This is a genomic window from Paenibacillus auburnensis, from assembly GCF_927798115.1.
In the GTDB taxonomy this organism is placed as follows: Bacteria; Bacillota; Bacilli; order Paenibacillales; family Paenibacillaceae; genus Paenibacillus_AQ; species Paenibacillus_AQ auburnensis.
This window is the reverse complement of record NZ_CAKMMG010000004.1, coordinates 297,399-355,069: the sequence shown is the minus strand read 5'-3', so window position 1 is coordinate 355,069 and position 57,671 is coordinate 297,399. Positions and strand designations below refer to the sequence as shown.

At 54.1% G+C, this 57,671-nt stretch carries 46 protein-coding genes, 1 pseudogene and 1 riboswitch; of the genes and pseudogenes, 27 read left to right on the top strand and 20 right to left on the bottom strand.

Annotated features, from left to right (window positions below; all coding sequences use genetic code 11):
- The first annotated feature begins 174 nt into the window (after positions 1-174).
- Genes L6H70_RS17155 through pgmB form a run of 3 tightly spaced genes read left to right on the top strand, consistent with a single transcriptional unit; the run spans position 175 to position 5,415 of the window.
- Positions 175-1,290 carry a carbohydrate ABC transporter permease gene (locus L6H70_RS17155; protein ID WP_236335110.1) on the top strand — a complete coding sequence of 372 codons (1,116 nt, stop codon included), beginning with the start codon at positions 175-177 and terminating at the stop codon, positions 1,288-1,290.
- Entirely contained in the window at positions 1,290-2,381 is a 1,092-nt protein-coding gene (locus L6H70_RS17150; RefSeq protein ID WP_054942418.1) for a carbohydrate ABC transporter permease, read from the top strand. The genes L6H70_RS17155 and L6H70_RS17150 overlap by 1 nt, the downstream gene beginning before the upstream one ends.
- A 25-nt stretch (positions 2,382-2,406) precedes the next feature.
- Positions 2,407-5,415, top strand: coding sequence for a beta-phosphoglucomutase (gene pgmB / locus L6H70_RS17145; RefSeq protein ID WP_236335109.1), 3,009 nt, complete (start codon positions 2,407-2,409; stop codon positions 5,413-5,415).
- Positions 5,416-5,515: 100 nt separating this feature from the next.
- Here pgmB and L6H70_RS17140 read toward each other — a convergent pair whose 3' ends face one another.
- Both L6H70_RS17140 and L6H70_RS17135 read right to left on the bottom strand, forming a co-directional pair.
- Positions 5,516-5,971 carry a DinB family protein gene (locus tag L6H70_RS17140; RefSeq protein WP_236335108.1) on the bottom strand — a complete coding sequence of 152 codons (456 nt, stop codon included), beginning with the start codon at positions 5,969-5,971 and terminating at the stop codon, positions 5,516-5,518.
- A 145-nt stretch (positions 5,972-6,116) separates the two neighbouring features.
- Positions 6,117-7,094: a LacI family DNA-binding transcriptional regulator gene (locus L6H70_RS17135; RefSeq protein ID WP_236335107.1), complete on the bottom strand. Its 978-nt coding sequence runs from the start codon at positions 7,092-7,094 to the stop codon at positions 6,117-6,119.
- Between the two features lie 289 nt (positions 7,095-7,383).
- Between L6H70_RS17135 and L6H70_RS17130 the strand changes: the two genes are divergently transcribed.
- Positions 7,384-10,338: an ABC transporter substrate binding protein gene (locus L6H70_RS17130; RefSeq protein ID WP_236335106.1), complete on the top strand. Its 2,955-nt coding sequence runs from the start codon at positions 7,384-7,386 to the stop codon at positions 10,336-10,338.
- A 114-nt stretch (positions 10,339-10,452) separates the two neighbouring features.
- Here L6H70_RS17130 and L6H70_RS17125 read toward each other — a convergent pair whose 3' ends face one another.
- Together L6H70_RS17125 and L6H70_RS17120 are read right to left on the bottom strand one after the other, a co-directional pair.
- Entirely contained in the window at positions 10,453-11,844 is a 1,392-nt protein-coding gene (locus tag L6H70_RS17125; RefSeq protein ID WP_236335105.1) for an aldehyde dehydrogenase, read from the bottom strand.
- Positions 11,845-11,876: 32 nt separating this feature from the next.
- Positions 11,877-12,584 carry a Crp/Fnr family transcriptional regulator gene (locus tag L6H70_RS17120; protein WP_236335104.1) on the bottom strand — a complete coding sequence of 236 codons (708 nt, stop codon included), beginning with the start codon at positions 12,582-12,584 and terminating at the stop codon, positions 11,877-11,879.
- A 143-nt stretch (positions 12,585-12,727) separates the two neighbouring features.
- On the opposite strand from L6H70_RS17120, the gene hcp reads away from it, so the two are divergent.
- Positions 12,728-14,380 (top strand): hydroxylamine reductase, encoded by a 1,653-nt coding sequence (gene hcp / locus L6H70_RS17115; protein ID WP_236335103.1) that lies wholly within the window; start codon positions 12,728-12,730, stop codon positions 14,378-14,380.
- A 91-nt stretch (positions 14,381-14,471) separates the two neighbouring features.
- Here the strand turns inward: hcp and L6H70_RS17110 are convergent, their stop codons facing one another.
- Both L6H70_RS17110 and L6H70_RS17105 read right to left on the bottom strand, forming a co-directional pair.
- Positions 14,472-15,446, bottom strand: a complete 975-nt coding sequence (locus L6H70_RS17110; RefSeq protein ID WP_236335101.1) for an aldo/keto reductase — start codon at positions 15,444-15,446, stop codon at positions 14,472-14,474.
- A 5-nt stretch (positions 15,447-15,451) separates the two neighbouring features.
- Positions 15,452-16,360 carry a LysR family transcriptional regulator gene (locus L6H70_RS17105; RefSeq protein WP_236335210.1) on the bottom strand — a complete coding sequence of 303 codons (909 nt, stop codon included), beginning with the start codon at positions 16,358-16,360 and terminating at the stop codon, positions 15,452-15,454.
- Positions 16,361-16,456: 96 nt separating this feature from the next.
- Between L6H70_RS17105 and L6H70_RS17100 the strand changes: the two genes are divergently transcribed.
- Positions 16,457-17,335 (top strand): DMT family transporter, encoded by an 879-nt coding sequence (locus tag L6H70_RS17100; RefSeq protein WP_236335099.1) that lies wholly within the window; start codon positions 16,457-16,459, stop codon positions 17,333-17,335.
- A gap of 88 nt (positions 17,336-17,423) precedes the next feature.
- Here L6H70_RS17100 and L6H70_RS17095 read toward each other — a convergent pair whose 3' ends face one another.
- Positions 17,424-19,301, bottom strand: a complete 1,878-nt coding sequence (locus L6H70_RS17095; RefSeq protein ID WP_236335097.1) for a flagellar assembly protein A — start codon at positions 19,299-19,301, stop codon at positions 17,424-17,426.
- Between the two features lie 29 nt (positions 19,302-19,330).
- A riboswitch (cyclic di-GMP riboswitch) is annotated at positions 19,331-19,421 on the bottom strand.
- A gap of 199 nt (positions 19,422-19,620) precedes the next feature.
- Positions 19,621-20,721, bottom strand: a complete 1,101-nt coding sequence (locus L6H70_RS17090; RefSeq protein WP_236335096.1) for an FUSC family protein — start codon at positions 20,719-20,721, stop codon at positions 19,621-19,623.
- Positions 20,722-21,024: 303 nt separating this feature from the next.
- Here L6H70_RS17090 and L6H70_RS17085 point away from each other — a divergent pair, with 303 nt between their 5' ends.
- The 4 genes from L6H70_RS17085 to L6H70_RS17070 are packed head-to-tail and all read left to right on the top strand — an operon-like array spanning position 21,025 to position 24,829.
- Positions 21,025-22,140: an ABC transporter ATP-binding protein gene (locus L6H70_RS17085; RefSeq protein WP_054942405.1), complete on the top strand. Its 1,116-nt coding sequence runs from the start codon at positions 21,025-21,027 to the stop codon at positions 22,138-22,140.
- Positions 22,130-22,942 carry an ABC transporter permease gene (locus L6H70_RS17080; protein WP_054942404.1) on the top strand — a complete coding sequence of 271 codons (813 nt, stop codon included), beginning with the start codon at positions 22,130-22,132 and terminating at the stop codon, positions 22,940-22,942. The genes L6H70_RS17085 and L6H70_RS17080 overlap by 11 nt, the downstream gene beginning before the upstream one ends.
- Complete coding sequence (locus tag L6H70_RS17075) at positions 22,932-23,759, top strand: ABC transporter permease (RefSeq protein WP_236335095.1); 828 nt, start codon at positions 22,932-22,934, stop codon at positions 23,757-23,759. The genes L6H70_RS17080 and L6H70_RS17075 overlap by 11 nt, the downstream gene beginning before the upstream one ends.
- Entirely contained in the window at positions 23,756-24,829 is a 1,074-nt protein-coding gene (locus tag L6H70_RS17070; RefSeq protein ID WP_236335094.1) for an ABC transporter substrate-binding protein, read from the top strand. The genes L6H70_RS17075 and L6H70_RS17070 overlap by 4 nt, the downstream gene beginning before the upstream one ends.
- Positions 24,830-25,023: 194 nt before the next feature.
- Here the strand turns inward: L6H70_RS17070 and L6H70_RS17065 are convergent, their stop codons facing one another.
- The 6 genes from L6H70_RS17065 to L6H70_RS17040 form a co-directional block, all read right to left on the bottom strand.
- A complete protein-coding gene (locus L6H70_RS17065; RefSeq protein ID WP_236335208.1) occupies positions 25,024-25,878 on the bottom strand; it encodes an IS3 family transposase in 855 nt (284 codons plus the stop codon).
- A 17-nt stretch (positions 25,879-25,895) separates the two neighbouring features.
- Positions 25,896-26,192, bottom strand: a complete 297-nt coding sequence (locus tag L6H70_RS17060) for a transposase (RefSeq protein WP_236335093.1) — start codon at positions 26,190-26,192, stop codon at positions 25,896-25,898.
- Positions 26,193-26,518: 326 nt separating this feature from the next.
- Positions 26,519-27,193 carry a DUF559 domain-containing protein gene (locus L6H70_RS17055; RefSeq protein ID WP_236335092.1) on the bottom strand — a complete coding sequence of 225 codons (675 nt, stop codon included), beginning with the start codon at positions 27,191-27,193 and terminating at the stop codon, positions 26,519-26,521.
- Positions 27,194-27,355: 162 nt separating this feature from the next.
- On the bottom strand, positions 27,356-28,177 hold the full coding sequence (locus L6H70_RS17050; RefSeq protein ID WP_236335091.1) for a class I SAM-dependent methyltransferase: 822 nt from the start codon (positions 28,175-28,177) through the stop codon (positions 27,356-27,358).
- 66 nt (positions 28,178-28,243) lie between these two features.
- The gene (locus tag L6H70_RS17045; RefSeq protein ID WP_236335090.1) at positions 28,244-29,095 is read right to left on the bottom strand and encodes a 1,4-dihydroxy-6-naphtoate synthase; all 852 of its coding nucleotides are present in this window, start codon (positions 29,093-29,095) and stop codon (positions 28,244-28,246) included.
- Complete coding sequence (locus L6H70_RS17040; RefSeq protein ID WP_236335088.1) at positions 29,095-29,802, bottom strand: futalosine hydrolase; 708 nt, start codon at positions 29,800-29,802, stop codon at positions 29,095-29,097. Before L6H70_RS17040 ends, L6H70_RS17045 begins: the two co-directional genes overlap by 1 nt.
- 670 nt (positions 29,803-30,472) lie before the next feature.
- Here L6H70_RS17040 and L6H70_RS17035 point away from each other — a divergent pair.
- The 9 genes from L6H70_RS17035 (at position 30,473) to L6H70_RS16995 (ending at position 39,859) form a co-directional block, all read left to right on the top strand.
- Positions 30,473-30,943: a MarR family winged helix-turn-helix transcriptional regulator gene (locus L6H70_RS17035; RefSeq protein ID WP_279306767.1), complete on the top strand. Its 471-nt coding sequence runs from the start codon at positions 30,473-30,475 to the stop codon at positions 30,941-30,943.
- A gap of 153 nt (positions 30,944-31,096) precedes the next feature.
- On the top strand, positions 31,097-31,498 hold the full coding sequence (locus L6H70_RS17030; RefSeq protein WP_236335086.1) for a DoxX family protein: 402 nt from the start codon (positions 31,097-31,099) through the stop codon (positions 31,496-31,498).
- Between the two features lie 99 nt (positions 31,499-31,597).
- Positions 31,598-32,548, top strand: a complete 951-nt coding sequence (locus tag L6H70_RS17025; RefSeq protein WP_236335084.1) for a ring-cleaving dioxygenase — start codon at positions 31,598-31,600, stop codon at positions 32,546-32,548.
- Positions 32,545-33,153 carry an alpha/beta hydrolase gene (locus L6H70_RS17020; RefSeq protein WP_236335082.1) on the top strand — a complete coding sequence of 203 codons (609 nt, stop codon included), beginning with the start codon at positions 32,545-32,547 and terminating at the stop codon, positions 33,151-33,153. The genes L6H70_RS17025 and L6H70_RS17020 overlap by 4 nt, the downstream gene beginning before the upstream one ends.
- A gap of 198 nt (positions 33,154-33,351) precedes the next feature.
- Positions 33,352-34,584 carry a multidrug effflux MFS transporter gene (locus L6H70_RS17015; protein WP_236335079.1) on the top strand — a complete coding sequence of 411 codons (1,233 nt, stop codon included), beginning with the start codon at positions 33,352-33,354 and terminating at the stop codon, positions 34,582-34,584.
- The gene (locus L6H70_RS17010; protein WP_236335077.1) at positions 34,581-35,486 is read left to right on the top strand and encodes a DMT family transporter; all 906 of its coding nucleotides are present in this window, start codon (positions 34,581-34,583) and stop codon (positions 35,484-35,486) included. The genes L6H70_RS17015 and L6H70_RS17010 overlap by 4 nt, the downstream gene beginning before the upstream one ends.
- Before the next feature lie 102 nt (positions 35,487-35,588).
- On the top strand, positions 35,589-35,945 hold the full coding sequence (locus tag L6H70_RS17005; RefSeq protein WP_236335075.1) for a FlxA-like family protein: 357 nt from the start codon (positions 35,589-35,591) through the stop codon (positions 35,943-35,945).
- 175 nt (positions 35,946-36,120) lie between these two features.
- Positions 36,121-38,772 (top strand): bifunctional lysylphosphatidylglycerol flippase/synthetase MprF, encoded by a 2,652-nt coding sequence (mprF, locus tag L6H70_RS17000; RefSeq protein WP_236335074.1) that lies wholly within the window; start codon positions 36,121-36,123, stop codon positions 38,770-38,772.
- Positions 38,773-38,995: 223 nt separating this feature from the next.
- A complete protein-coding gene (locus tag L6H70_RS16995) occupies positions 38,996-39,859 on the top strand; it encodes a nitroreductase family protein (protein WP_236335073.1) in 864 nt (287 codons plus the stop codon).
- Here L6H70_RS16995 and L6H70_RS16990 read toward each other — a convergent pair.
- Together L6H70_RS16990 and L6H70_RS16985 are read right to left on the bottom strand one after the other, a co-directional pair.
- Positions 39,852-41,528 carry an ATP-binding cassette domain-containing protein gene (locus L6H70_RS16990; RefSeq protein WP_236335072.1) on the bottom strand — a complete coding sequence of 559 codons (1,677 nt, stop codon included), beginning with the start codon at positions 41,526-41,528 and terminating at the stop codon, positions 39,852-39,854. The genes L6H70_RS16995 and L6H70_RS16990 overlap by 8 nt on opposite strands.
- Positions 41,525-42,337: an ATP-binding cassette domain-containing protein gene (locus L6H70_RS16985; protein WP_236335071.1), complete on the bottom strand. Its 813-nt coding sequence runs from the start codon at positions 42,335-42,337 to the stop codon at positions 41,525-41,527. Before L6H70_RS16985 ends, L6H70_RS16990 begins: the two co-directional genes overlap by 4 nt.
- Positions 42,338-42,462: 125 nt before the next feature.
- Between L6H70_RS16985 and L6H70_RS16980 the strand changes: the two genes are divergently transcribed.
- On the top strand, positions 42,463-43,071 hold the full coding sequence (locus L6H70_RS16980; protein ID WP_236335070.1) for a biotin transporter BioY: 609 nt from the start codon (positions 42,463-42,465) through the stop codon (positions 43,069-43,071).
- Between the two features lie 100 nt (positions 43,072-43,171).
- On the opposite strand, the gene L6H70_RS16975 is transcribed toward L6H70_RS16980, so the two are convergent.
- Together L6H70_RS16975 and L6H70_RS16970 are read right to left on the bottom strand one after the other, a co-directional pair.
- Entirely contained in the window at positions 43,172-44,677 is a 1,506-nt protein-coding gene (locus tag L6H70_RS16975; protein WP_236335069.1) for an alpha-amylase, read from the bottom strand.
- 108 nt (positions 44,678-44,785) lie between these two features.
- The gene (locus tag L6H70_RS16970) at positions 44,786-45,631 is read right to left on the bottom strand and encodes a DUF72 domain-containing protein (RefSeq protein ID WP_236335068.1); all 846 of its coding nucleotides are present in this window, start codon (positions 45,629-45,631) and stop codon (positions 44,786-44,788) included.
- A 261-nt stretch (positions 45,632-45,892) separates the two neighbouring features.
- Between L6H70_RS16970 and L6H70_RS16965 the strand changes: the two genes are divergently transcribed.
- Positions 45,893-46,747: an MBL fold metallo-hydrolase gene (locus L6H70_RS16965; RefSeq protein ID WP_236335066.1), complete on the top strand. Its 855-nt coding sequence runs from the start codon at positions 45,893-45,895 to the stop codon at positions 46,745-46,747.
- Positions 46,748-46,838: 91 nt separating this feature from the next.
- On the opposite strand, the gene L6H70_RS16960 is transcribed toward L6H70_RS16965, so the two are convergent.
- Positions 46,839-48,431: a histidine kinase N-terminal 7TM domain-containing diguanylate cyclase gene (locus tag L6H70_RS16960; protein WP_236335065.1), complete on the bottom strand. Its 1,593-nt coding sequence runs from the start codon at positions 48,429-48,431 to the stop codon at positions 46,839-46,841.
- Positions 48,432-48,798: 367 nt separating this feature from the next.
- On the opposite strand from L6H70_RS16960, the gene L6H70_RS16955 reads away from it, so the two are divergent.
- The 6 genes and pseudogenes from L6H70_RS16955 (at position 48,799) to L6H70_RS16930 (ending at position 55,523) form a co-directional block, all read left to right on the top strand.
- Positions 48,799-49,581: an ABC transporter ATP-binding protein gene (locus tag L6H70_RS16955; protein WP_054942385.1), complete on the top strand. Its 783-nt coding sequence runs from the start codon at positions 48,799-48,801 to the stop codon at positions 49,579-49,581.
- 3 nt (positions 49,582-49,584) lie between these two features.
- Entirely contained in the window at positions 49,585-50,397 is an 813-nt protein-coding gene (locus L6H70_RS16950) for an ABC transporter permease (RefSeq protein ID WP_054942384.1), read from the top strand.
- Positions 50,397-51,296: an ABC transporter permease gene (locus tag L6H70_RS16945; RefSeq protein WP_054942383.1), complete on the top strand. Its 900-nt coding sequence runs from the start codon at positions 50,397-50,399 to the stop codon at positions 51,294-51,296. Before L6H70_RS16950 ends, L6H70_RS16945 begins: the two co-directional genes overlap by 1 nt.
- A 146-nt stretch (positions 51,297-51,442) precedes the next feature.
- Entirely contained in the window at positions 51,443-52,549 is a 1,107-nt protein-coding gene (locus L6H70_RS16940; protein WP_236335063.1) for an ABC transporter substrate-binding protein, read from the top strand.
- Positions 52,550-52,640: 91 nt separating this feature from the next.
- A pseudogene (locus L6H70_RS16935) lies at positions 52,641-54,103 on the top strand (CoA-acylating methylmalonate-semialdehyde dehydrogenase).
- 13 nt (positions 54,104-54,116) lie between these two features.
- A complete protein-coding gene (locus L6H70_RS16930) occupies positions 54,117-55,523 on the top strand; it encodes an aspartate aminotransferase family protein (protein WP_423802843.1) in 1,407 nt (468 codons plus the stop codon).
- Here L6H70_RS16930 and L6H70_RS16925 read toward each other — a convergent pair.
- Positions 55,489-57,177, bottom strand: coding sequence for a PucR family transcriptional regulator (locus L6H70_RS16925; protein WP_236335062.1), 1,689 nt, complete (start codon positions 57,175-57,177; stop codon positions 55,489-55,491). The genes L6H70_RS16930 and L6H70_RS16925 overlap by 35 nt on opposite strands.
- Positions 57,178-57,671: the final 494 nt, after the last annotated feature.

Genomic DNA, 57,671 nt, shown 5'->3' with positions numbered 1-57,671 from the left:
GGGCAGACTGCTGTGAATGACATCCTGCCCCTCTTTTTATTTGTTTGACCGCTTACGAAAAGAGTTTTGCGGCGCAAAACCAAGCGTATGCTTACGAAGCAGTTTTGCTGCGCAAAACCAAGCGTATGCTTACGAGGCAAGTTTTGCTGCGCAAAACTTATAGGAGGAGCTACTATGGATGCACAAATAAAGGCGAAGCCCGGGGTTACGGGTACGCAGGCCAAGCAGAGAATCAGTGCCAGGGCGGTGCTGTTATCACTCGGTGTGCTGCTCGCGAACATCGTTGTTAACGGGCTGATCTTCATGTTTTTCCGTGATTCCACGCTTAATCCGCTCCTGACTGCCGTTCTGGCGGTGCTGTGGGGCGTGCTGGGTGTTTATCTGATCTACTACACCCTGACCTGGGCTGTTGAACAGTACCCTGATCATATCCGCAGAAAAGTGCTTCCCTATATTTTTATCGGACCTGCGGTCATTATTCTCGGCTGGCTGCTAATCCTGCCGGCGCTGCGGACACTGTACTTAAGCTTTTTCAACGCTTCTTCAGAGAAATTCGTGGGACTCAGCAACTATGCAGCGATTTTCAGCGACCACTTGATGGCTACGGCACTGCGCAACAATCTGCTGTGGGTGTTTGTCGGCACGCTGGCCTGTGTCTGCTTCGGGCTGCTCATTGCCATTCTGGCTGACCGCAGCAGCTACGAGAAAATCGCCAAATCGATCATTTTCATGCCAATGGCCATTTCGTTTGTCGCCGCAGGCGTTATCTGGAAGTTTGTCTATTATTATCAGCCGGGTGATGAGCAGATCGGACTGCTGAACGCGATGGTCACTTATTTTGGCGGTGAACCGCAGGCCTGGACGAGTATGCTGCAGCCCTGGAATAATTTTTTCCTCATTATCATCCTGATCTGGATGCAGACGGGGTTTGCCATGGTTATCTTTTCCGCAGCAATCAAAGGCGTTCCTGACGATATTCTCGAAGCAGCACGCGTCGACGGCGCCGGTGAGGTGAAGATTTTCTTCGGAATTATGATTCCGTTCATCTCTTCCACCATCCTCACTGTGACTACAACGATCATCGTCTTTACATTGAAAATATTTGACGTCGTCATGGTGATGACGGGAGGTCAATACGATACAGAAGTAGTAGCGACGCAGTTCTACCGGCAGTTCTTCATGTACCGTAATTTCGGGTACGGCTCGACGCTGGCTATTGTGCTCCTGATCGCGGTATTGCCTGTCATTCTGATTAATCTGCGCCAGTTCCGCAAGCAGGGGGGATTCTAATGGTCGGCAAAAAGAAAAGAAAAGGCAGCAAAACGGTAGTTAACCTTATACTCGGCGTCATCTGCTTCATTTGGCTGCTTCCGACACTGGGGCTCTTTATTTCCTCCTTCCGTCCGGCAGCGGATATTCTGCAGACCGGCTGGTGGAAGGTATTCCCCCATCAGGAATGGACGGCAGGCGAGACCTTGAAGCTGTCCAAGGATGTGGATCTGCGGGAGCCGATTGAGGTGAACGGCAAGACCTACAGCGATGACCAGTTAAAAGCGGGTGTGAAGGCGGACGACAGCCGCCTGATCTGGGAGAACCGCCGGGCACGCACAATCAATGTGCAGGAGCAGGGGTGGAAAACAGTTCCTGATCTGACGCTCGACAATTATAACAATGTGCTGTCCGGTAAGGAGTATAAACTCAAGGAAGCTGATGGCAGTGAAACGATGCAGAAGGGCACAGGCTTATCGCAGGCGTTCTGGAATACGCTGACGATAGCAGTTCCGGCCACGGTCATTCCGGTGCTGATTGCCTCTTTTGCCGCCTATGCCTTTGCCTGGCTGCGCTTTCCGGGCCGCAAAACATTATTCGTAATCATCATAGCCATGCTGGTCATTCCGATTCAGGTGGCACTGATTCCGGTGCTGAAGGATTATACGGCGCTCGGGCTGAACGGCAGCTATCTGGGCATCTGGCTGGCGCATACCGCCTTCGGCCTGCCGCTGGTTACCTATTTTATGTATAACTTTATCAGCCAGCTGCCCAAGGATTTGTTCGAGTCGGCGTTTATCGACGGGGCAAGCCACTTCACGATATTCAGCAGACTGATTCTGCCGCTGTCCGTGCCTGCACTGGCCTCCATCGGCATCTTCCAGTTCCTCTGGGTATGGAATGATTATCTGGTGTCACTGATCTTTATCGGCAACCAGCCTTCCGTTCAGGTCATGTCGATGAAGATTGCGGATCTGGTCGGCTCACGGGGCAATGACTGGCATCTGCTGACTTCCGCTGCATTCATCTCGATGCTGATGCCGCTGGCGATTTTCTTCCTGCTGCAAAAGTATTTCGTCAGAGGGCTGATGGGCGGATCCGTCAAAGGTTAGCAGCGAATGGAGGAGAATGACTACCATGAAGATGAAGCCATATGAGCATCCGCCGGCGTTGTACCCTTACCGGGAATGGAGTCTCGGCGAGGATGCCTTTGAGGATGAGAACAATCAGCGGAGCGAGAGTGTGTTTGCGCTCGGCAACGGGTATATCGGCATGCGCGGCAACTTCGAGGAAGGCTACCATGGAACGACCGGCACCTCGGTTGCCGGGAACTACCTGAACGGGTTCTATGACTCTGAGCCGATTGTGTATCCCGAGGGGGCCTTCGGGCTCCCGGCGCGGAACCAGTCGATGCTGAATGTGACCGATGCGCGGATCATAGAGCTGAGTATTGAAGGGCATACCTTCCGGCTGGACAGCGGGACCGTTCACCGCTACCGGCGGTGGCTGGATATGAAGAGCGGTATACTGCACCGCGAGGTGGAATGGGAATCACCGGCGGGACACCGTGTGCTGCTAATGATCCGGCGGATGGTATCCCTGCAGCACAAGCACCTGGCTGCAATCGAATACAAGGTGACGGCGCTGAATTTCTCCGGCACGCTGCAGTTTGTCTCTGCGCTGGACGGGCAGATTACCCGCACCGAGGCCAGCGATGACCCGCGGCTCGGATCGGGCAGTGCCGAACCCAGCCTGCTGCTGGAAGATGCCGGCTATGACGAAGCGGCGGACATCCTCTGGATGCGGCAGCGGACGCGGCATACCCGGTTTGCCCTGCTGACGGCTGTAAGCCATGGGCTGCAGGCGGAGTCCGGCCGTGAGCTGAGCCGGCAGCTGATCGGCCAGCGGATCTGGGTCTGTTACGGAGCTGCAGTGCAGAGCGGGGAATCCGTGACATTGACCAAATATATCACGTACCATACCTCGAAGGACTATCCGGAAGAGGAGCTGCAGAGCCGTAGTGTTAAGGTGCTCAGCATGGCTGAAACCTGTGGCTTCAGCAGCTTGGCGGATGAACAGCAGTCGTATCTCGGCCAGTTCTGGGGACATACCGATGTGGAGATCAAGGGCGATCCCGCACTGCAGCAGGGCATCCGCTTCAATATGTTTCAGCTGCTGCAGTCCACCGGCAAGGATGGTGTAACCAACATTGCCGCCAAAGGACTGACCGGCGAAGGGTACGAAGGCCACTACTTTTGGGATACGGAAATGTACATGCTGCCGTTCTTTACGTACACACAGCCGGCTGTCAGCCGGGCGCTCCTGGAATTCCGTTATGCCACACTCGGCAAGGCGCGGGAACGGGCCGCCGTGATGTCGCAGAAGGGGGCACTGTATCCCTGGCGTACGATAGACGGCGAAGAGAACTCCGCCTATTTCCCGGCGGGGACGGCCCAGGCACATATCAACGCAGATATCGCCTATGGGCTCAAGCAATATGTGCAGGCGACGGGAGACCTTGATTTTCTGGTCCGAAAAGGGGCGGAGATTCTCTTTGAAACCTCACGCTTCTGGCTGGATCTCGGGCATTTCAATCCGGCGCGCGGTGGAGCCTTCTGTATCGATGCGGTAACGGGGCCTGATGAATACACGGCAATTGTGAATAATAATGCCTATACCAATCTGATGGTCCAGGACCAGTTCCTCTATGCCTATGAGACCGCCCGGCTGCTGGAGCAGCACTATCCGGAGGATTACGAGCGGCTCCGGCAGGCAATTGGGCTGTCCATGAAAGAGGCGGAGAGCTGGAAGGAAGCTGCCGGCAAGATGTTTATTCCGTTTGACGAGGAACTGGGCATCTATGCACAGGATGATACATTCCTGACGAAGCGGAAATGGGATTTCGAGAATACGCCTGCTGACAAATACCCGCTGCTGCTGAATTATCATCCGCTGGTGATCTACCGCCACCAGGTGCTCAAGCAGGCGGATCTGGTAATGGCGATGTTCCTGCTTGGAGACAAGTTCAGCCTGGCTGACAAAATCCGCAATTATAACTACTACGAGCCGCTGACGACACATGACTCCTCTTTGTCGCCCTGCATTCACAGCATCGTCTCGGCGGAAATCGGCGATTTGGCCGGGGCGTATGCCTACTTCGACCGCACCGTACGGATGGATCTGGATGACATTAACCGCAACGCCAAGGACGGGCTGCACATGGCCGCCATGGCTGGTTCCTGGATGTCCATTGTGAACGGGTTCGGCGGATTGCGGCAGTATAATGGGATGCTGTGCTTTGCTCCAGTACTGCCGGAGCAGTGGGAGAGCTACCGCTTCAAGATTACAGTCCGCGGCCAGCTGCTGGACATCTACGTGGACAGCGGGGCAGCCGTCTATACACTGCTGGAAGGCACCAGCCTTCAGATCAAACACAGAGACCGGATCTTAACGCTGCTATCGCAGGAACCGGTGAGTATCCCGCTTGCCCGGCAGCTCGAGGCAGTAATCTTCGATCTGGACGGCGTGATCACCGACTCTGCCGAGTTCCACTACCAGGCATGGCAAGCCCTGGCCGATGAGCTGGGCATCCCCTTCAACCGTGAGAAGAATGAACGGCTGAAGGGGGTCAGCCGCATGGAATCGCTGGATATTGTGCTGGAAGGCAGCGGTCTTAAGTTAACGGAAGCAGAGCGGCTTCGGCTGGCAGAGAAGAAGAACGATCACTATAAGCAGATGATCGGCAGCATCACGCCAGAACATCTGCTGCCGGGTATCCCGGAGCTGCTGGATTCCCTGGCGCAGCGGGGCATTGATGCCGCACTGGCCTCGGCCAGCCTGAATGCTCCGCTGATTCTGGAGCGGCTCGGCATTGCCCGACGATTTCAGGCGATAGCCGATCCGGCCGGGCTGCGCAGGGGCAAGCCCGACCCGGAAATCTTCCTGACCGCAGCGGAGTTGCTTGGAGTAACACCACGAAATTGCATTGGTGTGGAGGATGCATCGGCGGGGATAGCTGCCATCAAGGCTGCCGGTATGACAGCTGTGGGCATCGGCAGCGCGGAGCTGCTGGGCGAAGCTGATCTCCTGCTGTCTTCAACCTCAGAGCTGACCCTGGAGAGGCTCCTGGAGCTGCTCAGGAAATAACGGAGCTGTTACACAACAAACCAAAAGCCGCGGTTCTCCTTAAGGGAGAAGCCGCGGCTTTGCTGTTATCTAGCATGATTTAGATGTATAAAAGCACTGCCTATAACTCCGTATCAGGAAAAATCTGTCCCAGATGATGCTTCATATGGTTCAGATAATCGTCAATCAGCCACTGCAGGGTAACCGTTTCTCCAGTTTCAAGCCGGAACACAAGCTCAAGCTGGGCAGGGGAAAGACCGGATATCACCCGAAGGACGGACTGGTTGAGACTGATCCAGAGCGATAGGATCTCTTCCCTGGGGGTGCCTGCATACTGCTGGGCGGCTACCCATTCATTCTGGTCATAGAGGGCAAGGCTGAGCGGCTGAGGCTCGTATTGCACTTTGATAAAACGGGACAGATTGTTGAGCGCCGAGTCGCATAGATGGCCGAGGAGCTGCAGCTTGGACCATTTGCCCCCCGGACGGGGTGCGGCTGCATCTGCGGCATCGACCTGGGCAAAGGCCTCGGGGACAGCGGTCAACAGCCGCGTCAGTTCTGAAATAGCCTGAATCATGAATCCTCACTACCTCTCCATGTGATGTCGTATTGCTCCCAGTAAATAGGAGTGGTTGCCTGGCAGACGACTAAAGCTCATATTTTGTCGAAACAGGCTGCAGTGTGGGACACAGCAGCTCCTAATATAATCGGCCAGGCAGTTATTATGTCGTAGCGCCTTCTTCCAGTTCAACAGGCAGTATGTACTCGGCGGAGACGCTCTCTCCATGCACTTGCCGGATAATTAACTCCACGGCCAGCTTGCCCATCGCTTCAATCGGCTGGCGGATCGTGCTGAGCGGAAGTCCGAGCATATTGCGCAGCGCAATGCCGTCATAGCCGACAATCCGCACATCCCCGGGAACCCGTCTGCCGCGCTCCATGCAGGCCTTAAGGGCATAAGCGGCGATCATATCGCTGCCGGCAAAGATCCCGTCAATGCCGGGCTGTTCACGGAACAATTGCGCAAGCAGCCGCTCATACGCTGCGACATCAAAGCTGTTATCATCCGTATGCAGCAAAGTATGCTGAACCTGATGTGCAGCTGCGGTATCGGCAAAAGCCTCCGCACGGAGCCCTGATAATATATTCAGGCCGGGATGCCCGCCGATATGGGCGATATTGCGGCAACCTTTTTCAATTAATAAAGTCGTAGCCAATTGGCCGCCAAGGTAGTTATCTGAACACACATAAGGAATATCGGGTGAGATCTGCCGGTCAAAGGTGACCAGGGGCAGATTCATCTGCTGGTAGGCCTCCACCTCCAGCGTATGGCTGCCCATAATGATCCCGTCCACCCGGCTGGATCGCAGCATATCGATATATTCCAGTTCTTTATGTTTATCCTGCCAGGAATTACAGAGCAGGAGTTTGCAGCCGTTACGATAGGCATGCTCCTCAATATAGCCAGTAAGCTCACCGAAGAAGGGATGCGAGACATGGGGGATGATCAGGCCGATAATATTGGACCTTGAACGGCTGAGCGAACGGGCAAGCTCATTAGGCCGGTAGTTCAGTTCATCCATCGCCAGCAGAACCTTTTTCTTCAGTTCCTCGCTTAGATACCCCCTGTTGTTGAGCACCCGGGATACGGTGGTAACCGAAACACCTGCCTTTAGTGCTACATCTTTAATTGTAGGCATAATATCAGCCTCCTGTCCCTAAGCGGATCTTAACAAAATTAATTCTAACGTGGATGCCGGCGCAGTGTCTATCCAGGGCTAGCCTTATTCATCCTATTAATGATTTCAAAAATCAGCGTTTGCCCATATAATTAAAGCAGACAGTCCTATTAATAGGTAGCATAGCCCAGTCACAGTGAATGTTAACGCTTTTTTCAAGCAAAAGAGGATGGAAAAAGGGTTTCAACGAATTAATTATTGTCGAAATCTTCCGGTTTTTACTTTGGGATCGATGAATGGGAGTGTACTTATGGGCTTAAGAAAAACTCATCTCAAGGTATTCAAGGGCTTCCTGTTATTTCTTATGCTGTATGGGTTCCTTTATCAGCCGGCGTCTGTCAGTGCAGAGGAACTGCCGCCTAAGAATGTGCTTGTACTGCATTCCTATCATAAAGGGTTTGCCTGGACAGACGATCAGGGGGCCGGCATTGAAGAAACGCTCAAGAATGCACCCGAACAGCCTGTGATCTACAGTGAGTACATGGATTGGAAACGTTACCCCGGCAAAGACAACCTCAAGCAGTTCTATCAGACGATCAAGCTCAAGTATCAATCCATGCATATTGATGCCATTATTACGACGGATGATGCTGCACTGAACTTCGCAATTAAATACCGCCAAGAAATTCTGGATAATGCACCGGTCATATTCAGCGGCATTAACGAGCTGGGTGTGGAAGGTTTACATGATTTGAATAACATTACCGGTGTCATCGAAAAGATTAACCCTGCCCATACGGTTCAAATGGCGCTGGAAATCAATCCGTCTCTCCGTAAAGTATATGTCTTGTATGACAATACGGAAAGCGGACTCTCCACCGGCCAAATGGTGATGGAACAGATTTCGTCACTTCATCCGGAGCTGCAGCTATATCCGATGAATCGCCTCTCCAGACAACAGATTATAGATCAAGTCTCGTTCCTTCCATCAGACAGTATTGTGCTTATGACTACATACTTTAGTGACTCGACCGGAAGAACGGCTGAATTTGACCGGTTCTCAAGTGAGCTCGGCAAAAGCAGCAGTGTTCCGGTATACCATATCTATGATTTCGGCTTAAATCACGGAGCTTTTGGCGGAAGTCTGATTAGCGGAATCATCCAGGGGCAGACGGCAGCCGACCTGGCTGTGCGGATTCTGCAGGGGGAGCGCCCGGACAATATCCCGGTCGTCAATGACAGCAGCGTGCGCAATGTTTTTGATTACAATGAACTGCAGCGGTTCCATGTGTCCCTGAAAAAGCTGCCGGAGGGCAGCGAAGTCATTAACAAGCCCTTTTCCTTCTATGAGACGTATAAGGAGCTAGTGCTCAGTATCATCGCCGCGTTTGCGGTCTTGCTGGCCTTTATTTTAATCCTGTTGTTTTACGTACAGCTTGTCAAACGGATACGAAATAATCTGGAGAAAAGCAACGAGCGCTTCGATCTGGCGACCTATGCCTCAGATGCGGTAATCTGGGATGTCGATATGTCGACCATGGTCTACTATTTCTCTGACAGCTGGTACGAGTTGCTCGGATATGAGCGGGATGAAGTAGGTGAAAGTCATGGCGGATGGAGAGATCTCATCCATCCCGAGGATGCAGACCAGGAGAACCGCCAGCGCACCCAGCATCTGGAGGGCCGAACCTCTTATTACTACAGTGAATTCCGGATGCGGAGCAAATCGGGCGAATATAAGTGGTTCCAGGCCCGGGGCAAGGTACTGCGCAACAACAGCGGCGGCTTCGTCCGTTTTGCCGGCTCCATGGTTGATGTCACGGACCGCAAAGCATACGAGAGCAAGCTGCAGATGAGTTATCAGGAGCTGGAGTCTACCTACGAGGAGCTTACGGCACTGCAGGATGAGCTGATGGAGCAGTACAACAAAGTGGTGGAGAACCAGGAACTGCTGCAGACCAGTGAAGAGAAGTACCGGCAGCTGGCCTATAACGATGTGCTCAGCGGCTTGCCGAACCGCCTGTCCCTGACTGAAGCGCTGGAGCAGTTTATCAGGGATCATTCGGGCGGCCACGCGGCGCTGTTCTTCCTCGACATCGATAATTTCAAATATATCAATGATACGATGGGACATACCTTTGGGGATGAATTGCTGGTGAAGGTCGGCGAGCGGCTGCTGGAACTGTCAGATAGCCGCAGCAGGCATTTCCGGTTTGGCGGTGATGAATTCGTCATTCTGTTCCAGGACAGCAAGGGTTTTGCAGAAGTGACTGCCTACGCGGATTCCCTGGTGCAGGGTTTTAGGGAGCCGTTCCAGCTTGATGACAGCATTGTACATATTTCCACAAGTATCGGAATTGCCCAATATCCGGACAATGGGGTCAATGCAGAGGAATTGCTGAAGAATGCGGATATTGCGATGTATAAAGCAAAAGAAGCAGGTAAAGGGACGTATGTCATCTACGGACGGGATATGCAGCAGCATTTTGATGAACGCATGGTGATTGAATCGCATCTCCGAAATGCAATTGCCAATCATGAGCTGTCGCTGCACTATCAGCCGCTGGTGGATACCGCTTCAGGCGGAATCTGGGGGTTCGAGGCACTGATCCGCTGGAACAGTCCGGTGCTTGGTTTTGTTTCCCCGCTATCGTTCATTAAGATCGCCGAAGACTGCCGGCTCATTGTGCCGATCGGGGAATGGGTGCTCCGTACGGCCTGCCAGTTCATTAAGGATCTGCATGGACAGGGCTATGAGGGCTATCATATCTCGGTGAACATTTCGGTGATTCAGCTGATGCTGGATGATTTCACGGATATGGTACTGGGGATTCTGCAGGAAACCGGCCTGCCTCCGGAATACCTGGAGCTGGAGATTACGGAGTCCATCTTCATGGAATCCTTTGAAGCAATCAGCACGAAGCTGGAGTCGCTGAAGGAGATGGGAATCGGCATCGCCCTGGATGATTTCGGGACAGGCTATTCCTCACTCAGTTATTTGAAGCAGCTGCCGATCACGACTCTGAAGATCGACAAGTCGTTCATCGACAGTATCGATACCCCTAACAACATGTCACTTGCCCGGTCCATCGTCACGATCGGACATGACATGGGGCTGAACGTCACTGCCGAAGGCGTGGAAACTCCGGAACAGCTCGCCTTTCTGGAACGGACCAGCTGTGACAAAATCCAGGGCTACTTCATCAGCAAGCCGATTCCGCAGCATGACGTTGCCGACTGGGTAAAGGGGAGACGGGCTGGCTGAGGCGGGAATTCCGGGAGAATTCTATACATGGGCAAACTTTGAACATAGCAAAAAGCGGCTATTCCGAATCAGGATAGCCGCTTTTTGGTGTTCCTTGTTTTACTGTGCAACAGCTTACTTCAATAGCTTGCGAACCAGCTTAATCTTATTGCCGTAAGGCGGGTACACAATGCCGAAATCGACCCTTGAGCTTCTTTTGACGATGCTCTTGCGGTGGGAGAACAGGTCAAAGCTGTGCTTGCCGTGATACCCGCCGATGCCGGAATTGCCGACACCGCCGAACGGCAGGCGGGAGCTGGCAACATGGCTGATGGTATCATTCACGCAGCCTCCCCCGAAGGATACACTGCCCAGTACCTGCTGCTCCACCTGCTTGTCCTCGGTGAACAGATAGAGGGCCAGCGGCTTCGGATGCTGATTGATGCTGCTGATCGCTTCCTCCAGCCGGCCAAATTCGATAATCGGCAGCACGGGCCCAAAGATTTCATCCTCCATCGCGGCATCACTCCAAGTGGCCGGGTAGAGCAAGGTAGGCTCAATGTACAGATCCTCCGGTAGAACGGTGCCCCCAGTAATAATCTTGGAGCGGTCCCCTTCAATCATTCCGGCGATTCTCTGCAGCTGGCGTTCATTCACGATCCGCCCGTAATCCGGATTACTGCGGGGATTCTCTCCGTAAAAGGCCCTGATGGATTGCTTCATCAGGGAGATCAGCTCCGCGGCAACCTCCTTGTGGACCAGCAGGTAATCCGGCGCGATGCAGGTTTGCCCGACATTGATTAGCTTCCCCCACACGATCCGCTTGGCAGCCGTCTCCAGATTGGCCGTTTTATCGACAATGACCGGGCTTTTGCCGCCCAGCTCCAGGGTGACGGGAACAAGCTGCTTGGCGGCGGCTGCCATGACAATTTTGCCGACGGGCACGCTGCCGGTGAAGAAAATATAGTCAAACTTGGCGTGGATCAGCAGATTGGTCGTTTCCTTCTCGCCTTGCACTACCCGGATATAGCCGGGCTCGAAGGTCTCCTTGATCAATTCCTCGATCACAGCTGAAACGGCCGGAGTGCTCTCCGACGGCTTCAGAACTGCACAGTTGCCGGCGGCGATAGCCCCGATCAGCGGCTCGATCAGCAGCTGGAACGGGTAATTGAATGGCCCGATAATGAGTACGGTGCCGTAAGGCTCACTGATGATCAGGCTTTTCGACGGAAACATGTGCAGCGGAGATTGGACCTTAACGGGCTTCATCCACCGCTTGAGATGCTTCATCATATAGCCGATGCTGTCCAGCGTGAAGCCGATTTCCGTGGCGTAGGCTTCGAACTCGCTTTTGCGCAGATCCTGATGCAGTGCCTTGATGATCCGGGATTCGTGCCTGCGGATGGCGTCTCCCAGCTTCTGCAGCTGACGGAGCCGGAAGGCTGTCTCCTTGGTCACCCCGCTGTCAAAAAATTGTCTATGCTCGGCCAGCATAAGGCCGATGCTTTGCTCGCTAACTTCAGGCATTACTGAACCCTCCAATGGGATGAAACGAATGGTTATTTCTCTTTGCCGGAAATCGTACTGTCGGTGCGGATGTAGTCATTCATAGCTTCACGGTTCAGCAGGGCAATCCGGCTGCCTTTAAACTCAATCCAGCCGATGTCGCGCAAGTAGCCCATTTCACGGGATAGTGAAGGACGCGCAGTATTCAAATGCTCCGCCCACTCTTTGCGGCTGAACGGCAGTGAGATGACGTCTGAAGACTGCTGCATCGCCTGCTCCAGCAGAAAGTAAATCATCCGCCTCCGCAGCGGGCCTGCGGACAGCATCTCGATTTTGCGGTTCACCAGTACCAGCCGTTCAGACAGATTCTCAATGAAGCGGGTCAGCATATCTGTATCTGTGGTGAACAGCCTCAGCAGCTCCTGCTTGCCAATAAACAGGATAGAGCAGGGGCCTGTAGCCGTGGCAGTAGCCGGGACTATATTTTCTCTGCGGAACAGTACGGCTTCCCCGATCGTCTGTCCGACATTTAAATGGGCGATAGTTACGCTGCTGCCGGTGGGATGGGTTTTCTGGACCTCGACCCGCCCGGAGAGAATGATTCCGATCCGGTCCGCAGTGTCGCCCTCGGCGAAGATCAGCATGTTCTTCTGGTAGGAAGAAACGGAGTACAGCATCTTTTGCAGCAGTGCTTCTATCTCGTCCACAGACTTGCCCCGGAACAGCAGACAGGACTGCAGTACGGCAGGGTCCGGCTTCATCATTTTCCTCCAAATTTAAATTTATTCGGTAACATCCGTTACCGATAGTATGGCGAAAGTCTACTACAATAAGCAGTAACTGTAAAGGCGGAGGAACAGTCTCTGCCCCGTGTAACGATACCCATTTAAGGAGTGAACACGCTATGAGCAGCATGTTTTGTTTTCAATGCCAGGAAGCGGCCAAAGGAACGGGCTGTACCATCCAGGGAGTATGCGGTAAGACGAGTGAAGTCGCTAATCTTCAGGACTTGATGATCTACACACTGAAAGGCATTTCCATCTTTGCACGCCGAGGCCGGGAATTAGGCATCACCGACTCTGCCACAGATAAGTTCATTATAGAGAGTATGTTTGCTACGATAACCAATGCGAATTTTGTCCCGGAAGCTTTTATTGACAGAATAAGAACAGGGCTTACCTTGCGTGACCAGTGGAGCAGCAGGCTGAAGGAGGCTGGAGCAGTGGTTCCACTCGGGAATCATGATGCCGCACTTTGGACAGCGGATACCGAAGAGGAACTGCTGGCCAAGTCAGAGACGGTTGGCGTTCTGTCGACGGAGAATGAAGATGTCCGTTCCCTGCGCGAGCTGCTGACTTACGGGCTCAAGGGAATGGCTGCCTATATGGAACATGCGTCCGTGCTGGGATTTGCGGATGAAGGAACCCATACTTTTATGGAAAAAGGTCTGGCATCGGTGCTGGATGATAGTCTGAGTGCGGACGAACTGACTGCGCTTGTGCTGGAGTGCGGCAAGTTCGGCGTAGATGTAATGGCACTGCTCGACCAGGCTAACACAACCACTTATGGAAACCCGGAAATTACCAAAGTGAACATCGGTGTAGGACAGAATCCGGGGATTCTGATCAGCGGACATGACCTGAAGGATATGGAAGAGCTGCTGAAGCAGACAGAGGGAACTGGAGTGGATGTGTATACGCACAGTGAGATGCTGCCGGCCCACTATTATCCGGCCTTCAAGAAGTATAGCCACTTTGTAGGCAATTACGGCAATGCCTGGTGGAAGCAGAATGAGGAATTTGCCAGCTTCAACGGTCCGATTCTGATGACCACGAACTGCATCGTGCCGCCTAAGGATAGCTATATTGACCGGTTATACACGACAGGCAACACCGGCTTCCCGGGCGTGCAGCATATTCCGGCAGATGCTAATGGAGTTAAGGATTTCTCCGCGATTATTGCGCAGGCCAAGGGCTGTGAAGCTCCGACCGAGATTGAGACTGGAGAGATTGTCGGCGGATTCGCCCATGCGGCGGTTATGAATGTGGCCGATCAGGTGGTAGAAGCGGTCCAGAACGGTGCGATTAAGCAATTCTTCGTGATGGCAGGCTGCGACGGCCGGATGAAGAGCCGCAATTACTACACTGACTTTGCTGCTGAACTGCCAGGGGATACTGTCATTCTTACCGCAGGCTGTGCGAAGTACAAATACAACAAGCTCGACCTCGGCGATATCGGCGGAATTCCGCGAGTGCTGGATGCCGGACAATGCAATGATTCCTATTCCCTTGTAGTCATTGCCCTGAAGCTGAAGGAAGTGTTCGGACTGGACGATATCAACGACCTGCCGATTGCCTACAATATTGCCTGGTATGAGCAGAAGGCGGTAATTGTACTGCTGGCGCTGCTGCACCTGGGGGTCAAAAATATTCATCTCGGCCCGACACTGCCGGCCTTCCTATCGCCGAATGTGGCTAAAGTACTGGTCGATAACTTTGGAATCGGCGGCATTACAACCGTAGAAGAAGATATGGAGCGATTCATCGCAGCCGTATAAATAAGCAATAATATTCCGTTAAAAAAAGCCTATAGCTCAGCCCGCCGATACCGGCAGGGAGAGGAGCTATAGGCTTCTTGGCGTTTTGCAGTTAAGGCAAACGGTAGACGGCGAACGGCTCGCCGCTGCGGAACGGGCGGCTGGCTTCTTCCAGCTTGTCCAGGGTCTCCGCGTCCAGCTCAAGAGCGGTGCTCTGCAGATTCTGCTGCACCTGCTCCACCCGTGTAGCCCCTACGATAACCGTGGAGACAGCGGGCCTGCTCATCAGCCAGGCTAAGGATAAGGCTGTGGGAGAGGTTCCGATATCCGCGGCGACCCGGCTGACCTCATTCCCCAGCGAAATCCGCTCAGGAGTAAGGAAACGGTTAAAGTTCGGATCGGTTTCAGCACGCGATCCGGCAGGCGCGGCGCCATTGCCGCTGTATTTGCCGGTCAGTATCCCCCCGGCCAGCGGGAAATAAGGGATGATCCCCAATCCCTGATCCAGGCAGAGCGGGAGCAGCTCGTTCTCGGGAGTCCGGTCGGCCAGCGAATAGCTGCACTGAATCGAGCTGTACTTGATCAGATTCCGCGCTTCGCTGATCCCAAGCGCCTTCATCAGTTCCCAGGCCGCGTAATTAGAGGCGCCGATATAACGGACCTTCCCTGCAGTTACCATATCATCCAGGGTGCGCAGCGTTTCCTCCAGCGGGGTATAAGGATCGAAGGTATGGATCTGATACAGATCCACATAATCCGTCTTCAGGCGGCGCAAACTGCCTTCCAGCTCCAGCATCAGGTGATGGCGGGAGGAACCGCTCCCATTCGGGCCTTCGGCCCTCGGCAGACCTGCCTTGGTGGCCAGAACTGCATGATCCCGCCTGCCTTCCAGAGCCAGCCCGATGATTCTTTCCGATTCGGTACCGGCATAAATATTGGCGGTATCGATGAAGTTGATCCCTTGATCCAGTGCGGTATGAATAATCTCAATCGAGGTCTGCTGATCGGCCCGTTTGCCAAAAGCATTCGTTCCAAGGCCCAATGCCGATACCTGCAGCCCGCTGTTTCCCAGACGGTTGGTTTTCATAGTATTCACTCCTTTACAGTGTTTGCAGCAGGACTTAGATTTCCGGCTTCCGTGAATAATTCGAGCGCAGTATCAATGAGCAATCTGACGGCGATGGACGCCTCCTCCAGCGAATGGACAGCAAGATGGACATCCCGGTAAGCATCAGGGGAAAGCTCCCGGATGATCACATCATCAGGCGGCGCTAGCAGCGACAGCTGGGACAGCACGCCTACGGCCAGACCCTCCTGGATCATGTTCAGCGCTGTATTGTAGCTGTTGACAACATATTTCACGTTCAGCTCACTGCCGGCTCTCTCGAATAAATCAAGCACTGGAGGCTCATAGCCCGCTCTGCAGATCATCATCGGCTCGTGCTCCAGGTCTTTCACATCAATAACCTGGTGTTGTCCCAGCGGATGGCCGCCGGGCAGCACCGCATACAGCTTCTCCCGAAAAAGCGGAAGGGTCTCAAACTCCTCATGCGGCGGAATAATCAGCCCGACATCAATCTGGCGCGTTTCCAGCCATTCCTTTACCTCGGCCACCGAGCCTTCATGGACGGAGATTTCGATCCCCGGATACCTGTTCTTAATCGAGCGGATCATCTTGGGCACAAAGTAAGCGGCGGCCACCGGAAAGGCTCCGATCCGGATCAGCCCCTTCTCCAGTCCTTTCTCTGCGGAAATCTCCTGCTCGACCTTATTGAACCCGCTGAGAATTTCCCGGAAAAGAATCAGGACACGTTTGCCCACCTCTGTGAGCATCAACCCGCTGCGGCGGTCGCGAAGCAGCAGCTTGACGTCCATTTCCGTTTCGAGCGCGGAAATAGCGCGGCTGACCGCCGGCTGGGTCATATTTAGCTCCAGGCCGGCTTTGGTGAAGCTTCCGGTTTCGGCAATTTTGACAAACAGGCGAATCTGATTGTTGTTCATATCGGATTTGGTATGCCCCTCATGATTATAATTCATTTCAATTATGACTGGGATTATTGTATCATTTGGAATGAAAATGAAACAAGAGGTGAATGAATGTCCGGACGTAATAAAACGATAGCTCTGCTTACTTTTTTGGTGATTGTCTGGGGGATCAATTGGCCCCTGTCCAAAATCGCCTTATCCTATGCTCCTCCGCTGCTGTTTGCCGGCATCCGGACGGTGATTGCCGGTATCATCCTGATCTTCGCTGCCCTGCCGAAATGGAAGCAGCTTCAGTTCAGGCGGCTGTGGCCGGTCTATCTGACATCGGCGATACTCAGTATCGTCTTTTATTACGGCTTCCAGACGATAGGCCTGCAGTATGTGCCTTCCGGGCTGTTCTCGGCCATTGTGTTTCTGCAGCCGGTGCTGCTGGGCATCTTTGCCTGGGTCTGGCTAGGGGAGAGCATGTACGGGCTCAAAATATTCGGCCTGCTGCTCGGCTTTCTGGGGGTAGCCGCCCTAAGCATCGGCGGGTTCAACGGAAGCATCTCTCCTGTCGGCGTTCTGCTTGCGCTGGCCAGCGCACTCAGCTGGGCATTCGCTACCATTTATACGAAACGGAATGCGGCTCGGGTAGATATGCTGTGGATGACGGCGATGCAGATCATGATCGGCGGAGTGATTCTGCTGGCAGCCGGTTCGGCCACGGAAAGCTGGTCAGCAATTACCTGGAACAGTGCTTTTATTGTTAACACACTGTTCATTGCGGTGTTCGTCATCGCGCTCGGCTGGATGGTGTACTTTAAGCTGATCAATGAAGGGGAGGCCGGTAAGGTCGGTTCGTTTACCTTCCTGATCCCTCTGATCTCCATAGGTTCAAGCGTGGTGCTGCTGCATGAGCAGATTACGACCAATCTGATTGTGGGTATGCTGCTGATCGTGGCTAGCATTATTCTGGTCAATGTTAAGCTGGGGCGGACGCACGGATAAGATAAAAAGAGCCTGCCGGATACTGTATGAGGTCCGGCAGGCTCTTTAATTGGGTTGAAAAACTGTATGTAAGCGTAAACAGATTGCACTATCTCTGATTAGCCGTCCGCAGATTCTGGGCTGTGAATACCGCATCCTCCAGCAAATCATCAATCTCCGTAGTATATTCGCCAATACTCAAGCGGGTAACGGAAATCCGGCGGGCACTAATTGTACTCCCTGCTGTAAGGACTGATTGCTGGCCTGCTTCTGCACAGGCGCTCTGCAAGGTGATCGCTCCGCCCGCTTCGACTATGGATCCGCTGCATACCGATTGTTCCATGAGGAATTGAACATTTCCGGATGCCTGCAGCGTGCAGTTTCTGACGCCTTCTTTATGTATATAGAGGTCTCCGCCGGCCTGAATCATGCAGCCTTCTGCCTCTGAAACATCAATCCGGGCATTCTCCTCCTGCAGGCCTTCAATCCGCTCACAGAACGCCTCAAGCAGCTTCAACAACGTCCCAATCACAGAATCCGTTATGAAGTCGGTGAACTGCCCCGGGTGCAGGAAGACCTCCAGCATATGTTTAATTTGCTCTATGTCCATAGGACAGGCTGACTCATTGTCCAAAAGCAGTTTCTGAAATCCGGTGAGCAGACCCGGTATATGGCTGCATTTACTTTCCAGCAGCAGCATAACTACCAGTCCGTATTTCACCGTCTGCTGACGTGACTGAAGATTCTGCTCCAGCAGCCTGGCTGCTTTTCTCAGTGCTGTTATTTCCTCAATCAGGTGAGCGGGATGCAGGTGCAGCCGCCCTTGTCTCACTCCGTAACAGCCGGAATATAATTGGCAGTCTGTTACCGTTCCACGGATAACAATGCTGCCTGTAGCGGCAATCACAGCCCCCTGGACATCACCGTATATGTAGACATTGCCTAAAGCCTCAATGATGGATTGGTCCCTGATTCCTTCCGGTGCAACCACATCCCCTGCGAACATAAAGGCCCCGTCTCCTGTGTCCATTCCCTGCGGCATAATATAGGCAGACGGGAAATCAATGCTCACCACCGGTGTTCCAATGCCTGTGATCCGGGGTCTTCCTTCACGCAGCGCGATAATCTCTCCGCCTGGAAGCAGCGAGGTATCGGCGGCGTGTATCAGGCAGATATCTTCCGGCTGGGGTGACGGCAGAATGCCGCCATACACGTCAAAGCCGGGCAATCCTTCCCGCGGAGGCAATTTGCGGGCCAGGACTTCTCCCGGCTGGACAGATGCAATCCCTGGATAACCGAGATAATTCAAAGGGTCGGGAGCTTTGGAGCTGCTGAATTCTCCGGTCATATCCGGTTGCAGCAAGGGCTCTAGCCTGCCATTGGTACCGGGAACCGGGGCTTTGCCCACAGCAATGCAGACCGGAAGATAGGTCGGATTATTCAATTCGGCGTAAAGGGCAGGGATGTTGAGATTAGGGATGAAGGAGCTCTTCGGAAAGCCGGCCAGAATCTGGTCTACAGTCAGCTTAGACAGCAGCAGATCATAGTCCGGCTCTGCCCGGACAGAGACTTCGGCGGAGGCGGGGCAATTCACAAGCTTCCAGGCATACTTCTCCACACGGTAGAGGGTAAAGTAGGCTCTCAGCTTATCCTCGGAAATCGTAATCTGGTACTGCGGCTTCTCACTGATCTCCCAGCTCAAATGATTGGCTGAAGTGACCCTGATAGGTTCAGTTACCTTCCCTCCGTTCATCTTCAGGACGACAGGGTGAACAGCAGAAATCAGGGCAGCCTTGCCGCCGCGTAAAGGGGGGGTGATGAAAATCTGATCATTCTGTACAATGATTATTCCATCTTTATCTTCATTTCCGCCCATTCCGCTGACCGGATAGGACGGGGTAGAGGACTCCATAGGAAAAGTAGTGCTAAAGGCCGGCATTGTTTTACTGAACACATGCCGGGAATGGTCAAGGGTGCGCTGCGGCATAGGTATAACCTCGCTTTTCGTATTATCAAACCGGCAGCCTGGCAGCCATGAATGCACAGCGGCATTGTTAGGCCCATTGCTTTGCGTCCCGCCCTTTCGGGCAGTTTGCCTTTATACATGAAACATGATAAACACTCAGCATGAGGTCATTTAATGAAGTGTTCGACAATAAAATGATCATACCTGGTACTATAGTACTGAATTTCGACAAATTCTTTTAAACAATCCTAATTTTATTCCTGTATGAGCCGGTTTTCAACTGTAATTTCACCTGAAATATATAGATTTTGTAGCAGCAAAAAAAAGGACACTCCCAAGCTTAAAGCTTGTGGGAGAGTCCATTATTTACAAGATGGATACTGCGTGCAGCTTCGGCTCTTGCCGGCAGAGGTGCGGCTGAAACTGCCGCATAATCGGCCTGTTCGATGACCTCCAGCACCCGGTTAAGATGAGAGAAAACAGCTCCGAGATCGCGGATAGCCGTCAGCGGGCATATTCCCTGCAGCTCGGAGAACCAGGCCAGCTGCAGATCACGGGCATGCCGGAGTGACTCCTGCAGTGAGCGCTGGACTTCGGCGTCCGACAATGTCTTGGTCCCGTACAGAGCGATGCAGTCGGCTGTTGCGCCGGCCACCTCCACCATCCAGTCTGCGGCAGCATAATGCGCAGGCAGGAGAGAGAGCTCATCGGCAATCTCTTTGACATAGAAGTGAACCTTCTGCAGATGGGCCGTAGCCTGTGTCAACCCGCGAAGTCCGCTGCGGCAGGGGTAGTGCGATAAGGTGAATTGCATTTCCTGGCGCAGCCGGACACTCTTCGCGAGCAGTTCCCCGGAGCGTGTCAGCGCCTTTTGGGCCTTTGCTGCGTCTCTGCCGCCAGTAGCCATTCCGCTCAGGGAATCCGCCAGCAGCAGGCTTCCTTCGAGTGCCAGGCTTTTCACCTTGACGAAGCCTTTGGGCGGGACGATAATCATATTGATCAATAAGGCTATCAGTACGCCGATCAGGGTCTCGGCAACCCTCCACACAATATAGTGATCATGGTAGAAGGTAAGCGCGAGAACAGAGGTCACGCCAACCTGTGAGACGGCCTGAATATTAATCCGGCACGCGGTGGCAATACCGATGCCCAGCAGCAGGATCAGCAGGATCGAGAGAATGCCGATATCCAGGAAGCGGCCGACAATGAGGCTGACCGTTCCGCCGAGCACAATGCCGAGCAGGCGGTAGAAGCCTTTTTCAAGCGAGGCTTTAACCGTTCCTTGTGTAATCAGAATAGCTGCAAGCGGGGCAAAATATAAGTAATGGTCACCGTACAGGCTATGAACTGCCACCCAGGAGAGCGAAGCAGCCAGTGTGATCCGTATCATATAAAGGGATAATCCAAATTTCTCAAGGCGGTCTTGTAACCCCTCGTTCATTTTCAGTCATCTTCTTTCATAAAAAGAGGAATTTTCAAAGTATTTTCAGACGGTTTCATTATAGCACCTCATACGCAGCGTAAAGAGGGCTATTTTTTACGAACTTGTTAAGATTCTGCAAGGCTATAAGTGTTGTTGGCTATCGCATATATGGGATACATCCTATATGCTATATAATATGAAATGTTGTCGAAGCGGAGGCAGAATTGTCGCTTAGGCAGTACTGAGCCCAACAAGCCGATTGTGCGCTGTAAGATGAGGGTAAATGGTTTGTAATACATAAGGTAAGGGAGGTCGTTAGCTATCGCTACCCCGGAAGGCACTATTATTTCTTTTGACCAGGTTACTAAGCAATATGATGATGAGGAGGCCGTGTTAAAAGGTGTCAGCTTCGAAATCGAACGCGGCAAATTTTATACACTGCTGGGACCGTCCGGCTGCGGCAAGACGACCATTCTGCGTCTGATCGCGGGTTTTGCCGAACCGACTGAAGGCTCTATTTATCTAAACGGTAAAATGATCAACCACATTCCCGCCAATGAGCGTCAGGTGAACACGGTGTTTCAGGATTATGCCCTGTTTCCCCACCTGAACGTATTCGAGAATGTGGCTTTCGGACTGCGCATTAAGAAGCTCAAGAAGGATGTCATTACCCAAAAGGTGCAGGAAGCACTGCGGTTCGTCAACCTTGTCGGCTACGAACAGCGCGCGATCAACGAAATGTCCGGCGGACAAAGACAGCGTGTAGCGATTGCCCGCGCGATCGTCAACGAGCCGCAGGTACTGCTGCTGGACGAGCCGTTGTCCGCGCTAGACCTGAAGCTGCGTACGGAGATGCAGTATATCCTGCGGGAAATGCAGCAGCGGCTCGGCATCACGTTCATCTTCGTTACCCATGACCAGGAGGAAGCGCTGGCGATGTCCGACTGGATCTTTGTCATGAATAAAGGGAAAATCGAGCAGAGCGGCACACCGAACGATATTTATGATGAGCCGATCAACCGTTTCGTTGCTGATTTCATAGGAGAGTCAAATATCGTACCCGGTGTTATGATCGAGGATTATCTGGTGGAATGGGGCGGCCACCGTTTTGAATGCGTGGATGCGGGGCTGAAGCCGAACGAATCGGTTGAAATCGTGATCCGTCCGGAGGATCTGGAAATCGCAACACTGGAGCAGGGCAAACTGAAGGTGCGCGTCGATTCCCAGCTGTTCCGGGGAGTACACTATGAGATCAGCTGTTACGATGAATCCGGCCATGAATGGCTGGTCCACTCTACACGCAAGGCTGAGGTAGGCAGCGAGATCGGACTCTATTTTGATCCGGAAGCGATTCATGTTATGCGTTTTGGTGAAACGGAGGAAGAATTCGACAGACGTCTGGAAGCTTACGGCGAGGTGGAGAGCCATGAACAATAAGGGCCGGTCGTACTATCTCATCCCTTATTATTTATGGATCGCCCTGTTTGTAATCGCGCCGGTGCTGCTGGTTATTTACTACTCCCTGTTTGACCTGGACGGGCATCTGACACTGGACAATTATGTGAATTTCTTTACGCCGGTATATATGAGAATGATGCTGAACTCCTTCTGGTATGCGTTCCTGATCACGCTGTTTTCGCTGCTTGTAGCGTATCCAGCCGCTTATCTGCTGACCCGCACGAAGCATAAGCAGCTGTGGCTGCTGCTGATTATTCTGCCGACCTGGATCAATCTGCTGCTGAAGACGTATGCGTTTATCGGGATCTTCGGCACCTTCGGGCCGGTGAACAGCTTCTTCGATCTCTTGGGGCTCGGGGAGCAGCAAATTCTCTTTACCGGTTTCAGCTTTGTGTTTGTCTCGGTGTATATTTTTATTCCGTTCATGATTCTGCCGATCTTCAGTGCCCTGGAGGAACTGAACCTGTCTCTCGTGGATGCCGCGCGCGATTTGGGCGCTTCCGGATGGACGACGTTCCGGCGGGTTATTTTTCCGCTGACGGTCTCCGGAGTACGCTCTGGGTGTATGGCTGTATTCATTCCTGCGCTGTCGCTGTTTATGATTACGCGTCTGATCGCCGGCAACCGGGTGATTACGCTGGGTACCGCGATTGAACAGCACTTCCTGGTTACGCAGGACTGGGGCATGGGCTCGACGGTTGCCGTCTTCCTGATCGCCATCATGGCGCTGTTCATGATCCTTACGGGCAGCTCGCGGAAAGGGGTGCGGCATGAAAAATAAAAACGGGATTGGTAACCTGTATCTGGTGCTGGTGTTTGTCGTACTGTACGCGCCGATTTTCTATCTGATGTACTACTCGTTTAACAGCGGCGGCACGATGCATAAATTCGAGGGCTTTACGCTCGATTATTACCGGGAAGTGCTGCAGGATACGCGCTTGATCATTATTGTGATCAACACGCTGGTGATCGCGCTCCTGTCTTCGGCGATTGCCACGCTGCTGGCGATCATTGGTGCGCTTGCTATTCAGCGCAGCCGCAGCCGCCGGTCAAAGAACGCACTGCTCTCGCTGAACAATGTGCTGATCGTCAGTCCAGACGTTATTATAGGGGCTTCCTTTCTGATCCTGTTCACCATTGCCGGCATCAAGCTTGGCTTCACCTCCGTGTTGCTCTCCCATGTGGCGTTCAGCGTGCCAATTGCCGTGCTGATGATTCTGCCGCATCTGCAGGAGATGAGCCCGACGCTGACCGATGCCGCCCGCGACCTCGGGGCCAGCAGGCTTAATGTCCTGACCAAGGTGATTCTGCCGATCATCAAGCCCGGGATCTTCAGCGGTTTCTTCATGGCGCTGACCTATTCACTGGATGATTTCGCGGTGACTTTCTTCGTAACCGGGAACGGCTATTCCACACTCTCGGTGGAGATTTATTCCCGGGCGCGGCAAGGGGTATCGCTGTCGATCAATGCACTTTCGACACTGATCTTCCTCTTTACGATCCTGCTCGTTATCGGCTATTACTTCCTGAACCAGCGGAAGAATAAGCCGTCCGCCATAATAGCGGAGCCGGTTGCAGAAGCGGGGGTGCCTAGATGAAACAGCTGGTTAATGCATTTCTGGCGATTCTGCTCGTTGCCTTTGGTCTGATGTTCCTTGGCTCCAGGCTGAACTCGGCGGAAGGATACACAGGCGGTAATACGCTGACGATTTATAACTGGGGCGACTACATTGATCCTGATCTCCTGGAGCAGTTCGAGAAGGAGACCGGGATTACAGTTATCTACCAGACCTTTGATTCGAATGAAGCGATGCTGACCAAGGTGGAGCAGGGCGGAACGGTCTTCGATGTGGTGGTGCCTTCCGACTATGCCATCGCCAAGATGCGGGAGGAGAACCTGCTGCTGCCGCTGGATCACAGCAAAATTCCGAATCTGGCTAATATCGATTCCAGATTCATGGACCTGTCCTTCGATCCGGGCAACAAGTATTCGGTGCCTTATTTTTGGGGAACGGTAGGGATTATCTACAATCCTGAGATGACCGGGGATATTGATTTCAGCAGCTGGGATTCCCTCTGGGACAAGAGATTGAACAATAATATCTTCCTGGTCGACGGAGCCCGCGAGGTCATGGGCATGGCGCTGAACAGCCTGCACTATTCGGTTAATGATACCAATGAAGACCACCTGCAGGAGGCGCTGTCTAAGCTGAACAAGCTCTCGCCTAACGTGAAGGCGATTGTCGGTGACGAAATCAAGATGCTGCTGGCTAATGAGGAAGCAGCCGTCGGGATTGTCTGGTCCGGCGATGCTTCGGAGATTTTGGACGAGAACGACAAGCTCGACTATGTAGTTCCGGAGGAAGGCTCGAACAAATGGTTCGACAACATGGTCATCCCGAAGACGGCAGCCAACGTGGAGGGTGCGCATAAGTTCATCGACTTCATGCTCCGTCCTGAGGTTGCAGCACAGAATGCCGAATACGTAGGGTACTCTACCCCTAACGTTCCCGCACTCAAGCTGCTGCCCGAAGATATTTCCGGCGATGAACGTTTCTACCCGCCCGCCGCGATTACCGACCGGCTGGAGGTATACGACAACCTTGGCAAGCGGATGCTCGCCCATTACAACGAGCTATTCCTGAAGTTTAAGATGAATAAGAAGTAGGCAGGTTATATGCCGGACGGACAAGTGCCCAACCGCGGAGTTATCGCGGTTGGGCGCTTTTTTTTGGATAGAGGCGGGGCTGGTGAGTCCTTAGACGATTTGTATCTCATGTCAGGCTTCTAGTTCAATAATTTCCCGGCTCCGTATGCTTAGTGGGAACTTTGCTCATCTGTCAATAAAGTGGACACCACTAACTAGCTAATGTTCTCATAGTACAATTGCTCAAATCGGGCAGGTGAAATGTAGCCAAGCGTGCTGTTCGAGCGTTTGCGGTTGTAAAAAAACTCAATATACCGGTACAGCTTGTCTTTAGCTTCTTGTTTGGTTTTAAATTTGGGGGCGCAGTAGATCAATTCACGCTTCAAAATACTATGAAATGCCTCCATACAGGCGTTGTCATAGCAATTTCCTTTGCGACTCATACTCGCCTTCATATAGTATTGCTTAAGCTGTGCCCGGTAGTCTTTGGACGCATACTGGGATCCACGATCCGAATGGTGCAGGAGTCCCTTGCCTGGCTTCTTGGCCGCGTACGCTTGCTTTAGCGCATCCAAAACCAAATCTGTAGTCATCCGGTCACTGAGTGTCCAACCTACAATTTGCTTCGTGTACAAATCCAGAATGCTGGCCAGGTAGAGTTTTCCTTGGCGGCAAGGGATGTACGTGATGTCGGCCACCCATTTTTCATTCGGTTTGGTGGCCGAAAAGTCTTGCTGCAGTGCATTGTCGGCGATAGGCAGGTCATGCTTCGAATCGGTCGTGGCTGGCCGGAACTTCCGAGACATGCAGGAACGTAGACCGTGTTCGCGCATAATGAGGCCTACCGTACGTTCAGAGACGCTCCAGCCTTCTTTAACAAGCTCTTGCTGGATTCTTGGACTGCCGTAGCGCTTGTCGGAATCCTCATAGTGCCACTGAATGCGCTCGGTTAGCTTGGCTTTGCGTTTCTGTTGTTCCGAGGGTAGGGCACTCCGCCACTTATAATAGCCACTCCGGGATACCTGAAGCACTTCACACATCTTCTCTAATCGAAACTCGGAGCGATGAATTTCGATAAACTGGAACCTTAGTTCCTTTCTTTGCTGAAGATGTGCATAGCCTTTTTTAAGATGGCAATCTCTTCTTTGAGGTCATCGATTTCTCGTTTCTGTTCGTCAATGACTTGGGACTGCTGACGTAGGGCTTCACCATGATTTACCGGTTCGTTCTCGAAATCACGGTATTTTGCGACCCATTGCCGTAGGGTCTCTGGATGAATGTTCAATTCTTCGGCGATCTGCCCCAGAGACTTCGTCTGCTCTTGCACATATTTAGCTGCTTCACGTTTGAACGTCTCGTTAAACCGTTGGCGTTTTTGGCTCATCTTTTGACACCTCTTAGTTTTGGTAGGTTTATTATCCCTTGTACCAATAAGAAGTGTCCACTTTTGATTCTAGTTGCACTTCTCCAGTTAAATGCTCATCAATCGAGCTTAGCGGGAGGCTAGTAGGAAAAAGTCCACTTAATCTAGCCATCATCAGGAGAAATGGGCTGAATGGGACAAATTAATTGCTTTTTTCCAACTAATCATTCAAAAACCGCTTTAAGGAGCCCAATAGATTGCCTTTTTCCACTTAGCTGTTTTCTAGACTATGGGATGCAATCCTCTAACAGCAATGACAGGTGTAACGCTATTCCTTAGAGGCTAACCTAATTGAAATAATCCAGCACGCCATGCGCCAGTTCATACCGGACGACTCTTTCTTGATTGCCCCGGCAGGAGGGGAGCAGCCAGCCCTTATCAGACAAACTGCGCAGTGTGCGGACTTCTGTTTTGTAGTCAATGCCGAAGTGCTGCTTAACATCCTGGGGACGGACAGTCCCGGTTAACCGGATGGCCAGACGGATGACCTCCTGCTCCATAAGCTGCAGCCGTGATACAGGAGCCTCGGCAGCCTGATATCTGCCCATAATCAGTCGAAGTAAACTTATGCAAAGCTCGGGGCGCCGCTCAACATCATCGTAGGCAAAAGAGATAACACGGTATCCCATCGCCTGCAGGAAGGTTTCGCGGTTCAGCTCACTGCAGAATTTACGCCGGTCCATATCGCGGACGTGGGAGGCATAGCCTTTAATTTCAATAAGCAGTCTGATGTGGCCCGGAAGCCAGGCGAAGTCGGCAAAATAGGATCTGCCGCGCCAGTCTATCACCTCATATTCAGGATGAAGTTTGGTCAAATCACCCCGCAGCGGCCACCAGACATTGCGCAAGAATAGCACCTCCGCATGCTGATGTCCTCTTTCCAGCCGCCCCCGCCGTTCTCCGGCCGGTCTGCCTGCAAGATGTCCTGCAATAAACTGCTGATGTGCGTTTTCAAATGACATAAACACTCACACTCCCCGCCAAAATAGAAAACGTCCCGGCTTCCCTCAAGGAGGGCAGCCGGGACGTTCTTCGTCTCTTTGCAATAAGTATAAGCTAAACTTGCATGGGTGAACAGGCAAATCGTCTAAATCGCTAACTCGCGTAAACGCTCAGGCAGGCAATTACTTAATCCCGATCCTCATCCGGTAGCTGATCAGAACCGGCAAAGTCCGGCCGTCGAAGTAGGCTTCTACCGCGGCGGTGAACTCGGATATGTCGACGTCCAGAGCAATAGAACCGGTCTTTAGTACCGTTTGGATGCCGCCTTGGCTGAGCATAAGCCCTACGTACCGCTCGGCATCGCAGGTTTCGGTATTATGGAATACTACTTCCCGTGCAAACGAGAAATGGCCGCTGGCCTGAATCCGGGCCAGGTGGCCCTCTTTATCCCATTTATGTGCCCGCTGGGATTCGGGCTGCAGCTCAGCGAGCAGATTATCGGCAGCCGTAATCAGAAGATTATACCTGGCTTCAATATCTGCCTGAAGCACCAGCGGCCAGTCGCAGTCGTAGGCGGCGAAGACGCCGCCGGGCCGCAGACAGCGGGCAATTTCCTGCAGAGTGCTCAGCGGCTCCATCCAGTGAAAGGACTGGGAGCAGGTAATGATATCAACGCTGCCGGAATCAAGCGGAAGCTGGTTTGAATAGCCCTGGATGAAGGATAGTGACTGTGCCTCATCCTCAAGGTTGAGCTTTTCGACCGCTTTACCCAGCATGTCGGGGTTGGGTTCGATGCCAATTACGGAATCGGCGGCATTCTTCCATAGGAAGGTGGATAAGCCCGTCCCGCAGCCGATATCGGCAACCACGGAAGGGCGTCCGCCCAAGTAATTACTTAGCAGACTGGTAACCATTGGCGGAGCCTCCGGGCGGTAACGGTCGTATTCGTTCTGATATCCCAAGAACCGGTCAATATTCTCCTTGCTGTTGCCTGCTGGTATCATAGAATCCTCTCCCATCATTGATGATCAAGCTTCAACGCACTGGCGGATAGGAACTGTACGGGTATCTTAACGCAGCAGTGCCGGATCAACGGCAGGCACAAGCCCTTCGGCGGCTGCGCGATTTAGCAGCGCTGAAATGGCGGCGTAACCGTCGTCCCCGAGGTTCATCGAGAACTCATTCACGTAAAGATCAATATGTGATTTGGCGACCTCCGGCGACAGCTCCTGGGCATGGCTCAGCACGTACTCTCTGCTGTCAGAGGGATGATCCCAGGCGTATTGAAGGGAACTGCGGATCCAGCCGGCAATGGCTTCGTGGTCCAGGTCGCGGCGGGCGATGATCGCCCCGAGCGGGATCGGCAGGCCAGTATCGCTCTCCCACCAGCTGCCCAGATCGGTCAGCAGGTTCAGGCCATAGGAAGGATAGGTGAAACGTGCTTCGTGAATGACCAGGCCGGCGTCGATTTGACCGTCGCGCACAGCAGGCATAATCTCATCAAACGGCATGACCACAATCTCAGCAGGGCCGTCCGGCACCTGCTGGGCTGCCCATAGGCGGAACAGAAGATACGCGGTGGAGCGCTCGCTCGGTACGGCAATCCGGCGGCCGGACAGCTCCTGCGGGCGCTTGATCGCGCCCGGGCCTTTGCGGGTCAGGACCAGCGGGCCGCAGCCCCGGCCAAGCGCGCCGCCGCAAGGCAGCAGCTTGTATCGTTCCAGCACCCAGGGGAGTGCGGCGTAGGAGATTTTGAGTACTTCCGGTCCGGCACCGTCTGCGGCCAGTCCATTGGTAATGTCGATATCGGCAAAGGTCACATTCAGCTTGGGCGCGCCTTCTACCAGCCCGTGGGCCCAGGCATGAAAGACAAAGGTATCATTGGGACAAGGAGAAAAGGCAATATTGAGTTCAGTTGTCATTACAGCACCTCCAGTAGTATAGCGGCCGCTGCCGCTAGCGCATCGAGCGCTTCAGGGATCTTCCACGCGGCCCGGTCGCGCGGGCCGACCGGGTTCGAGATCGCGCGCAGCTCCAGCGCCGCGATCCCGAAGCGCTGGGCGGCCACGGCAACCCCGTGGCCTTCCATCGCCTCCGCGACGGCACCGGGATGCCGCGCGGCCAGGGCGGCGGCCGTTCCGGCGGTGCCGGTCGCCGTCGACACCGTCAGCACAGGTCCTGTGCTGACGACAAGCCCGGCCGCTGCCAGCGCGGCCGCAAGGGCCTTAGCCGTGCCGCTGTCTGCCGGCACGGATACGCTGCCGAAGCCGAGCTCGGCAGCGCTGCGGAAGCCCTCCGGCGTCTCGGCCCCCAGGTCGGCGGCGATCATCTCGCTGGCGACGGCCAGCGAGCCTAAGGGCGCCCGCCCGGGAAAGCCGCCGCCGATCCCGGCGCTGATGACGCAGCCGTACGGGTCGGCTGCCAGAGCAGCGGCGGTACCCGCCGCAGCGGCTGCGGTGCCGGCGCCCGCAGCAATCACCTCGAACCTGCTGCTGCCTGCCAGGCCGCGCAGGACGGCTTCTCGCTCGGCCGCGACTGCCGTCACGATTAGCACGCGCGGTGCACGGGCTTCCTCTGCCGCAGCTATGCCCGCGGCAGCCTCCGCATGTGGATTAATCTTCGCTTCCATAATGAGCCTCCTTCTATATAAGTAACGACGTAATAAATAGTTATAAATATATTCGGCCATCACCCGGTTCAGCTGTTGACCAGCTGCCAGTCTGCTCCATGTGAAGTGACCGCAGATGCGATGGCAACTTTGCAATAACCGGCAATGATGATTGATAACTGTATTCTGTACAGTTATCGTCAGTCTTTTCAGAGCATGGGAGGAGATAGCTGCATTTCTTACAACTAAAAATCCCGGTTTGCACTGAAAAAGGCTGGCTCAGCCATTTTAATTGTATAGAATACATTTAAATTTCAGGAACGGGGGATTCTACCGTATATAATTGCACGGAATACAGTTATATGCACCGGTTCACGAGCTGTACGGCTTCAGTTTCACTAACAGGGATGTTCCGGCTGCATCCTAGGTTGGGATCAGGTATATTCGTAATCGTCCGCTAATCTACCGGGGTGTTAACTTCTTTGTTGCTGAATTCTCCGGCGCCGCAACAAAAAGGATACGCCGTTTTGAAAGTGAGGTCAAACCGCGCGGGATTATTTTTAGAACAACTGTTGACAATAGAGAATAGATAGCGTATATTTATCTTAACTTAAAGATAATTAACTTAAAGATAAGTGCTTCAGCAATCCGCAGAGCGGGCAGACAGCACAGTTGACAGGAGGTGTACATGATGAGCGACTACAATGAACTTATAAGCAAAACGACAGGCAGCTCGGATGAGGAGCAGGCGTCATCGCTGAAACTGTTCGTGGTTTTATCCAAGGCATACAAAAGCCTGATGGACCATGCGGTTAAGGATATGAAGAGTCATGGGCTGGCATCGGCTGAATTCATGGTGCTGGAAGTGCTCTACCATAGAACAAGAATTCCGCTGCAGCAGATCGGGGAGAAGATTCTCGTCACCAGCGGCAGCATCACTTATAACATCGATAAGCTGGAGAAGCGGGGGCTGCTGAAACGGGTTCCATGCGATGAAGACCGCCGCGTGACTTATGCCGAGATTACAGAAGCGGGACGCGAGCTGTTCGATGACATTTTTCCCCGCCACGTGGCTTCCATTCATGCTCTGATGGGCGGACTGAATCAGGAAGAGAAGGATCAGGCGATTGGGCTGCTGAAGAAGCTTGGCAAAGGCGTGTAGAACCAGTAATGCCGGGATGGAAGTGTCCCTGACGGTTCCGCATTTGCTTTTGCCAAGCCGCGAAGCGGTTTGAAGATTAGGGTAGTCAAAAAATTTTTAACATATATCTTAAGGTTAAGATAATTAAATCGAAGAGAATGGAGAGTGTTTATTATGGTAAGTGTAGGATTATTGTTATTGAGACTTGTGATCGGGGTTGCTTTTATCGGACATGGGGCGCAGAAGCTGTTTGGCTGGTTTGGAGGTTACGGCCCGAAGGGAACCGGAGGTTGGATGGAATCTGTCGGAATTAAGCCAGGGGTAGCGATGGCAGTAATGGCGGGACTGATGGAACTGGTCGGAGGCGTATTGTTTACAGCCGGCCTGCTGACACCGGTGGCAGCTGTGCTGATTGCGGCAACGATGCTGGGCGCGATTATCAAGGTTCATGCTCCTAACGGCTTCTGGTCAACAGCTAACGGGATAGAGTTCCCGCTGACAGTACTTGTAGTAGCAGTCGCAGTGGCGCTGACCGGTCCGGGTTCGATTTCGCTGGATGCACTGTTCTTTAACTAATGCTCACAAAACCTAAGCATAGGCTTCCAAAGTAAGTTTTGTACGATGAAAATACAAAGGGGTTTACCCTCACAAAAACTTTTAAGGAGATGGATTAAGATGACACTTCAAACTGCAGGAATTCACCATATTACCGCTTTTGTTAAGGACGCGCAGCGCAACGCCGATTTCTATGCCGGGATTCTCGGGCTGAGACTGGTAAAGAAGACAATTAACTTTGACGCTCCGGAGGTCTACCATCTCTATTTCGGGAATGAGCAGGGTGCTCCCGGTACGATCATCACCTTTTTCCCTTGGGCGACCGGTCGTAAAGGCAGAATCGGCGGCGGCCAGGTTGGGGTAACCACCTACGCTGTGCCGGCCGGATCGCTGGGATTCTGGGAGGAGCGGCTGGCTGCTTACCAGATTCCGGTGACCAAAGTAACCCGGATTTCGGAGTCCTACCTGTCTTTCGCCGATTATGACGGCCTGCGGATCGAGCTGGTAGAACGCGAAGCGGGTCCGCTCAGCACCTGGTCCTTCGGGGGAGTACCTACCGAGCATGCGGTTAAGGGCTTTGGAGGCGCGGTCCTGTACAGCACGGACCCTGACAAAACGGCGGATACACTGACCCGTACGCTGGGTCTTGAGCAGATCGCCGAAGGCGACGGTTATATCCGTTTCCGCTCTACAGGTGATCTTGGCAATATTATTGACCTGAAAGCAGCGCCGGTGCCTCAGGGCGGCGGAGGAACAGGTACGGTGCATCATATCGCGTGGCGTGCCAAAGATGATGCCGAACAGCTCCAGTGGGGCCGGACCGTGCAGAGTCATGGTTACCAGCCGACGCCAGTACAGGACCGCCAGTACTTTAACGCCATCTACTTCCGCGAGGAAGGCGGCATCCTGTTCGAGATTGCTACCGATCCTCCAGGCTTTGCCCGTGATGAGGACCCGGATAAACTGGGGCAGAAGCTGATGCTGCCAGTATGGTTTGAACCCAATCGTGCGGTGATCGAAGCTAATCTGAGCCCGTTTGAAATCCGTGAAGTGGAGGTGAACCAGCTATGATTCATGTCTTTAAAAAAGGTACGGATGCCACCCTGCCGACCCTCGTATTATTCCATGGCACCGGCGGCAATGAACATGATCTGCTCCCGCTGGCGGAAATGCTGTCTCCCGGCTCCTCGGTGCTGGGTATCCGGGGAAATGTGCTGGAGAATGGCATGCCGCGTTACTTCCGCCGTCTCGCTGAAGGGGTATTCGATGAGGAGGATCTGATCTTCCGTACCCATGAGGTGAAGCAGTTCCTGGACAGTGCCGCTGCCCAGTACGGCTTCGACAGCAACAATCTCGTCGCCGTCGGCTACTCCAACGGAGCCAACATTGCCGGCAGCCTGCTCTTCCATTACGGAAGCATCTTCCGCTCTGCGGTACTGCTGCATCCGATGGTTCCGCTGCGGGGTCTGACATTGCCTTCCCTTGCCGGTGTCTCCGTATTCATCGGGGCGGGAACCAATGACCCGCTGATCAAGGCAGAGGAAACCCGGGAACTGGAGCAGCTGCTGCAGGGAGCGGGAGCGGACGTTACTGCCCACTGGGGGAATCAAGGCCATCGCCTCAGTACAGCCGAGGTGGAGGCCGCCCGGAATTGGCTGGGTCAGCACATCAATTAAGTTCAAGTCTGAAAAATAGTATCACCGCAACCGCCTGTGGGGCCGCTGCTAAGAGTGCTGACAACCTCTTAAAAGCTCCTGCGGGCGGTTTTTTGGATTAGGGAAAAAGCATTGAACATTCTGTCCCCGATCAGGTAGTATGAAGATTACTAAAAACAGGCCTGAGGGTTTCTGCAGAAAGGTAGGCGTCATTGTATCATGATCAGAGAAAAAATGGATAACCGCGTGCTCTCGGCAGAAGGGCCGTCACGGAAACAGAGGCTGCAGCTGGCACTTATTCTGGGGGCCGTTGCGACGATTGGCCCTTTGTCGATTGATATGTATCTGCCTGCCCTGCCTGAGCTCGGTATGCATTTCGGAACCAGTGCTGCGCTGGTGCAGCTTAGTCTGACCTTCTTTCTGCTGGGACTGGCCTCCGGTCAGCTGGTGGCCGGACCGCTCAGCGATGTCCATGGACGCCGCCGCCCGCTGCTGATTGGCATGCTGATCTATACCGTATCTTCATTGCTGTGCGCATTCAGCCCCTCCATCGGCCTGCTGGTCGTGCTGCGCTTTATTCAGGGCTTTGCCGGCTCTGTAGGAGTGGTCATCTCACGGGCGGCAGTCCGTGACCTGTACAGCGGCTCAGAATTAACGAGGTTCTTCTCACTCCTGATGATTGTCAACGGGCTGGGGCCGATTTTTGCACCGATTATCGGGGGGCAGCTGCTGAGAGTAACCTCCTGGCAGGGGGTGTTCATTGTGCTCTTTTGCGCCGGGCTGCTCTTCTGCGCGATGATTCTGCTGCGGCTGCCGGAGACGCTGCCGAAGGAGCGGCGCGTGAGAAACGGGCTTAGAGGAACACTGCTTACCTTTCGCGGGCTGCTCGGCAACGGACGGTTTATGGGTTATGCCCTTTCCCAGGGTTTTGTTACTGCAGCGATGTTCGCGTATATTTCGGGTTCTTCATTTGTCCTGCAGAATATGTTCGGGATCTCTCCGCAAATGTACAGTCTGATCTTTGCCGTCAACGGGTTCGGCATTATCCTCTCCGGACAGATTGCCGGCAGATTGTCCGGGAGACTTGGCGAACGGAATCTGCTCGCCAGCGGTCTTGCACTCTGCACGCTCGGCGGAGTACTGCTGCTGGCCGCGGTTCTGGCCGGAGGCGGCCTGCTGCCGATCCTGCTCTGCCTGTTCGCTGTGGTCTCCAGTGTCGGATTGGTCGGCACGACCAGCTTCTCACTGGCCATGCAGGACCAGGGTGAATCGGCAGGAAGCGCCTCGGCGCTGCTCGGACTATTGCCGCTGCTGCTGGGCGGCTGCGTGGCTCCGCTGGTCGGCCTTGGCGGCGACGAAACGGCAATTCCGATGGCGGTAGTCATCGCCGGTGCCGGCCTTTGTTCCATCCTGTCCTATTTGCTCCTCTGCAGGAAGGGGGATCATAGATGAGCCGGAAAGACTTTACGGTCCTGCTGCTGCTGGCATTTGCCTGGGGAGCTTCATTTCTGTTTATGAGAATCGCCTCTCCTGAGCTGGGGCCGGTGTTTACCACAGAACTCCGCGTAACGCTGGCTGCTGCTGCTTTACTGCTCTACGCCAGGATTACACGGAAGACGCTTGGGATGGGGCGGCACTGGAAGCAGTTTCTGCTGCTTGGGGCGCTGAACGCCGCACTGCCTTTTACACTGATCTGCATGGCTGAACTGGAGCTGAACGCCTCACTGGCAGCCATTCTTAACGCGACTACTCCGATGTTCGCAGCGCTTGCCGCCTGGGGAACCCTTGGCGAGAAGCCGGGAATATCGAAATCCATCGGCTTAATTATCGGACTTTTGGGCGTGGCTGTGCTGGTCGGGTGGAGTCCGGTGCCGCTTGAGGGAAGGGTGCTGCTGTCGGTCTTCTTTTCCCTCGGGGCTGCGCTTTCTTACAGCTTCGGAGGGTTGTATGCCGCCCGTGTCGGCCGTGGCCTTGCACCACTTACGCTTGCCGCCGGCCAGCAGCTTGGAGCAGCCGTAGCGCTGCTTCCGCTCGCGGTCATTTTTGCTCCCCGGCATCTGCCGTCAGCGGCAGCGGTCTACTCTGTGCTCGGCTTATCTATCATTTGTACGGCTGTCGCCTATTTACTATATTTTTACCTGATTCAGAGTGTGGGTGCGGTAAAAACCGTCAGTGTAACTTTCCTGGTTCCGGTATTCGGGCTGATGTGGGGGGTTATCTTCCTGAACGAGCCGGTCTATGCCAATACGGTGGCGGGACTGGCCATTATCCTGCTGAGCGTAATGCTGGTCAACCGCAAATCCAGGGCTAAAGGCAGCACAGGCGTTGATTCCGGCGCAGGGAAGCAGGGATAGCTGCAGTTCCCTCCTTCAGGCACTTTCAGCAAACTTTCAGCCCATTTTAACGTTAGGTTCGGGTACAGGGGTTATATTGAAGTGGTGAAAGGAGGGACAAGCATGAATATTTCATCCGCTACATCCACCGCCGCTTCGACTTCTTATACCTCTTTAAGTGCAACTGATACCAGCTCGCTGGAAAAACAAAAAGCGAAGCTGGAGGCCGACTTGGAGAAGGTACAGTCCAGTAAGGACGACGAAAAAACCAAGGAAACCAAAACCAAACAGCTAGAGCAGCAGATTAAGCAGATCGAGACGCAGATTGCCCAGAAGTCCAAGAGCAGCAGTTCCTCTGCGGCAGCTCAAAGCGCACCTCCTGAAAAACCTGCTAACAGCAATTCGCTTACAGCAGCAAGTGCAGAGCAAATCGCTAACGCTACCACTGACAGTGAAGGCAGATTTGACATTCGGGTTTAAAATCGCAACGCAGTGAGCAGCACCAAAAAGAGGACAACCTTTGCCGTGAAGGGGTCCTCTTTTTGGTGCTGCTCTGGATGAGCCTTCTTCCCCTGAAATTGGTATAATGGGGAGATAGAAACGGCTGAAATGTCTGAATCAGAGGCATGCGCCCATAATAAGGCAGGGAGAAATCATGCATTCAATTAAACAGACATTAGAACGTTTTCGGATTGTACGGCTGCTGTTGTCCATCTACCGGATAAGGGCGGTAAGAATGCTCTTTCCGGTGGCCATTATAGCCTTGGTATATTGGGAAGGCCAGCACGAGCTGAAGCAGGTGCACCTGGGGCTTACGATAAGAGAACTCCGGCATGTGCCGGCTTCTGCCGTTATGGAGATGATGGGGGTTGCGCTGCTCTCGGTGGCAGTTATGAGCGCCTATGATTATTTGATCCGGCAGCATTTCCGTTTCAGGATCGGAGCCTGGAGCACCTTCCGCTACGCCTGGATTGCCAATACCTTTAACAATCTGATTGGGTTTGCCGGACTTGCCGGCATAGGCCTGCGCTCGCTGCTCTATAAGAAAAGCGGTGTGCCCGCTGCGGCCTTAGCTCCTGCGCTCGTATTTCTCTCCCCCTTGATGATTACCGGCCTGTCACTGCTGTCCTGGGGCAATCTGACCGGCCTGCTTCCTGCCCACGGACTGATGCGCGAGCATAAATGGCTGATCTTCGCGGTCTGGGGCATGGCGCTCTATTTACCGTTTTTTGTGATTATCCAGCGTTCCTCGCTGTTTGCCAAGTGGATTAACCGGGGACAGGGTAGAACCCCCTGGTTTACAGTAGCGGCTTCAGTAGGGGCCTCTTTTCTGGAATGGCTGTTTGCCGGAATTACGTTCTGGACAATCGGCAGCCACCTGCTTGGCGGCGCAGAATTCGTTACGCTGTTCAGCATCTATCTGGTTGCTGCGGTGGCAGGGATTCTGAGCATGGCCCCCGGGGGCATCGGCGCATTCGATCTCATTGCGCTGCTCGGTCTCACACAGCTCGGACATAACAGTGACCAGGCTATGGCTGTGCTGGTGATCTACCGGCTGTTTTATTATGTAGTGCCCTGGCTGATCGGCCTTGTACTGGCTGCCCTGGAAATCGGACTGCAGGGAAGAAAAAACACAGACCAGAGCGGGGAAATGCTCGAGCCCTCGCTCAATATCTGGCAGAAAATCTGGGGCTGGCCCGGACAGTATACTTTTCTGAGTGATCTCGGCTTCTGGGCGCTTGGTAAGCTGGTTTTGGCGAGCGGGCTCATTCTGCTGCTGTCTGCTGCAACCCCTGGGCTGCTATACCGGCTGCGGATGACGGAGGAGCTGCTGTCTCTGCCGGTCATGCAAATTTCTCATCATTTATCGGTGCTGATCGGATTTCTGCTGATCCTGCTGTCCAGAGGCATCTCCCTGCGGGTCAGGAGAGCGTATCTCTGGACCAGCGTGCTGTTGTTCGGCGGGGCCATATTTGCGTTCACCAAGGGATTTGATTATGAGGAAGCGGTGTTTCTGCTGCTGGTTGCCCTGATTCTGTGGATTTCTAGATCAAGGTTCTACCGGATCAGCGTACCGGTCAGCAAGCAGAGTACCCTGTGGTGGCTGCTGCTGACCTCACTTATCGCGCTTGGTTATTACCTGCTGGGCAGCTACGCGCATCGCGGATTTATGAAGCATCTGCCGCCTGGCATCCGGCCGGAGTGGCTGCAGCAGCACAGTAATGTAGCGGTGGCAGCGGCCGGTAGCCTGGCGGTGTCCTGGCTCATTGTGACGATGCTGGCGGTCCTCCGTCCGCAGCGGAAGGCGGAGGAGATCTTAGCGGATAAAGATATGGAGCGGCTGGAGCACTTCCTTGCCGGAACGAAGGGGAATGCCTTGACACATATGCTGTTTCTGGGGGACAAAAGCTTCTACTGGGCCCAGAAGGGAAAAGTGCTGTTCGCCTTTGCCAGAACCAGGGACAAGCTTGTCGTGCTGGGCGATCCGCTTGGCCCCAGAGCGCTGATGAACGAGGCGATCAGCGAATTCCGGCGGGCGGCGGATATATACGGGCTATCCGTTGTATTTTACCAGGCGACGCCTGAGTTTCTGCCGGTCTACCATGAGCAGGGCTACCATTTCTTCAAGCTGGGCGAAGAAGCCCTAGTACCGCTCGCCGGCTTTACACTCAGCGGCAAAAAAAATTCCGACCTGCGCAGCGTCTGCAACCGGTTCGAACGCGAAGGCTATACCTTTGAGGTTTCGGAAGCCCCGCATTCCGGGACGCTGCTGCAGGAGCTCCAGGCTGTATCGGAGGAGTGGCTGGACGGACGCACTGAAAAGGGATATTCCCTGGGCTGGTTCAAAGCGTCCTATATGCAGCTTGCACCTATAGCGCTGCTGCGCGGGGCGGAAGGCAGAATCGCCGCTTTTGCCTCTATTGCACCTTGCTATGATAGCGGAACAACCATTTCGATTGATTTAATGCGCCACCGGAAGGATACTCCGAACGGCACTATGGACTACCTGTTTGTCCATCTGCTGGAGTGGGCGAAGTCGCAAGGCTATGCGTGGTTTAATCTCGGCAATGCCCCCCTATCCAGTGTAGGGCAGAATTCCGGCGCATTGCGGGAGGAGAAGGTAGCGCGGCTTGTCTTTGTACGGGGGGGACACTGGTACGGGTTTGCCGGTCTGCGCCGCTATAAGGAGAAATTCAATCCGCAGTGGGAGCCCAGATATCTGGCTTATCCCGCCTCGCTGATTCTGCCGATATTGACTATGGATCTGGTCCGGCTGGTTTCCCGTCATCCGCAGGAGAAGGAATAGAACGGAAGAAGGCAAAGCCTGAGGATGCTCCCCAGGCTTTGCCTATTTTTTAGAATGATCATGTCTGCGGGAACTTCCATTCTGGGCCTTAAGCTATGCATAAACATCTATAGATGTTAATATTAGTATGTGAAAAAAGTTACGTTCGGCGTAGCTTTTACAAACCGGCCAGTGGTAACGTGCAATTTCTGCAGCAGGGAGAGTAGAGGAAGGGGCTGAAATAATGGGTATCGCCGTTATGGATATCATCGAGAAGCGGAAATCAGTACGCACCTATGAGACGACACCGATTGGGGAAGAGGTTCACGCTTCTATTATGGACTATCTGCATCAGGAGGAAAATCTGCTCGGACCCTTCGGGGGGAGGGCAAGGATGGAGTGGATCTGGGCCAAAAGCGGGGGCGAAGACGGCAAGGGCATCAAGCTCGGCGCATACGGGATTATTCAGAATCCGCAGGCCTATCTGGTGGGCGTGGTGCGCAACGATCAGACGGCGCTGCTGGAGTTCGGATATATTTTTCATAAGCTTATTCTTTATGCTACCGGCCTTGGCCTGGGTACCTGCTGGATTGGGGGAACCTTTAACCGCAATTCCTTTGCCCGTGAGCTTGAGCTTGCGCCCGGAGAGATCATTCCCTGCATTACACCGCTTGGCTATGCACGGGAGAAGCAGCGGCTGCTGGACACAACTATGCGTTATATTGTCAAGGCGGATCAGAAGAAGCCGTGGCGCGAGTTGTATTTCGATTCGGGATTCGAAAGACTGCTGGCTCCGGAGTCCGCCGGCAGGCTGGCCGCACCGCTGGAGATGGTCCGGCTCGGCCCCTCGGCTTCCAACAAGCAGCCCTGGCGGATCGTGCTGTCCGCTGACCGGCGGCAGGCGCATTTCTATCTGCAGCATACGCCGAATTATAGCGGGAACAAGCTGGGCTTTGAAATGCAGCGGATCGATCTCGGCATTGCAGCCTGCAATTTCGAGCTGGCCTGCCGGGAGATGGACATTCCCGGTGGATGGATCGTGAACGATCCGCAGCTCGGCGTAATCGACGGGTATACGGAATACATGCTGAGCTATAAGCTCAGCTGATCCGGGAGACCCACCACAGCAAAGCCGCCATAAGCATAACACTGGCCAGCGCCAGCGTGTCCTTAGGCTGCCAGTTCAGCTGATACGAAGGAGTCCGTGCTTTCTGCGGGTCATAACCGCGGGATTCAACGGCTGTAGCCAGCTCATCCCCCATGCCGATGACAAGAATCAGAAGCGGCACAATAAGTAAGCTAATCTGCCGGGGACTCCAGCGCGCGGGACCGCGCTGAAGTCTCCCACGCGACTTCAGCGCCAGCTGCAGCTGGCTCAGCTTGCCGAGAATCCAGGGCACGAACTGCAGCGTGACGGATACGGCCAGCGACCAGCCCCGGGTACGGATGCCCAGCTTCTTCAGCGGGGCAATGGCCCACTCCAGCGCTTCGCGCAGCGGTGCGCCGGTGGTTGTCTCCGTGAACAGGAAGCCAAGGGCAATGAGCAGCAGGAAGCGCAGCACGTTCAGCCCCCCGCGCAGGATGCCTGCCGAGCTGAAGCCCAGGAACCCGAGGGTAATGTCCGGGGATGCCCAGTCAAGCGCAGACAGCAGCCAGAGGAACAGGAACATCAGCAGGAACGGACGGAAGAACCTTGCCGTCCGGCTCCAGGAAATTCCCGCAGTTCCGATTAATCCGGCAACAAGGGCAGCGGTGAGCAGCAGCGGAGTCAAGCTGTTCATGCCCAGTACAACCAGTGAACCCAGCACCATCCCCAGCCATTTCACGCGGGGGTCAAGCCCCTGCCAGAACCTCCGGCGCGGGGCTGTTTGGCTATGCTCCCTGACGGGAGCTTCCGGGTTGTCGTTGGCAGGCGGAGCCTCCAGCTGCGCTTCCTCAGGTGTCTGGGGCCTGCCAGCTTCCGCAGGTGCGGGAGGCAGCTGCAAGCTCAGCCCGGCCAGCAGCGCATCCAGGCTGTCCGGCTGCTCCGCCAGCAGTCCCTGCCGGCGGAGTCTGTGCCCGATGCGCGAGTAGGCGGGCGGCTCCAGCCCGGCTGAACGGAGCAGCAGGTGGTCGGCCGCCAGCGGTGCGGCGGGCCCGTCATAATGGACGGAGCCCTGGGACATCACGACCGCTTGGTCGGCCAGCGGAAGGAAGCTGTCCAGATCATGCGTACCGATGATCAGGGTGATGCCGCCCGCCCGCAGTTCCTGCACCAGCGTGAGCAGCGCCTGCGCCGCCTGCGGATCCAATCCGGCGGTCGGCTCGTCGAGAATCAGCAGCCCGGGCTGTGTAGCAATAGCGGCAGCGATACACAGCCGCCGCTTCTCTCCTCCGCTGAGGAGGAAAGGAGAACGTCCGGCGAAGCTCTCATAAGGCAGTCCTACCTTGGACAGGGCGCTGCGGATCCGCTCCGCCCGCTGCGCCTTCGGCACTCCGTGCTGCTCCAGGCCATACTCAATTTCCTTATGCACATTGCCTGCAAACAGCTGGGTCTCCGGCTGTTGAAATACTATGGATACGTTAGGCTCGTCCCCTGGGCCAGCAGCATAAACAACCCTTCCCGCAGCAGGGGCGGCAAGTCCTGCAAGCACCCGCAGCAGAGTGGACTTGCCGCTTCCGGTCACACCGCAGAGGACGGTCAGTGTTCCCTGGCTGATCTCCAGATTGATGTCCTGGAGGGCGGCTGCAGTATCGTAGAAGAAGGAGATCTTCTCCGCCCGGATGCTCATGCTCATAGGATTGCCTCCAGTTCCTGCTCGGTCAGCGGCAGCAGCCTGAGGGGCCAGCCCTTCGCCTGCAGGAGCCTTCCGATGGAGATCACCGGTGCAGGCTCCCAGCCCAGCTGCCCGGGCAGCTCCGAGCTGTAGAACAGGGTACGGGGATCGCCGTCATACAGCATCGTTCCCTGCCCCATAACCGCTACTCTTGGACTCTCTGCAAGCTCCTCTACCCGCTGGGTGACCCAGAGAATGGTCGTTCCCTGGCGCCATAGATTCCGGGCCAGATCCAGAATGTCGCTGCGTCCGGCGGGGTCCAGCATAGATGTAGCCTCATCGAAGATAATCATCTCTGCCTGAAGCGCGAGACAGCAGGCTACCGCCAGGCGCTGGCGTTCCCCGCCGGACAGGGCGGAGATATCGGTTTCCGATTTATGCGCCAGCCCCACCTGCTGCAGGACCCGGGTGATCCGCTTCTCCATCTCGCCTGGGGATAACCCCCGGTTCTCCAGACCGAAGGCTACGTCCTCGTAAGGGGTAGAGCCTACATTCTGGGCCTCGGGATTCTGGAATACAAGCTGAATATGCTGCTTGACCGCAGTGCGGTTCTCCGGTGAACGCAGATTAAGTCCGGCTGCGGTTAAGCTGCCTCCGGCCGGAATATTCAGGCCGTTGAACAGACGGATCAGAGACGATTTGCCGCAGCCGTTTGCCCCGGTAAGCGCGACCCATTCGCCGCGTTCGATAGGAATGGAAATTCCCTGCAATACCGGCAGCCTGTACTGGCCGTCCCGGAAGAACAAAGATAAATTTTGGGCCGTAATCATCAATCCTACCTGCTTCCCTGACAGTGTTAATGCACAATTGCTCTTGATTATATCAGAGATTAGAGATTGATGTATAAGGAGCGGGATGGTATAGTGTTCCTAAAAAAAAGGGGGGACTGCTACAAATGAAAAAGTGGACGACTCGCGGCCTGATATTCAGCGCATTGTTTGCCGGAGTCATGATCGCACTCAGCTTTTTTAAAATTTACCTGCCTTTTTCGGCTGTGCCGATTACGCTGCAGACACTGGCTGTCATGCTGGCAGGTGCTATTCTTGGAGCACGCTACGGCACCTTGGCTGTGCTGATTGTCATTGGTCTTGCCGCAGCCGGATTCCCGGTGATGGGCGGCAGCGGAGGGATGGCCGTGCTGGTCGGGCCGACAGCAGGCTATATTTTATCCTGGCCGTTTGCTGCTTTCCTGATTGGCCTGTGCGCCGAGCGCACACAGCAGAATAAATATACGTTTCCTAAGCTGCTTACCGCCAATTTCCTGTTTGGCGCGCTGCTTGTCTATCCCGGAGGGGTATGGTGGCTGGCGCATTCCACAGGCATGGACTCGCTCAATAAAGCGTTAACCGCGGGCATGTGGCCGTTCATTCCGGGGGATCTGATCAAAGCCGTTTTATGCGCAGGTGTCGTAACCGCTGTGCGTCAGGTATATCCGATGGAACGTATTCTGAACAGTGATAACGGGGGATGGGCCGAAGGCGAGCATCCGCCGCTCAGCCGCTGATCCCGGCAACAGCAAAGAGGGGAACCCTGCCTGCGCGGCAGAGGCTCCCCTCTTTTTTTTGTAATATGATTTACGTAACGGCCAAGCCGTTTCTTCTTGCTTATGACGCGTCCTCACCGCTTGCGGGAGCCTCTTCCGGGTCCGTATTCTCCTCATCAGGCAGAGCCCAGACGGATACACTGCCGCCGTTCACCGGGAACACAGCCCAGCCATCCTCGCCAATCGTCACCTGCTCTTCGCGGTTATGGGTGAAATCCTCCCAGACTTCCCCCGCACGCTCTTCACCCACGAACATCCGTTTCTCGCCGTTGTCTCCATTGGAGATGATCACCGCACAGCCTGAGCCCGGAAGCTCCTCCACGCCGCGCCGCACCCAGCCGATCGTGTTGGGATGGTCGAAGTAATCATCCTGTTCCCCGTAGGCTTTGTGATAGCGGGTGTACAGCAGCGGATCGATGGCCGCCTTTTTGCCGTCCACCGGAACCGGCCCGCCGATTCCGTAATAGTCACCGTAGAAGACCACCGGATACCCGTCCCGTCGCAGGAGGATCAGGGCGTAGGCGCTCTGCTTAAACCAGTCGCCAACCCAGGACTCCAGCGCCTCGTGGGGCTGTGAATCATGGTTATCCACGAAGGTTACGGCATTGCCGGGGTGAGTCTGGACAAGCGTGTCATCAAAAATATGCGTCAAATCGAAATCCCTGCCGCCCAGCGCGGCTGCGTAGAGCTTATAATGCAGCGACACATCGAACAGGTCGATCTGATAATCCACCGTATTCAGGAATTCCCGGCAGGCTTCCAGATTGTCGTTCCAGAATTCGCCGACGATGTAGAAGTCCTCTCCCCGTTTTTTGCCCATTTCCAGGGCGAATTCCTTAATGAACTCATGGTTGATATGCTTGATGGCATCGAGGCGGTAGCCGCTGCACTGCAGTGTATCGACCAGCCATTTCCCCCATTCCAGCATCTCGCGTTTGACATCCTCATGGCTGTAATCGATATTGGCGAACATCAGGTAATCATAGTTGCCGAACTCGTCGTCGACGTTCGGGTTCCAGGCCTTGTTCTCCCCGTTGATCCGGAATACTCCGGTCCGGCCTTCCTTCGCATCGAAATCGGTACCGTTGAAATGGGTATGATCCCATTTGAAAGAGGAATACTCATCACCGCGCCCCGGAAAGGTGAACTTGGTCCAGCCTTCGATCTCGAAGGGGGCAGAGATCTCCTTGTTGCGGTCGTTCGGGTCAACCTCAATAACTTCAAAGACTTCTGTCTCGTCTGCACCCGCTTTATGATTCATAACGAGATCAACGTATACGGCAATGCCGTTCTTTAAGCACTCGGCAATGGCCTCAACCAGCTCCTGTTTCGTGCCGTATTTCGTGCGGACCGTTCCTTTTTGATCAAACTCACCCAGATCGTACAAATCATACACACCATAACCCGTGTCTTCCGGCGTAATGGCCTTCGTTACAGGCGGAACCCAGACGGAGTCAATAAAACCGGCCTTCAGCTCCGGTGCCATCTCCGCCAGCCTCTTCCAGTGCTGCCCGTCTGCCGCAACATGCCATTCGAAAAACTGCATCATCGTATGATTTCTCTTCATTCCCTTTTTGCCTCCTTATAAATTCAAGTGCTGAATAGTGATTTTTGGTAGTTCAATGCGCTGCCAAGGAGTAAAAGAGATATATGTAGAACTTGGTGCTAGCGGGGCCTAGTTGAATAAGTCTAGCTGAAGCGGTGCCAGGCCGCCGTCAATTCCCAGTAATGCCTGTAATTCTTTCGCATTGGGTGTGGCATCGCCGGCGGAATTATTATTGAAGACTACATACAGCTCCCGGCATGTTTTTTCAAGCTCCCGCAGCCGATCACGCCACTCTGTCAGTTCTTCTGTGCTGTAGCGGTACAAATAACGCAGCTTACGCCAGTCGGGGTGGCTGCTCTGATTCCAGCCTTGGGTATTGCGGCCGTGCAGCCGGACATAGGTTATATCCGGTGTTGTCGCTACAGGCACAACCGGAATGGAGCCCGATCCTGCCTGAGGCTCGTCGGCTACGGTATGAATCCAGCCTTCCTGGGTAAGAAAACTCAGCGTTTTATCGCGCATTTCCGGACTGTACCAGGATTCATTGCGGAATTCGACTGCAGCCGGGACATCCAGCATCCGTTCCTTGGCCTCGCGGAGGAATTCCACGTTTTCCTTGGTGCAATCGAACCATGGAGGGAATTGGAAGAGCGCCATCGCCAGCTTCCCGGCTGCTTTTACCGGGGCAATGGAGGTGTGAAAGGCCTCGTACATTTCTCCTGGCGTATCGTAATAATTCTTTTTTCTGCGCAGGTGCCCAGTCATCCCCTGGTAGGCTTTAACGATAAACTTGAACTCATCGGGGGTCTGGCTGACCCATTTCACGTAATTTTTGACCGGCTGCACAGCATAAAAGGAACTGTCGATTTCCACGATGGGAAAATGTGCGCTGTATGCAGGCAGGCGTTCGGCCGGTTTGATTTTGCCGTATAGCTCTTCATGGTCCCCGAAACCGGTTAGCCCGATTTTGATCATCGCAAAATCCTCCTTATCGGCTGTCCCGTTCACAGGGCCGATTTAGATTAACTAACCTCTATTAAACTTAAACCCTGCTGTCGCAAACAACTGCAGTTGATTAAAACGTCCATTTGATGCAACATGAAGGGATAAAGCGCTGTAAATATGCCCGGTCCGGAGATATCGCTATGGGTGCTGTTATCGCCAAAAGAATGACGGGATATACTTTGCGGGTCTGCCTTTATTTATCTTGATTGATTGCACAGGAGGAAGCTGGGAATGGAGCATAAATTCGAGCAGATTAGTCCACATATTCTGATCATGCACGCGGAGCATGCAACCGACCGTCCGGTGCTGGCGGCAATTACGGGAGAGCGGCGGACGCTTTTGATGGATGCGGGCGCTTCGCCTGCCCATGCCGGGCAATTCCGCGAGGAGCTGGAGCGGCGTGGCTGCCGGCTGCCGGATATGCTGGTGCTGACGCACTGGCACTGGGATCACAGCTTCGGTATGAGTGGGTGGGATATTCCGGCGGTTGCCCATGAGGAAACCGCAGAGGCTCTGGCTGCTTTAAGCGGACGCGGCTGGTCAGAGGAAGAAATGGCTGAACTGGTACAAGCAGGTACAATCAGTGAAGCAAGCGTGCAGCATATCCGTCTGGAATACGGTGATTCCGGGGCGGTTACCATTAGGCAGCCAGATATTATATTCACCGGCAGGATCACTTTTGATCTTGGGGGAGTGACTTGTGAGCTGATTCATGTCGGCGGTGATCACTCGGCAGACTCCTGCGTGCTCTATGTTCAAGAGGACAAGGTTCTATTCCTGGGGGATGCGCTGGGTCCTTCCGTTTATGGCGGCCCGTATAAGTACAGCAGCACCGGCTTCCTCAGACTGCTTGAAATGGCGTACGGATTCGGTGCGGAATGGTATGTAGAGTCTCATGGTGTTCCGATGAATGACCAGGATTTCCGCGCTGATCTGGCGCCATGGGAACGTTTGGCCCGGGTGGTGGATGTGTTCGGACACAACCGGGAGCGGGTAGTGCTGGAAATGAAAGACTACCTGAAGCTTGAAGAACTGCCCGGAGATTTGCTGAAGGGCGTAGACTATTTCATGGCCGGACCGAAATAAACAGATTCAAGCCTTATTGCATACAAACAGATAGTAAACAGACAGCCCCGTTTCCAATGGAACGGGGCTGTCTGGCGTAATGCAGTATTTGCTAGAGCGGAGTGAAATGGGTAATAGCTGCCCCGCTGGACATGTGGACAGCATTGCGGCCGTTGCGCTTGGAAGTGTACAGGGCATGATCGGCTTCGGAGAGCAGCTCTTCCAGGGAGATATTCTCCCGGCCAGCCTCGGCCACCCCGAAGCTGGCCGTTACATTGATAGGTCCTGAAAGTGTATAAAATGCGCTGCGTTCAATATCCTTACGGATCGCCTCCGACAATAAAGCCGCTTGCTGGAGTGATGTGTCAGGCAGACACATCACGAATTCCTCGCCTCCGTAACGACCGAATACATCCCCTTCGCGGGTATGTCTGCGGCATACCCCCACAATGTGCTGGAGCGCCATGTCACCATACTGATGACCATAACGGTCATTGATATTTTTGAAAAAGTCGATGTCCAGCAAAATGATCGAGACCGGGATCTGATTCATGGAGGCCTCTTCCAGCAGCGTGCGGCTTCGTTCCATGAAATAGGTACGGTTGTAAATGCCGGTCAAGCTGTCGATGGTGGCAAGCTGCTGCAGCTTCTCCTGGAGCAGGGTCCGTTCGGTCACGTCGATCAGCATAATCATCCGCCCGGCCAGATTGCCATCCTTTTTCAGTACCGGAGAGGAGCGGACCTGGTAATAACAAGTACTGCCGCCAAAATTCCAGGCCAGCTCCCGCTCCTCACTCAACAGCGGGTCCGCATTCATTACATAATCCACGGCTTCTTTGCCGGCAGGCAGAAACAGCTTGGCCAAAGGATGCCCGATAGCCGAGGAGTCCAGGCCCTCCAGCATTTCGGTAGCGGCCCGGTTGTAGTCGATCAGCATATCGGAACGGTCGGTGACCAGTACCCCGTCACGCATGCTCTCGAACAGATTCTCTCGGGCAATGGGAGCCGCAGTCAGCATCCCCCGGGAGAGAATGGCCCAAATGTACAGCGTTGAAGTTATGCTCATGATAATCGGCACGGGATCCATGCCGTAGGGAGTCTTGTCTATCAGGTAGAGGAATGCACCCAGAGCCGGGAGGAACTGCCCGATAAAGATCGTAATCATCTGCCTCCGGTAGACCCGCTTCATCCGGTTCCACTGCCAGAGAATCAGGCACATTCCGGCCAGCATACATCCAAAAGTCATGCTGCCCTGCACGATATACCAGGGGCCCATCACAACATCAACCAGCGGAGTGGGGGCATTCTCCCGGAATAGCATCGACTGGTAGAACAAATGATGAGACTCATTGGTCCATACGAGCAGTACAGAGATGCAGGGAATGGAATACAGCAGAGTCAGCAGCTTTTTATTAATTAAACGCTCCAATCCCACGAAGTACATAATCATAATCAGGCTGGAAGGCGCGATAAAAGGCATGCCCAGATACTCTACTTTGATCCAGAACCCGATTTCCTCCATGGTGCTCCCCGACAGCTCCAGTGCGAAGCCGAACGTATAGACCGCTGAAAAGAAGGAGCTGTAAATAAACGGCTTGTTTCCCGCGAAATCGGTCTTCTTATAGTAAGCAAACAGGGCGAGGAGCGCGCTCAGTACACCGGATATGGAGACGATGACAATATAATTTGAAATTAAAGAGCCCATGCGATGTTCCTCCATGCAGGATGATCATCAGATGCAGGGTCCGGGGCCGCAAACTGCGCCTTAGATAACCATGGGGCATTATTATGTGCATTTAGCATCGGTAAAGGGTCTCCTGTTTTAGCAAGGATATATGAGTAAATAGTATCACAGTTTTGAAGCGATCCGTAACAATAATAGCCGGTGGCTAGACAAAGTGACGGAATTTAGCAGGTGCAATTTTACTTTTTGTCTAGTGAGTGTCCGGGGAGCAAAGTGTAACATGTTAGTTAATCCTACATGATAAAAATATTATCATCGTTTTAAACCAAAATATGTTATGTTATTTAACATACAATAATCCGATTCAGGGATGAAGGGGGAGCTGGACATGTCACTTGTAGCGACGAAAATTCCTGAAATACTACTGGAAAATGTCGAAATGCGCTATCAGACGGAGACTGCGGATGTGCTCGCACTGCATCAGGTAAGCCTGGATATTGCCAAAGGTGAGTTCGTTTCTTTACTGGGTCCTTCCGGATGCGGCAAAACGACACTGCTCAGACTGATGGCAGATCTCTTGACACCAACGGCCGGCAACGTCACGGTGGCAGGTAAGAGTGCCAAGGAAGCCAGACTGGCGCAAAAATATGGAATTGTTTTTCAAAGCCCTGTGCTTTATGACTGGCGTAAGGTGAAACATAATATTACATTGCCGCTTGAGCTGATGGGTGTCAAGAAATCGGTCCGCGAGGATAAGGCGCTGGAGCTGCTGGATCTTGTAGGTCTGCAGGGGTTCGCCGATAAATATCCCTGGCAGCTCAGCGGCGGTATGCAGCAGCGCGTCGCCATCGCCCGTGCACTTTCGATGGAGCCGGAGATTCTGCTGATGGATGAGCCGTTCTCCGCGTTGGATGAGTTTACCCGTGAGCGCCTGAATGAGGAGCTGCTGTCCGTCTGGAGTAAGGTGCAGAGCACGATCGTTTTTGTAACCCATAGTATCCCCGAATCGATTTTCCTCTCTGACCGGGTCTTTGTCCTCTCCCCGCATCCGGGCAGGCTGTCCGCCGTCGTTGATATCCCGCTGCCGCGTCCGCGCACAGCCGAGATGAGAAACAGCCCGCAGTTTTTTGAACTGATCGCCCGTATCCGCGACAGTTTCGAAGGGGTGTAGCGAATGAAGGGGAACAGCCCGATTATGCGCAGCCGCGTTCTGCCGCTGTTCGTCTGGATCTTCGGCCTGCTGGTTGTATGGGAGGCAGTCTCCTGGATGCTGCTTCATGTGGCCAAAACGCCGCTGGCCCAATCCAAGCTGCCATATGTGCATGAAGTGGCTGCAACCTTGTGGAAGTACAGCGGCACGCTGCTGAAGGAAGGGGGAGCGACCTTCGGTAATGCCGGTATCGGATTTCTGATTGGTGCCGCAGCCGGCGTGCTCCTCGCTGTGCTGATGAGCTTGTCCAGGACGATTGAACAGCTCGCCTTCCCTTATGCCGTTGCCTCACAGATGATTCCGATTCTAGGGCTTGCCCCGATCATCTATGGGATTGTGCGGGATGAACAGGTGTCACGGATTATTATCTCCGGCTACATTACCTTTTTTCCGGTTGCCCTGAATATGCTGCGCGGTCTGCGCAGTGTTGATCTTTCGGCCGTTGAATTGATGCACTCCTACGCCGCCAAGCCTTGGGCCGTGTACTGGAAGCTGCGTTTTCCGGCTGCACTGCCCGGACTGTTCAGCGGCCTCAAAATCGCTGCCCCCCTGGCTGTAACCGGAGCGATTCTGGTGGAGCTGATGGGAGCCCAGCACGGCATCGGCGTGATTATGCTGCGTAATCTTTATTACGGCCCGTCCCATACCTATATGTTCTGGTCTACGGTGCTGGTCGGGGCGCTGCTTGGCATCGCCAGCTATTGGCTGATGACTCTGATTGAACGGCTGGTAGCGCCATGGCAGCCGGAGTTTCGTCCGAAGGGAGGGGACCGCTGATGGGAACTAACTCTGTACGCGAACCTTCCTATATTACTGCTGCCGGAACCGAGGAGGCATCACCCTCTCTGATAACAACGAGAAATAGTGTATCGTCCGGTCCGCAGAAGCAAAAAGGCAAACGCCGGCTTTTGAAATGGCTTAATCCTGGTGTGATTCTCCCTCTGCTTGCCGGAGTGCTGTTCCTGCTCCTCTGGGAGTTTCAGGTGTTTCATAAGCTGTTTGACCTGAAAAAGTATCAGCTCCCGCTGCCTTCAGCCATTTGGGAAGCGATGCGGGAGAATTACAGCCTGCTGCTGTCTTATACCGGCTATACCTTGACCGAGGCGGTAGTGGGAATGCTGATCGGTTCGGCCTGCGGCTTCCTGATTGCCCTGGCGGCAACCGCCTGGCCCCGCTGGGGCGGCGGCAGCCTGACCCTTGTGGCTGCGCTCAACGCGGTGCCGATTGTGGCACTCGCTCCGATTATGAATCTGTGGTTCGGTGACGGCATCGGCTCTCGGGCCGCGATTGTTACCGCGACCACGATGGCGGCGATGGCGATCAATGCCTATAAGGGTATGGCGGCTGTAGACCCGCTGGCGCTGGATCTGATGCATTCATATGCAGCCGGCAAGCCCGCAGTGTTCCGCTATCTGCGGATCCAGAACAGTCTGCCGTATGTGTTCACGGCACTGAAGATCAACGCTACTGCCAGTATGATCGGAGCGATAGTGGGAGAGTTCTTCTTCTCCTCAAGGGGGCTCGGCTATCTGCTCTCCAATTCGATCAAGGTGGCGAAGATGCCGCTGGGCTGGTCGTGTATTGTGCTTGCGGCGATTGCCGGAGTCCTCTTTTACCTGATTGTTGAACGGCTGGAGAAGGTATTCATCAAGTGGCATAGCTCCCAGCGTTCGTAACACCCTTATCCCATTACATCCGGACTATCGCGTGAGGGGAAATAGAGAACCTGACCGCGGGCCGTATGCATACAGTCACCACGACGGTAACCATGCTGTGCTTTTGCAGGACTACAAACTCAAATTGGTAGGGGGAGTTGCATTTGATGAACGGGAAAAAAGGCAAATTTCGTGGTGGGCTGCTGCTGGCGGTAATGATCATGGTCATCTCTTTGCTGGCAGGCTGTGGCGGGAACAACAATAATAATACGTCTGCGGCAGAGTCGACGGCAGGAACAGAGGCATCTGCATCACCGGAGACGGCGGCAACAACAGAACCGGCTGCAGACCCGGTAACAGTGAAGCTGCAGCTGAAATGGGTGCCTCAGGCACAGTTCGCCGGTTACTTCCTGGCACAGGATAAAGGATATTACGCAGAGGAAGGGCTTAAGGTGGAGATTCTGCCGGGCGGACCGGATATCGTACCGGAGCAGCAGGTGGCCGGCGGATCGGCGGATATCGGTGTGGACTGGGTAGCGAGCCTTTTGACCAGCCAGGAGCAGGAAATGCCGCTGGTGCAGATCGCGCAAATCTTCCAGAAGAGCGGACTTGTTCTGGTCTCTAAGAAGGATGCGGGAATCAGCGGGCCGGCGGACCTGAAGGGCAAGAAGGTCGGCAACTGGATGGGCGGCAATGAGTTTGAGATTCTGGCACTGTTTGATAAGTACAAACTGGATTCCAATAAGGATCTGAACTTCACGAAGCAAGGCTTCACGATGGACCAGTTCCTCGGCGGTGAGATCGACGCCGCTTCGGCGATGACCTACAACGAATATCAGGTGGTGCTGGAGTCGGGCATTAAGGCGGAAGACCTGAATGTTATCGACATGAATGACGAGGGTGTGGCTATGCTGGAAGATAATCTGTTTGCCAACAAAGAATGGCTTGCAGAGAACAAGGAGACGGCAGCCAAGTTCGTCCGCGCTTCCCTCAAGGGCTGGAAAGACGCTATCGCTGACCCTGAAGCGGCAGTAGACAGTGTGATGAAGCTGGCAGAGGAAGGTAGTACCACCCGTGAGCATCAGCTGACGATGATGACTGAGGTTGCCAAGCTGATTCAGCCGGAAGGCTTCGATGCTGCAAAAATGGGTTATACCGATGCTGCAGCCTTTCAGCAGACCGCGGATATCGCACTTAAGTTCGGTGTAATCAAAGAAGCCTCCAAAGTGGATGAAGCCTATACGAACGAAATTGTAGAGATGGCGGCAAAATAAAGGTTTTCGCTCATATTCCTAATAGATGACCGCCGGATGTGGCGGTCATCTATTATAATCGGCAACTCAGATGATGAAAGAGGTGAAAGGGATGTCCTTGCTAGTAGGGCAGGCCGGAAAAGTTAAGAATTATGTAAACGGCACTTGGGTGGAATCGCGCTCCGGGAAAGAGGAGGAAGTGTATAATCCGGCGACCGGTGAGGTAATCGCTTACGTTCCAATTTCGAGTAAGGAAGAGCTGGATGATGCGGTACAGGTAGCGGCGCTGGCTTTTAAATCGTGGAAAAAGGTGGCCGTTCCGCGGCGGGCCCGCTATTTCTTCCAGTACCAGCAGCTGCTGGTACACCACTGGAATGAGCTGGCCGAGCTAATCACACTGGAGAACGGCAAAAGCCTGGAGGAGGCTATGGGTGAAGTGCAACGCGGCATCGAGTGTGTGGAATTTGCCTCCGGCATTCCGACACTGATGATGGGCAGCCAGCTGCCGGACATTGCTACCGGAATTGAATCGGGGATGTACCGCTATCCGCTGGGGGTTGTCGGCGGGATTGCGCCATTCAACTTTCCGATGATGGTACCCTGCTGGATGTTTCCGCTGGCCATCGCCTGCGGCATAACTTTGTCCTGAAGCCTTCCGAGCGGACGCCGCTGCTGGTCAACCGGCTGGCTGAGCTGTTTGCCGAAGCCGGGTTTCCGCCGGGTGTACTGAATGTGGTGCACGGAGCACATGAGGTGGTAAACGGGCTGCTGGAGCATGAAGAAGTGAAGGCGATTTCCTTCGTCGGCTCGCAGCCGGTGGCGGAATATGTATATAAGCAGGGAACGACCCACGGCAAGCGGGTGCAGGCTCTGGCCGGAGCCAAGAATCACTCGATTGTGCTCCCTGACGCAGACCTCGATAACGCGGTCAAGAACATTATTGCCGCGGCTTTCGGCTCGGCGGGTGAGCGCTGCATGGCCTGCGCCGTTGTAGTTGTGCATGAGGCGGTCGCTGATGAACTGGTAAGCCGCTTGGTAGAGGCTGCTGACGGACTTAAGATCGGGAACGGCAAGGAGGACGGTGTCTTCCTCGGTCCGGTCATCCGCCAGTCGAACAAGGAACGGACGATTGCCTACATCGAAACGGGGATCAAGGAGCAGGCGGAGCTGGTGCGTGACGGCCGGAAGGACAGCGCGGTGTCTGGTGCAGGTTATTTCCTTGGCCCGACCATCTTTGACCGTGTACAGCCGGGGATGACGATCTGGCAGGATGAGATTTTTGCTCCGCTGCTGTCGGTGGTGCGTGTCAAAGATCTCGCCGAAGCGATTGAGGTTACGAACCGTTCGCCGTTTGCCAATGGTGCCTGCCTGTATACAGACAGTGCCCGGGCGATCCGTGAGTTCCGGGAAGACATTGATGCGGGAATGCTGGGCGTGAATCTCGGGGTGCCGGCACCAATGGCCTTTTTCCCCTTCTCCGGTTACAAGAAATCGTTCTATGGAGACCTGCACGCGAACGGCCGTGACGGTGTTGAATTCTATACCCGCAAGAAGATGATTACTGCACGTTATTAGCTCCATCAAATACATGTTAAATAAACTGGAGTATCGAGAGGAGAGAGTTGCCATGCAGAGCCTGGGCAAAGAGAGCGAAGCGGCCGTCAAGAAGGATCAGCAGTATTTATGGCATAACATTACACCGTACAGCGAGGCGAATCCGCCGATGATCGCAGCTTCAGCCAGCGGATCCTGGGTTACCGATATCAATGGAAACAAATTTTTGGACGGTATGTCCGGACTGTGGTGTGTAAATGTCGGATATGGACGCAAGGAGCTGGCCGAGGCGGCCTACAATCAGCTGCTCAGCCTGCCGTATTTTCCGCTGACCCAGAGCCATATGCCGGCTATCGCGCTCGCCGAGAAGCTGAACGAATGGCTGGAGGGCGATTATGTGATCTTCTTCTCCAACAGCGGGTCGGAAGCGAACGAGGCGGCCTTCAAAATAGCGCGCCAGTACCAGCAGCAGATCGGCCAGCATTACCGGCATAAATTCATTGCCCGCTACCGCGGCTACCACGGCAGCTCGCTCGGGGCGCTGTCGGCGACAGGCCAGGCGCAGCGCAAATATAAATATGAGCCGCTGGTGGCCGGGTTCCTGCATGTTGCTCCGCCGGACAGCTACCGCCGTCCTGCAGGCATGACCGTGGAGGAATTCAACCTGCAGTGTGCGCAGGCGATTGAGGATACGATCGTCTGGGAAGGCGTTGAGACGGTTGCAGCCGTGATTATGGAGCCGGTCATTACCGGCGGCGGTGTGATCGTGCCGCACCAGGTGTATCTGGACCGGGTGCAGGAAATCTGCCGGAAGCATGGTGTGCTGCTGATTATTGACGAGGTGATCTGTGGTTTTGGGCGGTCCGGGCGTAAATTCGGCCATCAGAATTTCGGGATCAAGCCGGATATCGTCACCATGGCCAAAGGCTTGACCAGTGCTTACCTTCCGCTCTCGGCAACAGCAGTGCGCAAGGATATTTATGAAGCCTTCAAGGATAACAGTGACAGTTACGGCCATTTCCGCCACGTCAACACCTTCGGCGGCAATCCGGCTGCGTGTGCTCTGGCACTGCGCAATCTGGAGGTGCTGGAGCAGGAGAATCTGGTGGAACGTGCAGACATTCTGGGGCAAAGGCTGTACAGCGGGCTTTCCGGGCTGCTGGAGCACAAGCTGGTCGGCGATATCCGCAGCTTCGGGCTGGTTCTCGGCATTGAACTGGTGGCCGACAAATCCACTAAGCAGCCGGCCGATCTGGACACTGTCAAAGGTATTATTGCCGGGTGCAAAGTTAAAGGCCTTATCATCGGCAAAAACGGGGATACGGTGGCAGGCTTCAACAATGTGCTGACTATTGCTCCTCCGCTTTCCTCTACCGATGAGGACATCCAGTTCATTGTGGAGACACTCACAGCTGTGCTGAACGGGAGCTGGGCAGAGTGAGCTTCTCCGGATATAGAAGCTGATAGGCGCGCAGGGCAACCTGAATCGATATGCGGTTCTCCGGGAGCATGAAGTCCTCGCCGAGCAGCTCGGTGATTTTGTCCAGCCGGTAGTAGAGCGATTGTCTGACGATGAACAGATTGCGGGCCGCAATTTGCTTCGAGCCGTCATGATCAAGGAATACGCGGAGTGTCAGCAGCAGCTCACTGCCCTTGGACTGGTCATGGTCAATCAGCGGGCCGAGATAGCTGCGGATGAAGTTCTCCAGGGTCTTGCCGTCATTCAGGTTGAGCAGGAGCTGGAACACCCCGAGCTCCTCGTAGAACAGTACGGATTTCTGGTAGCACGAATAGAGTGACAGGGCTTGTACGGATTCCTGATATCCGGCATAGGCGTGCTTCAGGCCCTTATGGGACTTGCTGACTCCGATGACGAGCTGCAGGTCCTTCAGCTTCTCGTCTGCCCGGATATGCTGCAGGGCATCCAGTGCCTGCTGCAGCCGCAGCTTACCGGGAAGCTTCGACTGGATATCGAGTGCAATGACAGTCAGGCGGTTGTTCTTGAGTGTGATCAGCGGCCGCAGGGAGTATTTCTCGAAGAGGGAGCGCAGAATGAGCGACAGGTGGAAGGTGATCGATTCCCAGTCATTTTCTGAGCTGTTCCATTTGACGTCGCGCGGATTCTCGATTTCAATCAGGCAGACGCGGTAGGGCAGTTCGTTCACAACATTGAAATCGGGGCCGACCAGCCCTTTAAGCCGGTTGTCGTCCTGGGTGCGCCCGCTGATCAGCTCATCGACCCACAGATTCTCGGAGAACAGCTTGCGCTCTTCCATATAACGGGTGCGCAGCAGCTCCTGGGCAATCGAGAGGGAGGCGGAATCCAGCAGCAGACAGTCGAATTCCTGCGGCTTGTGATTGCAGACCATCAGGATATAGGCCCAGGTCTGGTCGAGTGCGCCCACCGGCTTAACCGCAATCATCTTATGGCCGTATTCGCGGATATATGGGGCGGCATCGGGCTGCACCCCCTCCATCTCCTCGCTGAAGGCTTCGAAGAAGCTCAGCAGCGGAGCCTGCTCATCCGGCGAAAGCGCCGGGAAGAACAAAGGTTTACCCTGCAGCTGCATATAAACAATCTGGGTGCGGGTGCTTTTGCATAATAACTGCAGCACCTTCAGGGTGCCCTGGGAAGTCAGTGTCAGACGGTGGAATTCGCGGGAGATGCTCTCCAGCTCCTGGAGCATCCGGTGATGACGGTTAATGATGAGGGAATGCAGGTCGAGTGTGATATCTACGAAGCGTACGGTACGGGTAAAGATGATCAGCGGAAAATCGTGGCGGTTGGCCAGCTCGATCATCTCCTGCGGGATGCTGCTGAAGTATGTTCCCAGCTCGATACATAAGCAGGCGGCGTTCTTATCAATCAGATTCTGCATAAAGGATAAGGAAGAAGCAATATCTGCACACGCACCCATGCCTGTTGTCAGAATCATTTCCTCACCGTGGATCAGACTTTCGAAGCTGGCGCTCTCCAGCACATGCACCCAGCGGATGGCCCGGTTCAGTCCGTGTTTGCCACCGATGATCTCAGCCTCTGCGAACAGCGGTCTTTTCAGCGCATCGCGGATGGTAAATACAAGTTCCCAATCCATATGCTTTCCCCCTCGCTCTTTTGCCCTGTCACTTGCGTTCACGTAAAAAATACACTTTTGAAATTAGACAATGTGTCTAATGTAACGAAAAATCGAAATGACTATAGTTTGATTATAATATGTTAGGATATATAACCTGATCAGATAGAAAAAGGACATTTTTTATGATTTAAGATATATTTTACTACATCACTCCTTATATGTAAGCAAAATATTAAGGCAATTATCGTAATAATGTTATATTATATAACACAAATATGATTTAGAAGCCGGGAATAAGGATTTTCTGCAACGCCTAAAAACACCAATTGTCCAAAGGGAGGGATAACTGATGGAGCACACTTCTCCGTTAACTGCATTCACGCCTGACATGTTCATGCGAAACTTCGCCGAGGCTGAGATCATCGGTGGCAAACACGGACTGAACCGGGCCATCCGCTGGGTGCATGTGCTGGAGAGCGCCAGCTTCGAAAGTCTGATCCACGGTGAGGAAA

What these genes read in the sequence shown, in the direction of transcription:
- L6H70_RS17010 (WP_236335077.1), top strand. Translation starts at nt 34,581, where the DNA reads ATGAGCCGGAAAGACTTTACGGTCCTGCTGCTGCTGGCATTTGCCTGG.
- L6H70_RS17070 (WP_236335094.1), top strand. Translation starts at nt 23,756, where the DNA reads ATGAAACAGCTGGTTAATGCATTTCTGGCGATTCTGCTCGTTGCCTTT.
- L6H70_RS17020 (WP_236335082.1), top strand. Translation starts at nt 32,545, where the DNA reads ATGATTCATGTCTTTAAAAAAGGTACGGATGCCACCCTGCCGACCCTC.
- L6H70_RS17125 (WP_236335105.1), bottom strand. Translation starts at nt 11,844, where the DNA reads ATGCCTGAAGTTAGCGAGCAAAGCATCGGCCTTATGCTGGCCGAGCAT.
- L6H70_RS17140 (WP_236335108.1), bottom strand. Translation starts at nt 5,971, where the DNA reads ATGATTCAGGCTATTTCAGAACTGACGCGGCTGTTGACCGCTGTCCCC.
- L6H70_RS17015 (WP_236335079.1), top strand. Translation starts at nt 33,352, where the DNA reads ATGATCAGAGAAAAAATGGATAACCGCGTGCTCTCGGCAGAAGGGCCG.
- L6H70_RS16950 (WP_054942384.1), top strand. Translation starts at nt 49,585, where the DNA reads ATGAAGGGGAACAGCCCGATTATGCGCAGCCGCGTTCTGCCGCTGTTC.
- L6H70_RS16945 (WP_054942383.1), top strand. Translation starts at nt 50,397, where the DNA reads ATGGGAACTAACTCTGTACGCGAACCTTCCTATATTACTGCTGCCGGA.
- L6H70_RS16925 (WP_236335062.1), bottom strand. Translation starts at nt 57,177, where the DNA reads ATGGATTGGGAACTTGTATTTACCATCCGCGATGCGCTGAAAAGACCG.
- L6H70_RS16995 (WP_236335073.1), top strand. Translation starts at nt 38,996, where the DNA reads ATGGGTATCGCCGTTATGGATATCATCGAGAAGCGGAAATCAGTACGC.
- L6H70_RS17030 (WP_236335086.1), top strand. Translation starts at nt 31,097, where the DNA reads ATGGTAAGTGTAGGATTATTGTTATTGAGACTTGTGATCGGGGTTGCT.
- L6H70_RS17155 (WP_236335110.1), top strand. Translation starts at nt 175, where the DNA reads ATGGATGCACAAATAAAGGCGAAGCCCGGGGTTACGGGTACGCAGGCC.
- L6H70_RS17090 (WP_236335096.1), bottom strand. Translation starts at nt 20,721, where the DNA reads ATGAACGAGGGGTTACAAGACCGCCTTGAGAAATTTGGATTATCCCTT.
- L6H70_RS17130 (WP_236335106.1), top strand. Translation starts at nt 7,384, where the DNA reads ATGGGCTTAAGAAAAACTCATCTCAAGGTATTCAAGGGCTTCCTGTTA.
- L6H70_RS16960 (WP_236335065.1), bottom strand. Translation starts at nt 48,431, where the DNA reads ATGGGCTCTTTAATTTCAAATTATATTGTCATCGTCTCCATATCCGGT.
- L6H70_RS17095 (WP_236335097.1), bottom strand. Translation starts at nt 19,301, where the DNA reads ATGCCGCAGCGCACCCTTGACCATTCCCGGCATGTGTTCAGTAAAACA.
- L6H70_RS17055 (WP_236335092.1), bottom strand. Translation starts at nt 27,193, where the DNA reads ATGTCATTTGAAAACGCACATCAGCAGTTTATTGCAGGACATCTTGCA.
- L6H70_RS16980 (WP_236335070.1), top strand. Translation starts at nt 42,463, where the DNA reads ATGAAAAAGTGGACGACTCGCGGCCTGATATTCAGCGCATTGTTTGCC.
- L6H70_RS17080 (WP_054942404.1), top strand. Translation starts at nt 22,130, where the DNA reads ATGAACAATAAGGGCCGGTCGTACTATCTCATCCCTTATTATTTATGG.
- L6H70_RS17135 (WP_236335107.1), bottom strand. Translation starts at nt 7,094, where the DNA reads ATGCCTACAATTAAAGATGTAGCACTAAAGGCAGGTGTTTCGGTTACC.
- L6H70_RS17050 (WP_236335091.1), bottom strand. Translation starts at nt 28,177, where the DNA reads ATGATACCAGCAGGCAACAGCAAGGAGAATATTGACCGGTTCTTGGGA.
- pgmB (WP_236335109.1), top strand. Translation starts at nt 2,407, where the DNA reads ATGAAGATGAAGCCATATGAGCATCCGCCGGCGTTGTACCCTTACCGG.
- L6H70_RS16975 (WP_236335069.1), bottom strand. Translation starts at nt 44,677, where the DNA reads ATGAAGAGAAATCATACGATGATGCAGTTTTTCGAATGGCATGTTGCG.
- L6H70_RS16930 (WP_423802843.1), top strand. Translation starts at nt 54,117, where the DNA reads ATGTTAAATAAACTGGAGTATCGAGAGGAGAGAGTTGCCATGCAGAGC.
- L6H70_RS17150 (WP_054942418.1), top strand. Translation starts at nt 1,290, where the DNA reads ATGGTCGGCAAAAAGAAAAGAAAAGGCAGCAAAACGGTAGTTAACCTT.
- L6H70_RS16955 (WP_054942385.1), top strand. Translation starts at nt 48,799, where the DNA reads ATGTCACTTGTAGCGACGAAAATTCCTGAAATACTACTGGAAAATGTC.
- L6H70_RS16985 (WP_236335071.1), bottom strand. Translation starts at nt 42,337, where the DNA reads ATGATTACGGCCCAAAATTTATCTTTGTTCTTCCGGGACGGCCAGTAC.
- L6H70_RS16990 (WP_236335072.1), bottom strand. Translation starts at nt 41,528, where the DNA reads ATGAGCATGAGCATCCGGGCGGAGAAGATCTCCTTCTTCTACGATACT.
- L6H70_RS16970 (WP_236335068.1), bottom strand. Translation starts at nt 45,631, where the DNA reads ATGATCAAAATCGGGCTAACCGGTTTCGGGGACCATGAAGAGCTATAC.
- L6H70_RS17005 (WP_236335075.1), top strand. Translation starts at nt 35,589, where the DNA reads ATGAATATTTCATCCGCTACATCCACCGCCGCTTCGACTTCTTATACC.
- hcp (WP_236335103.1), top strand. Translation starts at nt 12,728, where the DNA reads ATGAGCAGCATGTTTTGTTTTCAATGCCAGGAAGCGGCCAAAGGAACG.
- L6H70_RS17075 (WP_236335095.1), top strand. Translation starts at nt 22,932, where the DNA reads ATGAAAAATAAAAACGGGATTGGTAACCTGTATCTGGTGCTGGTGTTT.
- L6H70_RS17025 (WP_236335084.1), top strand. Translation starts at nt 31,598, where the DNA reads ATGACACTTCAAACTGCAGGAATTCACCATATTACCGCTTTTGTTAAG.
- L6H70_RS17100 (WP_236335099.1), top strand. Translation starts at nt 16,457, where the DNA reads ATGTCCGGACGTAATAAAACGATAGCTCTGCTTACTTTTTTGGTGATT.
- L6H70_RS17040 (WP_236335088.1), bottom strand. Translation starts at nt 29,802, where the DNA reads ATGGAAGCGAAGATTAATCCACATGCGGAGGCTGCCGCGGGCATAGCT.
- L6H70_RS17035 (WP_279306767.1), top strand. Translation starts at nt 30,473, where the DNA reads ATGAGCGACTACAATGAACTTATAAGCAAAACGACAGGCAGCTCGGAT.
- L6H70_RS16965 (WP_236335066.1), top strand. Translation starts at nt 45,893, where the DNA reads ATGGAGCATAAATTCGAGCAGATTAGTCCACATATTCTGATCATGCAC.
- L6H70_RS17110 (WP_236335101.1), bottom strand. Translation starts at nt 15,446, where the DNA reads ATGAAAACCAACCGTCTGGGAAACAGCGGGCTGCAGGTATCGGCATTG.
- L6H70_RS17045 (WP_236335090.1), bottom strand. Translation starts at nt 29,095, where the DNA reads ATGACAACTGAACTCAATATTGCCTTTTCTCCTTGTCCCAATGATACC.
- L6H70_RS17105 (WP_236335210.1), bottom strand. Translation starts at nt 16,360, where the DNA reads ATGAACAACAATCAGATTCGCCTGTTTGTCAAAATTGCCGAAACCGGA.
- L6H70_RS17120 (WP_236335104.1), bottom strand. Translation starts at nt 12,584, where the DNA reads ATGAAGCCGGACCCTGCCGTACTGCAGTCCTGTCTGCTGTTCCGGGGC.
- L6H70_RS16940 (WP_236335063.1), top strand. Translation starts at nt 51,443, where the DNA reads ATGAACGGGAAAAAAGGCAAATTTCGTGGTGGGCTGCTGCTGGCGGTA.
- mprF (WP_236335074.1), top strand. Translation starts at nt 36,121, where the DNA reads ATGCATTCAATTAAACAGACATTAGAACGTTTTCGGATTGTACGGCTG.
- L6H70_RS17060 (WP_236335093.1), bottom strand. Translation starts at nt 26,192, where the DNA reads ATGAGCCAAAAACGCCAACGGTTTAACGAGACGTTCAAACGTGAAGCA.